Raw genomic sequence first — 54,318 nt, 5'->3', positions numbered from 1 at the left:
CCGATAATCAGCGCATCCGGATATGTTTCTGCCACTGCCTGTGCTTTAGCGATTGCCAAGCGTTCAACAAGTTGGATTGCTTTCTCGTTAATAAGTGGGCTTTCGTCAATATTTGGAGAACGGCATTCATAATCCAAATTCAACTTATCAAGGATTTGGCGCCTGAACGGGGAGCTGGATGCTAAAACAAGTGACGGCATAGGTGGATGTGGGCCTTTAAGATAACAAAGAGTAAGCGGATTAGAGTATTAACCGTTTTATCCTACATTTAAAGCACTTAAGGCTTTGACAGAAGGGCTTTTCGTCCCTAGAATTGCGCGCTTATGTCGTACCGACCATTACCAAAAAAAGTTGACCCGCGTAAGCTTGCTGAGCGGGGCGTGCGAATCGAAGGTTTGATTACGCCGAAAGACCTGCCTAGGTTACTGACTCTTCTCTGCAGTGATGAGGGAGAGTTGAAGGTAAGTCTGGATTTTGACGTAGACGAACAACGGTTTCGCACTATACAGGGCAGTGCAGAAGGCAATGTTTATATGACATGCCAGCGTTGTCTCGAACCGGTCGAAGTTGCCGCAGAGGCCACTGTTAACCTTGCCGTTACTTTAAACGAAGATCAGGTTAAACAGTTACCACGGGTCTATGACCCACTTCTTCTTGAAGAGGAAGAGGTAGAGTTGGCCAGCATGATAGAAGAGGAACTGATCCTCAGTTTGCCTCAGTTTGCCTATCATGATGATTGCAGCGTGCAGACTTCATTTGGTGAAGAAGAGACGACGCAAAGCACCGATAAACCGAATCCATTTAGCGTATTGGCCGAACTAAAGGCCAATAACAGTAAGAAGCCGAACTAGGAGCTATTGAATCATGGCAGTTCAGAAGAGCAAAAAGTCCCGTTCTATGCGCGGTATGCGTCGTTCCCACGATGCACTGAGCGGACCAACTCTGTCTGTTGACGCAACTACTGGTGAAACTCACCGTCGTCACCACGTATCAGCAGACGGTTTTTACCGTGGTCAGCAGGTAGTAAACAAGCAGGGCGACGAATAAGCTTGTCACGCTATTACACCATCGCAGTTGATGCGATGGGCGGGGACTTCGGTCCCCGCGTTACTGTTCCCTCCAGCATACAGGCGCTTAGCCGTCATCCTCGCCTGACGATCCAGCTAATAGGTCATCAGGACGAAATCCACTCCTATATTCGCAAGATTAAACCCGAAGTCGCTAATCGATTAGATGTCATTCACACCGACGAAGTGATCGGTATGGATGTAAAGCCGTCTATGGCGTTACGTCATGGCAAAGGCTCGTCTATGCATCTGGCACTTAAGCAGGTGTCGGAACAGCAGGCGGATGCGTGTGTCAGTGCAGGTAATACCGGTGCGCTGATGGTGTTGGGGCGTTTTGTGCTCAAAACGCTGCCTGGTATCGATCGTCCGGCCATTATCTCTGCGGTGCCTACGCTTACAGGTCATTCTTATATGCTTGATCTGGGGGCCAATGTTGATTGTGCCGCTGAGCATCTGCTGCAGTTCGCGATTATGGGTTCTGTAATGACCCAGGCGGTTGATCAGATCGAGGCGCCGACCGTGGGGTTGTTGAATGTAGGGCAGGAAGAGATAAAAGGAAACGAGCAGGTAAAGCTCGCGTCCAGGTTGATCTCTGAGCACGGGGAACTAAATTACATTGGCTATATCGAAGGCGATGATATCTTTCGAGGTCGTGCTGATGTGGTCGTGTGTGATGGTTTTGTGGGGAATATCGCCCTAAAGGGTAGTGAAGGGTTGGCAAACCTGATTCGTCACAAAGTGCGCGCAAGTTTTCGAAAAGGTATCTATCGTCGATTTTTAGGATTGCTGGCAGGTCCTGTGCTTGCTGAGCTAAATCGACAGATGGATCCATCGCGCCGTAACGGTGCCAGCTTGCTGGGACTGCAGGGTATTGTGGTAAAAAGCCATGGTGGTGCGAATAAAAAATGCTTCGGATATGCGTTGGATCAGGCTGTTGCCGAAATAGAGATGGATCTGCCAAGTCGCATTAGGTGTCACGTTGAGAATCAGCTAACCTGATCCCCCTGTGCGGCTGTTTTATTTGTTTGTGAATACTGTACACTACGGCAGATTCGACCTTCACATTAGGTTAATTTATTGGAGTTAAAGAGGAAACCATGTCTCAGTCTCTAGCTTTTGTTTTTCCCGGACAGGGTTCCCAGGCGGTTGGCATGCTGGCAGAGCTGGCTGAAGCCAATCCGGTAATTAAATCTACTTTTGCTGAAGCATCCGACGTGCTGGGCTACGATCTGTGGGATCTGGTTCAGAACGGACCAGCGGAAGATCTGAACCAGACTGACAAGACCCAGCCTGCACTGCTGACGTCTGGTGTAGCGCTGTGGCGTTTGTGGCAGGAAAAGGGTGGTGAGCAGCCCGCAGTAATGGCTGGTCACAGTCTGGGTGAATACACTGCACTGGTGTGTGCAGGTGCAATCGACTTCGCTGATGGTGTTAAGCTGGTTAAGTTGCGCGGTGAGTTTATGCAGCAGGCTGTTCCAGCCGGTACCGGTGCAATGGCCGCGATTTTGGGCCTGGCCGATGATGCGATCGAAGCAGCGTGTGAAGCCGCAGCTGAAGGCGATGTTGTATCTCCTGTTAACTACAACTGCCCGGGTCAGATCGTAATCGCTGGCGAAAAAGCAGCAGTAGAACGTGCGATCGAAAAATGTAAGGAAGCAGGCGCTAAGCGTGCTGTTCCTCTGCCGGTGAGCGTACCGTCTCACTGTGCACTGATGAAGCCAGCGGCCGAGAAGATGGCAGTAGAACTGGCAAACATCGAAGTTAAACTACCAGCTATTCCGGTCATGCAGAACGTGGATGCGTCTGTGCCACAGTCCGTTGAACAGCTGAAAGACAACTTGCTGGCTCAGCTTTACAGCCCAGTGCTCTGGACAAAGAGTGTTCAGGCAATGGTTGAGCAGGGCGTAGAGTCTACTGTTGAATGCGGCCCGGGCAAGGTATTGTCTGGTCTGAATAAGAAAGTACACAAGCCGCTCAGCGTTGTTGCTATTAACGAACCGGCTGGTCTGGACAAGGCCCTCGGTCAGTAATTTCCGGAGCAAGGAACTTAGTAATGAGCATTGAAGGTAAAGTTGCGCTGGTTACCGGCGCTACCCGAGGTATTGGTAAGGCAATCGCTAAGGAGCTGGGTCGCCAGGGTGCTGTTGTAGTGGGTACTGCAACCAGCGAGAACGGCGCAGCGACTATCTCCGAATATCTGACTGAAGCAGGTATCAAAGGTACTGGTCTGGTACTGGATGTGGCTTCCTCTGAGTCTGTAGATGCGGTGCTGAAGGATGTTCAGTCCGAGTACGGCGCGATTGAGATTCTGGTGAACAACGCGGGTATTACGCGCGACAACATCATGATGCGCATGAAAGACGACGAGTGGGATGCGGTGATGAACACCAACCTGAACTCCGTATACCGTCTGGTTAAAGGTTGTCTGCGTGGTATGACCAAAGCGCGTTGGGGCCGCATCATCAGCGTAAGCTCCGTTGTTGCTTCCATGGGTAACGCAGGTCAGGCGAACTACGCAGCTGCAAAAGCTGGCATGGAAGGCTTTACCCGTGCGCTGGCACGTGAAGTTGGTTCCCGCAACATTGCTGTAAACTGCGTGGCACCTGGTTTTATCGATACTGATATGACCTCTGGCCTGCCAGAAGAGCACAAAGAAAAACTTCAGTCTCAGATCCCGATGAACCGTCTGGGTCAGCCTGAAGAGATTGCTGCAGTTGTTGGTTTCCTGGCCAGTCAGGGCGGCGGTTATGTGACCGGTGAAACGATCCACGTCAACGGTGGCATGTATATGTCCTGATAGGGGCATCAAAGAATTGTTTTTTTTCGTCAATTGGCGATAATGTGCCGTCAGTTAACGATGAAAATTATCGCTGACCTGCTTGAACAGGCAGATCGGCTTCATTAGAATCCTGTACCACATCATTAATGTGGTGGTGTTGATAAGAAGATAGGAAGAGCTATGAGCAACATTGAAGAGCGCGTAAAGAAAATCATCGCTGAACAGCTGGGTGTTAAAGAAGAGGAAGTAGTAAACTCTGCAGCATTTGTAGAAGATCTGGGTGCTGACTCTCTGGACACTGTTGAGCTGGTGATGGCTCTGGAAGAGGAATTCGAAACCGAGATCCCTGACGAAGAAGCAGAGAAAATCACTACTGTTCAGCTGGCAATCGATTACGTTCTCGCTAACCAGTAATCGACACAGTCTCGAATACCCGAAAAGCCGCAGCTATCTCGTATAGTGCGGCTTTTCTTTTATCTGTAGGTTGCATTTTGGGAGGATCATGATGTCACGCAGGCGAGTGGTTGTTACCGGTATGGGTATGCTTACCCCGGTTGGTAATACAGTCCAGGAAACCTGGGAAAACATCTTGGCAGGAAAAAGCGGTGCGGCGGATATCGAGCATTTTGATGCTTCTGCGTTCCCAACCCGTTTCTCTGCATCGGTTAAGAATTTCGATGTCAGCGAATATATGAGCGCCAAGGAAGCGCGTAAGATGGATCTCTTCATCCAGTACGGTATGGCTGCTGCTATTCAGGCGGTTAACGATGCTGGTTTGGAGGTGACAGACGAAAACGCGCCGCGTATCGGTTGCGCAATCGGTTCGGGCATCGGTGGCTTGCCGATGATCGAAAAAAACTGTGATCTGCTTGAGAAAAGCGGTCCACGCCGAATCTCTCCATTTTTTGTGCCTGGCAGCATAATTAATATGATCGCAGGGAATCTTGCGATTAAGTACGGCTTTAAAGGCCCGAATATAGCGATAACCACTGCGTGTACAACCGGAACCCACAATATTGGTCAGGCGATGCGCATGATCCAGTATGGTGATGCTGACGTGATGTTGGCGGGTGGTTCCGAGATGGCGACAACGCCATTGGGTATCGGGGGGTTCTCTGCAGCGCGTGCACTGTCTACCCGCAACGATGATCCGCAGGCTGCTAGTCGTCCATGGGATCAGGATCGTGACGGATTCGTACTGGGTGACGGTGCTGGTATCCTGATTCTTGAAGAATACGAACATGCCAAGGCGCGAGGTGCGAAGATCTATTGTGAGCTTGCTGGCTTTGGCATGAGTGATGATGCGTTCCACATGACCGCACCGCCTGAAAATGGTGAAGGCGCAGCGTTGTCGATGAGTAATGCGATTCGTGATGCACGGTTGAATGCTGACGAAGTGCATTACATTAACGCGCATGGAACCTCCACGCCAGCAGGTGATATTGCCGAGTCCAATGCTGCGAAGCAGGTGTTGGGTAACGCGGCGGGGCAGGTTCGAATGAGTTCGACAAAATCCATGGTGGGGCATCTATTGGGTGCGGCCGGTGCGGTAGAGGCGATCTTCTGTGTGCTGGCTCTGCGTGACCAGATCGCACCGCCGACGATCAACCTGGACAACCCGTCCGAAGGTTGTGACCTGAACTATGTAGCGCACCAGCCACAGGAAGCGGCGCTGAACGCGGCGATCTCCAACTCCTTCGGTTTTGGTGGTACCAACGGGACGTTGGTCTTCAAAAATACCTAACACATATAGATGTGTTAAAGCGGAAGTGTTTGATACCTTCCGCTTCTTTTCCTCGATAATCACCTCTCAGCAATATTTCCATTCAGTTCAAAGGCTTAAGGTGGTAACTTGACCTTTATATGAAGGTTCAGATATCTGAAGGTCCACAGTGCGATGACTCAAACCCTCTGGATAAACGGTAAGCAGCAGACGCAGATTGACGTGCGTGACCGTGGTTTTGCTTATGGTGATGGTCTGTTTGAGACTATTCAGATCAGCCATGGAAAATCACAACTCATGGCGCGTCACATTACGCGGATGCGCAGCGGGGCCGTGCGCTTAGGCTTTGACGCTTCGGTTATCGACCAACTGCTTGAGGATCTGGCTGAGATCAACTTACCGGACGATGGAGTGCTAAAGCTTACTCTTTCGCGAGGTGTGGGAGGTCGGGGCTACAGTTATGCTGCTGATATGGAAGCAACCCGCGTTATTATGTTGGGGCCAAAGCCTGCTTATGGTAATCAAGCAGAAGAGGGAATAACCCTAAAGGTTTGTGATACACGATTGGGTGTGAATCCTGCTCTGGCGGGTATCAAACACCTTAACCGTCTGGAACAGGTATTAGCGCGAAACGAGTGGTCTGATCCGGCGATCAATGAAGGTGTTGTACTGGACTACGAAGGGTTCGTGGTAGAAGGTACCATGAGCAATCTGTTCTGGGTGAAGGATAGGGTTATCTATACGCCGTCTCTCGAACGATGTGGTGTTGCGGGTGTTGTACGCGACTTCCTGATTGAAAAGTTTACTGCAGACGGTCACTCAGTCGAAGTTGGGTTGTATCCGTTAGCCGATGTCATCTCAGCAGATGAGATCTTTATATGTAACAGCCTTATCGATATCTGGCCGGTGAAGCAGCTGGATTCGAATTATTATGCATTAGGTCCGGTTGCAAAAGCTGCCCGGACGTATCTTGTAGAGGAGTATCAGGCGTGAGCCGTGGTCTTGTGTTGGTATCGCTGCCCGTTGTATTGGCGGCGGGTGCAGCGGCAGTAGGCTGGCAGCAGTATCAAGGGTTTCTTAACGCGCCGGTAACAGTCGATGCAGACTATGTGTTGGCGGTGCCGAAAGGCAGTAGTTACAACACGGTTGTGGGTACGCTGGTATCGGATGGTGTAATCGACAAACCGCTGTTTATGAAAGCCTACGGCCGTCAAAGCGGGCTCGCAGCCAAGATTCGTGCAGGCGAATACAAGATCAAGCAGGGTTCGACTCCGAAGGGGCTGGTTGATGTGCTGGTCAGCGGTAAATCTATCCAATACAGCTTCACCATTATTGAAGGTAGTACGGCCAATGATCTGTTGGTGCAGTTGCGGAAAGATCCGGTGTTGGTACAGACGCTCAAGGATAAATCCGCAGATGATGTGAAAGCGGCACTGCAGGTTGAGTACCCGTCACTGGAAGGGCTGTTTCTGGCAGAAACCTACAACTTTGAGCGTGGTACAACGGATCTGGATATTCTTAAGCGATCACAGCGTTTGCTGAATCAGAAGCTGCAGGCTGCATGGACGGAGCGTTCGAAATCTTTGCCTTACAAGAACCCCTACGAAGCGCTGACCATGGCGTCCATTGTTGAGAAGGAAACCGCGCGCCCGGACGAGCGGCCGGAGATTGCCGGGGTATTCGTGCGACGTCTAAACAAGGGGATGCGCCTGCAAACAGATCCAACCGTAATTTATGGTATGGGCGAGAAGTATAAAGGCAATATTCGTCGTGCAGATCTGCGCCGTCCTACACCTTATAATACGTACGTCATCAAGGGGCTGCCTCCGACGCCAATTGCCTTGGTGGGGGAAGAGGCGATCCAGGCTGCTTTGAATCCGAAGCCAGGTAAGTCGCTCTATTTTGTAGCGAAAGGCGATGGTAGCCACCAGTTTTCAAATACTCTGATTGAACATAACAACGCGGTGCGCCGCTATCAGCTGCAGCGCCGTAAAGATTACCGGTCGACACCTTAATAGATGAATACACTGAAGCGTGGTTGCTTTATCACCGTAGAAGGCACTGAAGGGGTGGGCAAGTCCACCAATATCGAGTTTCTATGCTCTCTGCTGCAGGAGCGTGGTATAGAGATTGTGCTGACGCGAGAACCTGGTGGTACACCGATGGCTGAAGAGTTGCGTAACTTGCTACTTCAGCCACGTGAAGAAAACGTATCGGAAGATGCCGAGCTGTTGTTGATGTTTGCGGCGCGTGCCCAGCATATAGAGAATGTAATCAAACCGGCCCTGGAACGCGGTGCCTGGGTGGTCAGCGATCGCTTCACTGATGCTACTTTTGCATATCAGGGCGGTGGTCGCGGTGTCAATCAGGAGAGTATCGCGTTACTGGAAAGTCTTGTGCAGAAAGGGCTTCAGCCCGACTTGACGTTGTTGCTGGATCTGGACGTGGAAACCGGATTAGCGAGGGCCAGTGCACGCAGTACACCGGATCGCTTCGAGCAGGAAAAAGTGACTTTCTTTGAAAAAGTGCGTGCCGCCTACTTGAAACGAGCTGCAAATGATCCGCTGCGTTTTGCTGTGATCGATGCTTCGGTGGAGCTGGGTGCGGTTCAGCGACAGATTGCACAAGCCGTTAATCGCTTTGTGGAGAAGCAGGATGGCTAAGGCTGAGGTCTTTCCGTGGCTTGCTGAGTGTCGGGTTCATTTGTGTGAATTGCATCGCACCCAGCGTTTGCCGCATGCATTGATCGTGCATGGTGCGCAGGGGATTGGTAAAGCCAACTTCGCTACTGCATTTGCACATTACCTTCTTTGTCAGAGCCCGCAGGGCGACCAGCCTTGTGGCAGTTGTAAGGCCTGTGAGCTGAATAACGTAGATGGCCATCCTGACCTCTATCTGCTTGAACCGGATGATATCGGTAAGCCGATCAAGGTTGATCAAATTCGTCAGCTGACTGATTTTATCTGCAGTACCGCGCAACAAGGTGGTTACCGTGTGGTCATCATCAATCCGGCCGATGCAATGAATGTTGCAGCGGCCAACGCACTGCTGAAGATGCTGGAGGAGCCGGGGAAGGATACGGTTCTGATGCTGATCACCGATCGATTGGGGCAGGTTATGCCGACAATTAAGAGTCGCTGTCAGCGTGTAGAGTGTCCGTTACCGAGCGAGCAGGTAGCTACGGACTTTGTTGCTCAGGCATTAAGTCTGGATGCCGATGAAGCCCAGCGTCTACTGCGGATTAATAACGGCGCTCCGATGGCTACACTCAATTACAGCGAATCGGACCAGGCGGAATGGCGTAGCCAGCTCGTTAAAGGCCTGGCGGATGTGCTTAAGCAGCGTCGCACTGTTGTGGAAGTGGCGCAGGCGTGGCAGAAGGCGGATCTTGAGTTGATGCTGGGCTGGTTGTATAGCATGTTGGTTGATATCTCTCGTGCCAAGGCGACCGAGAACGAAGCGCTGAAACAGGAAGATGCGCACAATATGTTGGTGGCGGTAAGCCGAAAAACTAACCCTGCAAAAGTGTTTGAGTTGGCAAGCCTGGTTCAGGAAGAGCGTAAAAGCCTTATACTAAGGCAAAACACCAACAAGCAGATGTTGCTAGAACGTATTCTGCTGGCGTGGTCGGCGATAGTACGGTAACGGAGTATAGAAATGTCAGTGGTCCCACGTCTCAGTCACGGTATCCTCTCGCTTATCATCGAGAACAAAGAAGATCTCTACAAAGCCTACATGCCCTATATCAAGCACGGTGGCCTGTTTGTGCCAACGCAGCGCAACTATCACCTTGGTGAAGAGGTGTTTATGCTGCTTGAGTTGATGGGAGAGGCTGACAAGATTCCGGTGACCGGCAAAGTGATCTGGGTAACACCAAAAGGTGCTCAGGGCGGCCGTGTGCCGGGTATCGGTATCCAGCTCTCTGCTGAAGACTCCACGCTAGTCAACACCATTGAAAACCATCTGGCGGGTGCGTTGAACTCCGAACGTCGCACGAACGCCCTCTAATAATACGTACAGTTCTACTATGTTTATCGATTCCCACTGTCACCTAGACCGGCTGGACCTCTCTCCCTATAACGGTAATTTCGACGCTATGCTGGATGCAGCAAAGGCGCGTCAGGTTCAGCAGATGCTTTGTGTCTCCATCGAGATGGAGCAGTTTCGCTCCATGTATGATCGGATCAAACCCTATGGGCACATCTTTGCTTCCGTTGGGGTGCATCCACTGAATACTGACGGTCAGGTTGTCAGTGTTGAGGCGTTGGTCGAGGCGGCGCAGTTGCCGCGTGTAGTCGCCATCGGCGAAACCGGACTGGATTACTACTACCAACAGGACACGGTAGAGGTGCAGCAGGAAAGCTTCCGTAACCACCTGTTGGCATCGTCCCAAACCGGTTTGCCAACCATTATCCATACCCGTGACGCACGGGAAGATACGCTGCAGATTATCCGTGAAAACGGTAATGCGGATGTGGGTGGCGTGTTGCACTGCTTTACCGAAAGTCTGGAGATGGCAAAGGCTGCATTGGACCTGAACTACATGATCTCATTCTCGGGTATCGTTACATTCCGCAATGCTGCGGAGTTGCGTGACGTGGTTAAAGCAATTCCAATGGATCGGATTCTGATTGAGACTGATGCACCCTACCTGGCGCCAGTACCGCATCGTGGTAAGAAGAACGAGCCTAAATACGTGGTAGAGGTGGCACAGTGTGTTGCCGATCTGAAAGGGCTGCGTATAGAAGAGGTGGCGGAGCAAACCACTGCGAACTTCCAGCGCTTGTTTAGCCGCGTACGGACCGTGTAAGTAGGGAGGGAGCTTATGTTTTACTATCCGCCCGTCGAGTACATAGAACCGTTGTTCCGGCCGCCCAGTGAGGCAAGCTCCCTCATACTGCAAGTGACCAATGGCTGTAGCTGGAATAAGTGTACGTTCTGTGAAATGTACACGGCGCCCCAGAAGAAATTTAAACCCAAGGCTGAAGATCAGGTGCTGGAGGAGATCCGGCGCTGCGGTGAGCAACTTGCGGGTGTACGGCGCATCTTCCTGGCGGATGGTGATGCCATGGCGCTGTCGTTTCGTCGCCTGAAAACGATCCTGGAAGCGATCCGCGAGCATATGCCGTTGGTGACCCGGGTCTCCGCCTACTGCCTACCACGAAATCTCAAGAACAAAACCGTTGAAGAGCTCCAGGAGCTGCGTGAATTGGGTTTAGGGTTGCTCTACATCGGTGCCGAGAGCGGCGATGATGAGGTTCTGGAGATGATCCAGAAGGGCGAGACATACCGCTCAACCTGTGACGCGCTTCTTAAAGCTAAGGCCGCGGGCATGAAAACCTCGGTGATGATCATTAACGGTATGGGTGGCGTAAAATATAGCGAGAAGCATGCACTGGCGTCTGCGCGGCTGGTGAATGAAACACAGCCGGATTACTTCGCTACGCTGGTGCTGTTCTTTCGAAACGGTATGGACAAGGTGCTGGACGGCTTTGGTGGTGGCTTCGAGCTGTTGGACCAGCACGGACTGTTCAGAGAGATGGAGGTCATGCTTTCCCATACTGAGCTGGAAAAGACGGTTTTCCGCAGTGATCACGCTTCAAACTATCTTGTCCTGAGAGGCGTCCTCGGGCGTGATAAGGACAAGATGCTTTCCCAGATCCGTACAGCGCTGGAACATCCTTCCCTTATTTCCCTTCGTAACGATACATACAGAGGCCTGTAATTACCGTAGTTACAGGCTTTGCGAAAAACGGCCAAAATCGGCCAAATTGCGTCTCGTGGTAACAATTCCTTAGTAATTTCTGCTTACTTTGCTGTATAAAAGAATATACTTTCGTCGAAGGTATAAATAATTATAATGATATAACTAAGGGTTATGTAAATGAGACGTCCTGTACGAATCGCTGTCACCGGTGCTGCTGGTGCAATCAGCTACAGTTTGCTGTTTAAAATCGCAGCGGGGGAGATGATGGGTAAAGATCAGCCGGTGATCCTTCAGCTGATCGAGTTGCCGCATGCGATGGAATCCCTGCGTGGCGTGGCGATGGAGCTGATGGATTGTGCTTATCCTTTGCTGCACACCATTACTTTGCACGACAATGTTGAAGATGGCTTTAAAAACGCCCACTACGCACTGCTGGTAGGCGCTAAGCCACGTGGTCCGGGTATGGAACGTCGCGATCTGCTCGAAGAGAACGCGCAGATATTTGCGCGTCAGGGCAAGGCGCTGAATGATTACGCGAACCGTGATGTGAAAGTGCTGATCACCGGTAACCCGGCGAACACCAATGCGCTGATTGCCAGCCGTAATGCACCGGATCTGAGTCCATCGCAGTTTACCTGCCTGACTCGCTTGGATCACAACCGTGCGAAGGGTATTCTGGCAAACCACTGTGGTGCGACCACTCGTGATATCGGCGGTATCATGATCTGGGGCAACCACTCTCCGACTCAGTATCCCGATCTGCACCACGCCACAATTCTGGGTAAGCCGGCGATGTCGCAGATCGATACCGCCTGGTACCGTGAAGAGTTTATCCCTAAGGTGGCTCAGCGTGGTGGTGAGATTATCGAAGCGCGTGGCCTGTCCAGTGCAGCGTCAGCCGCGCAGGCGATTGTCGATCAGATGCGTGATTGGGTGCTGGGTACCGAGCCGGGCGAAATCATCAGTATGGGTATCCTGAGTGACGGCAGCTATGGCATCACTAAGGGGATCTTCTACTCCTTCCCGGTGATCTGTAACTACGGTCGATACCAGATCGTTCACGACATCGAGGTGAATGAGTTCAGCCGTCAGCGCCTGACCGCAACCGAGCAGGAGTTGCTGGACGAGAAGGCTGCGGTAGAAGCGATGTTGCCGAAGGAGACAGAGGAATCCCATCAGAACTTGTCTATCTGTCTGCGCTCCGGCGTAACGCTGTATGCAGACAATACAGGTCCGGATGCCGACTCCAAGTTCATGACCACAAACCGCGTGCTCTGATTGCTGTGGAGAACCACGGTTGATAAAGTGCCCCTCAAATAAGGGGCATTTTTTATGGTAAAAACACTCAGTGTTAAGACAGGCCGGCAGGGCTTGTTCGAGTTTACATCTCAGCTGCAAAAGCTGGTCGCACAATCCGGTATCAACGATGGGTTGTGTTCGCTGCTGATCCAGCACACCTCCGCCAGCCTGACAATTCAGGAAAATGCAGATCCGAGTGCGAAGGTGGATCTGGAGAATTGGATGAATCGCTTGGTGCCGGAGAATGATCCGCTCTATACCCATACCCTGGAAGGGGTAGATGATATGCCGGCGCACATCAAGGCGGCGTTAACCTCAACAACCTTGTCGATACCGGTGTTAAACGGATGCTTAGCGCTGGGTACCTGGCAGGGGGTGTATTGCTGGGAGCATCGTCACCATGCGGGATATCGTCAGATCGTGGTGCACATTGGTGAGTAGTAGGGAAGGGAGCCGGCAGCAATTGCTGCAAGCTCCAAATATGCGATAAACAAACTGATCAGGACGATGTAGGGATTTCGCTCGGACCGTCTTCGGAATCGTCTGGTGTGATGCTGGTCAGCATCTTCATGATGTCCAACAGAATGATCAGAATGCCATTGTGGTAGCAAACGCCCTGAACGAAGCGACGTGTCGATTCGTCGCTGGTTACGCTTGGGGCGCGATCCACATCGTTCTGTGGCAGGTTGATTACTTCGTCCACACTATCCACAACGATACCGATTACTTCCTGTTCGTTGTATTCAATAACGATGATGCGGGTGTCGTCGTCGGTTGGTACAGTCTGCAGACCAAACAGGCGGCGGGTATCGATAACCGTTACTACGTTACCACGTAGATTGATGATGCCGAGTACGTAAGGCTCAGCGCCTGGTACCGGGGTCATTTCACTGTAACGCAGTACTTCTTTGACCTTGATAACATCGATGCCGTAGAGCTCGTTGTTTACCTTGAACGTTGCCCACTGGTGGTAGACAACGTCGTCCTGATTGTTGTTGCTTTGCTTCGCCTGATCCTGTGCGACGCTGCTGAGATATTGTTGTAGATCTTCTGCGGCTTGTTCCAGACCCATGATTACTGTCCACCTATTATCGGTTTAATCTGAGCTAACCCACTCAGCGTGTCTGCTGTGGGAATATACTCCAAGCTGATTACACCCGAGTATCCCATAGCGTCTATAGCTTTGAAAAGATTCGGAAAGTTTATCTCTCCTGTGCCGGGTTCGTGTCGGCCCGGTACGTCGGCAACCTGTATGTGCCCCACCTCTGAAAGATTGTTTTTCAAGGTGGTTGTCAGGTTTCCTTCCATAATCTGCATATGGTACACGTCGTACTGTAATTGCAGATTATCTATATTGTAATGTTCTTTTATTTCAAATAGTTGAGAGCTTTTGTTGAGAAAGAATCCAGGAATATCCTGGGTGTTTATCGCTTCCGCCATCAGTTCTATACCGTGCGCTGCCAGAGTTTCTCCGGCCTGCTCCAGGTTGCGCGCAAAGGTTCGTTCTGCGTCCTCATGGGGCACGCCTTCCGGCTTGATGCCCGAGAGGCAGTTAATCTTTTTAACGCCCAGAGCTTCGGCATATTCCAGTGCCTGCAGCAGTCCACGATCAAACTCATCGATACGATCCGGGTGGCAGGCAATACCACGTTCGCCGCTTGCCCAATCGCCTGCTGGCAAGTTAATCAGTACCAGTTGCAGATTGTTGTGCTGAAGAGCCAGCTTGATCTCGTTAATGCTGAGCTCGTAGGGGAACTGGATCTCCACCAGCTTAAAGCCCGCTTGTGCTGCCGCATCAAAACGATCGATGAGCGGTAGTTCGGTAAACAGCATGCTCAGATTAACGGCAAAGCGTGGCATCAGTTCTTCTCCAATAGTTCCGGACGCTGGGTGTCGCTGTCACCCAGCCGGGCAGGGTGGTTAAGTGATTCCAGCTGCAGCAACAAACCGCTGTGGTCACAGTTCTCCATACCCTTCGAGACCATATTCAGATACTCGTCATATACCCGCTGTGTTAGCGGCAGTGTTAGATCCTGCGCGTGCGCCGTATCCAGAATAGTTCGTAAATCTTTCAGCTGCACTCGGGATGTCGCGCCAGGCATAAAGTTGCGGTCGAGCATGCGTTGCCCATGCAGCTCCAGAATACGGCTGTTGGCAAAACCGCCCAATAGAGCTTCACGCACAGCTGCCGGATCCGCGCCACCTTCAGCGGCCAGCAGCAGGGCTTCTGATACCGCACCGATGGTGATGCCAACGATTGCCTGGTTGGCGCATTTCGCCAACTGACCGGAACCCGCTGGCCCGATGTATGTTGCCGACTTGCCGAGTACATTGAACAGGTAATCGGCCTTTTCGAACACTTCTTTATCACCACCCGCCATGATTGACAGTGTGGCTTGCTCTGCGCCCACGGTGCCTCCGGACACCGGGGCATCCAGGTAGTCCAGTTTCAGGGCGCTGAGGCGTTTGGCGTGATCTTTCGCCATCTCTGGCGGAATGGAGCTCATATCGATAACAAGTGTACCAGGGCGGCAAGCTTTAGCGGCGCCTTGGGCAAACAGGACATCTTCTACAACCGGGCCATTTTCCAGCATGGTAATAACGATATCTGCAAGCGTTACGGCTTCGGCCGGTGTGTTTGCGACGTCAGCACCCCAGGCTTCCAGGGCTTCTGCCTTGGCGCGGGTACGGTTCCATGCGGTAACCGGGTAACCAGCGTTAAGAAGGTTGGTGGCCATTGGTAGGCCCATCAGGCCGATGCCCAGAAATGCTACCGTTGGTAAACTCATTCGTGCTCCTTATGCCTGGCTCACAGGCAGTTGGTTGGCTTTGGCAGGCCTGCGATCTTGGCGGCCAGCTTTGCCGGGCTATCGGGAAACAGCTTCATCAGATAGATACTTTTACCCTTATCGGCACCTAACGCCTGTCCTACAGCTTTTACGAAGGGGCGCATCGCCGGGGCGTGCTCAAATGTTTGATAGAAGTCACGAATCACGTTGATCACTGCCCAGTGTTCTTCGCTCAGTTCGACCTGTTCAGTGCGGGCGATCTCTTCGGCAACTGCTTCTGACCAGTCGCTCAGTGATACGAGGTAGCCCTCGTCGTCAACTTCAATCGGGGTTCCGTTTACAACCAGCGCCATAATCAGTACCAGCTCACTACTTTGTCTTGCTCGCAGGCAAGGTCTACAAAACCGCCATCATCCACAACGGTAAAACGGGCGTCTTTCAGAACATTCAGTCCACGGGCATCCAGGTCGGCCTGCAGGGCAAACAGCGAGACGTTTGCTGCAATCGCGTCGAACCGTGATGCGTGTGCGGGCAGGGTGGCCAGCACACCATCTTCGATCAGTAACAGTGCATCACCGTCGGAAAGTGCGTTCAGGCAGCGCTCAAGGCACTGGGTATTGCCGGGAGGCTGGTTCAGGGTGTGTAGAGCCATTACATCTGTTCTCAGAATGTCAAAACCACATCGTGGCTCTGAATCAGTTGTTGAATCGCGTTGTGATCAACCACCGTTGGATTGTGGTCCAGTTGATCAGAGGCCAAACCGTGGGTGTTCAGGCTGCTTTCGCAAACAAACAGCTGGTCGATGTCGTACATCGGCAGTGCAGCCAGATTGGCAGACAGGTTCTTCTGACCAATATCTTTGGCTTGGTGGCCCCCCAGCAGCTGGAAAACGCCATCGTCCGCGAAGAGCAGGCTGATCGGCATTTCGAATACTCCGCAGGTTAGGGCAACATCCAGTGAATCTCGGGCATTGGAGCGGCCGTATGGAGCGCGGCGGTTGATAATCAGTACTTTCTTTTTATCAGACATCACTCAGGCTCCAAAGGTGATAACGCGATCGGACTGGGCAATGGCATCGGCAAGTTGTCCCAGCCCAGACAGTTCAAAACCAGCGGCCAGATTGGAACCGGATTTGCTGTAGCGGCCCGCCTCGGTATCGTCCAGTACACCACGGCGTACGGCCGCAGCAATGCAAACAACCAAATCCAGGTCGTGATCTGCTGCCAATGCTTGCCAGTTGGCCGGAATATTAGGCTCATCCTGAGGTGGGGACGCAAAAGCGCTGCCGGTGTGCACGCCGTCACCATAAAAGAAAACACGGTGCAGGTCATGCCCTGTATCAAGAAGAGTTTTCGCGAAGCGGTAAGCCGTTTCAGCGGATTGGCAGCTGTAGGGTGCAGCCTGAACAATAATCGAAAATTTCATCGGCAAGTTTCTGTAATAGAAAGAAAAAAGCCCCGTAATCTTAGCAGATTACGGGGCTTTCGCAGAGAGGTTAAAACTGGTCGTTTAGTCGTCCAGTGAAATACCTGCCAGTGCAAGCATGTGTACGAACAGGTTGTAGATGTTTAGGTACAGGCTAACAGTCGCCATGATGTAGTTGGTGTAGTGACCGTTCACGATGTTGCTGGTGTCGTACAGGATGAAACCTGCCATCAGCAGTACGATGAACGCGGAGAATGCCATGTGCATGGCGCCAACCTGAACACCGAACATCGGCAGTACGAACAGAGCAACCATAGCGATCAGCGCTACGATCATACCTGCGGACAGGAAGCCGCCCATGAAGCTGAAGTCTTTCTTGGAAGTCATTACGTACGCAGACAGACCCAGGAAGGTCAGAGCGGTCATACCCAGCGCAGTCATAACGATCTCGCCACCGTTTGCCATACCCAGGTAGTGGTTAAGCAGTGGGCCTAGTCCGAAGCCCATCAGGCCGGTGAACAGGAAGACCAGTGGCAGTGCAGCAGCGCTGTTCTGCTTTTTGTTCAGAACAAACAGCATAATGAAGCTAACGATGATGCTGCCCAAGTAAACGATGAATGGAGGGTTCATCGCCATTGAGATGCCAGCAGTTACAGCACTGAATACCAGTGTCATACCCAGCAACATGTAGGTGTTGCGGATCAGTTTGTTTGTAGACAGTACCGAATGTTCCCTGCCGGCACTGTAAGTATCAACGTTACGCATGTTAGTCCTCATGGTTTTCTTGTTGCGTTAAGCTATTTATAGGGATTAAGAAACCTTTTTCAAGATAAGGTTCAGACTTATCGGATGCTCTATAGGATAAATCTCTTTTAGTTTCATTAAGATAGCTGAATCGCAGTATTTTTCGATGTAATAGTTCGAATTTTCTTTAATTATGATCTGGAAAAGTTCGTCTAAACCTTAAGTGATCGATGGCTGTAGGGTTAGGCTTGTTTGATCCGGGGGAAGCACTTAAACTCTCCCGCCTTCGATTTCCTGAGCAGAAGTAGCCTGTTATGTGTGAGTATGACCTCGAAATCCTCTTTGAGGATGACAACCTGATCGCGATTAATAAACCATCGGGTTTGCTTGTGCATCCAAGCTGGATCGCTCCACGTAGCACGCCGAATCTAACCAGTATGCTCAAGGAATATCTGCAGGGTACGGCCTACACTATCCATCGCCTGGACCGCCCGACCTCGGGTGTGATCGTGTTCGGTAAGAACAAGGAAACCGCGCAGCGTATGAACCATATGTTTGCTGAGCGTGAGGTACAGAAAACCTATCTCTGTATGGCTCGTGGTTATACGCCTGAAGGGGACATCATCGATTACCCGCTGAAGGAAAAGCTGGATAAGCTGGCGGACAAGATGGCTAACCCGGATAAGCCACCACAGGACGCTGTGTCGGAGTACCGTCGTTTGGGAACAGTTGAGTTGCCAATTCCGGTGGGTAAATATCCTGTGGCGCGCTACTCCCTGGTTGAGGTTAAGCCGAAGACCGGTCGTAAGCACCAGATTCGTCGTCACATGAAGCATATATCCCATCCGTTGGTCGGTGACACTAAACACGGTGATGGCCGTCACAATAAGGCGTTCCGCGAGCACTTTGATCTGGATCGTCTGCTGTTGATGGCAACCGAACTGAGTTTCCGCCACCCGGAATCCGGCGAACTTCTTACTCTACAGGCGCCGGTTGATAGTCAGGTCGATGAACTGTTCAGCCAGTTTGGTTGGTCCGGCCTTTATCCCGTATGACTCTTTTCGGGCTGTAACAAGCGCTAGGGTCGTGCAATATGCCCCTCTGAGCCAGAGTGATCCCTAAGAACAGGACGACGTCTCTGCGTCTTATTGCGGTTCTGCTCACATGCCAGCTTACCTGTTGTTGTGTTGCTATCAGCCTTTATCCAAAAAAGTGTGATGTACTGGCGCTTGATTCCCGGGGCAATCGCGAATTGTGTTGTCTGACGGAATCGGGCGCTTTTGTATCGGCGGGTATTTTCGGTGCTTCCATTACGCTATGGCGCTTGAGTATTTCAGAAGCAAAGGTTCAGAAAATGTTCCTGAATTTCAGCGGTTCCTTGTCGACGGTTTTCGAGCCCGCTGCAGCGCGCTTGTGATTATGGAATAACCGCATTGTTGCGTTTCTGAATCTCGTTTCTATACCAAGGCGCAAATACCCTGCTAAAGATAGAGTTTTAGCGGGGTGGCGCTATTGTTTTGGGCTGCGCTCTGCGGTAATTTTTCCAATTCTATTTCAACCCTTTTTTTAACGGTTCAATACAACCTATGAGCGCGCAACAGAGTCTGCAGGACACAATTAAAGAGAAAGATGGTGCAATTCGTATCGGTATTATCGGTGCGATGGATGAAGAGGTTGAGCTGTTAAAAGCCTCGCTGGAAGGGCGCGAGGATCATGAGATTGCAGGTTATCACCTGTTTACCGGCCGTATGCACGGTAAGGATGTTGTTGTACTGAAATCCGGTATCGGTAAAGTAAACGCGGCAATCGGTACCACACTGATGCTGCGTGAGTTTCAGCCGGATGCGGTAATCAATACGGGTTCCGCTGGAGGTTTTGATCCGGCACTGAATGTGGGTGATATTGTGATCTCTACCGATGTGCGCCACCACGATGTGGACGTGACTATCTTTGGTTACGAGCCGGGCCAGGTGCCGGGTTTGCCGGCTGCGTTTGAGCCAGAACCACTGTTGGCGGATGCGGCTGAGCGTTGTATCAGTCGCATGGAAGGTATGAAGACCGTTAAAGGTCAGATCGCGACCGGTGATGCGTTTATGAATGATCCGGAGCGCGTGGCGCGTACGCGCGAGGTATTCCCGCAGATGCAGGCTGTTGAGATGGAAGCGGCAGCGATTGCGCAGACCTGTCACCAGTTTGGTACGCCGTTCATCATCATCCGCGCGCTGTCCGATATCGCCGGTAAAGAATCCAACCTTTCATTCGAGCAATTCCTCGTAACTGCTGCCAAACATTCCGCTGAGATGGTAATGGCAATGGTTGATGAGATCGCAGGACAATAACAACTCTTAAGGAACGTCCGGTCGGGATTGCCCGGCTGGATGCGGCATGAGGCACACCACTGATGAAGTCATCGTTTAATCCCCCAGTTCGCACCTTGATGGGTCCGGGCCCGTCCGATGTAAGCCCCCGTGTACTGTCTGCGCTGGCGCGCCCAACCATCGGCCACCTGGATCCGGAATTCATCCGTATGATGGATGAGATAAAGGAGATGCTGCAGGCGCTGTTCAAAACTCAAAGCCCACTGACTCTGCCTGTATCTGCACCGGGTTCTGCCGGTATGGAGGCTTGCTTTGTAAACCTGGTTGAGCCTGGTGACAAAGTAGTCGTCTGCCAGAACGGTGTGTTTGGTGGCCGTATGAAGGAGAACGTTGAGCGCTTTGGTGGCGAAGCGATCATGGTGATGGATGACTGGGGTAAGCCGGTCGATCTGGACAAGGTCGAGAAGGCGCTGGCGGAAACCGATGACGTAAAAGCTTTGGCGTTTGTACACGCCGAAACTTCTACTGGTGTGCGTTCCGATGCGGAATCCCTGTGTGCGCTGGCGCAGAAATACGGCTGCCTGACCATCGTTGATGCCGTAACCTCGTTGGGTGGCATCGAAGTGGATGTTGATGGCTGGGGAATCGATGCAGTGTACTCAGGTACGCAGAAGTGTCTGTCATGCCCGCCTGGGATTTCACCAGTGGCATTCAGCGAACGTGCGATCGAAGCGGTGAAGAACCGTAAATCCACCGTGCCTAGTTGGTTCCTCGATAAGAATCTGGTGATGGGATACTGGGGTGGCGGCGGTAAACGTGCGTACCATCATACGGCGCCTGTTAATTCTCTGTATGCGTTGCATGAATCTCTAGTAGTGCTGTTTGAAGAAGGGTTGGAAAACACTTGGTCTCGCCACCAGCAGCACCACGAAGCATTACGCGCCGGATTGGAGGCGATGGGTATTAACTTTCTGGTGGAAGAGGAGTACCGCTTGCCACAGCTGAACACCGTGTATGTACCGGAAGGTGTTGATGAAGCGGAAGTGCGCAATCGTTTGTTGCAGGACTACAGCCTGGAGATTGGTGCAGGTCTTGGTTTCCTCGCCGGTAAAGTATGGCGTATCGGCCTGATGGGGAGCTCCTGCTCTCGCCGTAACGTAATGCTTTGCCTTGCCGCACTGGAGAATACGTTGTCTGCGATGGGTGCACCGATTAACCGGGGTGTGGCGGCGCTGGCGGCTGACGCCGTATATAGCGGTTGATGCAAATCACTGGCATAGAAAAAGGGAGCTGATAGCTCCCTTTTTTGTATCCGTAAAAAAGCACTTAGTGCGAAATCGCTGATCGGATCAGCTGCACTTCGCTTTCTTCGTCCCACTCTCGGCTGCCGGAAATAGTTTCGATCAACTTGCCTTCCCGGTCAAATAGGAAACTCATCGGCAAGCCGCGGATGCCGAACTCTTTAAAGGTGCGGCCTGTCTCATCGAGCAGAATAGGGAAGGTGAGTTCGGTATCGAGACCCATCATAAAGCGCTTAACTGTGGCTTGGGATTCGCCAGCATTGATTGCCAGGATTTCGAAATCTTGTTCTGGAAATTTGTCGTGCAGACGCTGTATGGATGGCATCTCTTTGACGCATGGTGGGCACCAGGTCGCCCAGAAATTCAGCAAAATTACTTTGCCCTTGTATTCGGACAGCTGTATATCCTCTGAGTCGACATTGGGAAAGCTGAGGTTGTAGAGACTGCTGTTAGCATACGCTCCGGTAGAAGCCAGTAATGCGATACAGATCAGGCAGAGTGTACGCAATTTAGATTTCATTCAGTGTCTCCATGGTGTTTATCGCGGATATTATATCCAGATGGAAATGCGATTTTCGACCGACTTGTTGTAGAGGGGTGAAACACACGGACATTATCGATTGTGTGTTCCAGTCACGGGAGATGCGTTGGCTGCGATACCGCAAGTGCTGCGCCCTGTGCCTACGAGATAGACCGGCTATTTCGTTTTTTGTTTCAATCAATGAATGAATTGCGCGATCAGATTGCGATCCATCTCTGTCATGCTCGAGTACATCCGAGACTGAAGTTGGTTTCAAACCCATTCGGGGGGAATAGTCCTGAATCCCTGGTCTGGTTGCAGATGAGCAACCCCAAGATCTATGAGGTCTCCGTAATGGGGATCGAACGAGATAATCGTGGATTTCGACGTCCTATGGTTTCCATAAAACAAAAAGGGGATTTCCGTATCATCGATGAGTACGCTATCTTCGATACTTGGTTTTTGTCCGTAACTCTAACCGCTGGGCGGTATACGCAATATCAGTGTGAAGAAAGGACGCAATGTTTTCATAATAAATAAGCTGATTCTAATGTAGTCGGCGTTTTAGCATCGCGTGAGATCACGTGAAATCAGGAATGAGAGTATGAAAGTCGCATTTATCGGATTGGGTGTTATGGGGTATCCCATGGCAGGGCACCTGCAGAACAATGGCCATGAAGTAACTGTATATAACCGCACCGGCGCTAAAGCGCAGAAGTGGGTGGACGAGTACAAGGGCGCGAAAGGTGATACACCTGCCGAGGCAGTTGTCGGTGCTGAAATTGTGTTTTCCTGTGTGGGTAATGATGACGACCTGCGTTCTGTGATTCTGGGGGACGCTGGCGCACTCGCTGGTATGGCGCCTGGTGCGACTCTGGTTGATCATACAACTGCATCTGCGGAAGTGGCGCGTGAGCTGAATGAGATTGCTGTTGAGCGTGGCTTTGGTTTTTTGGATGCGCCGGTGTCCGGTGGTCAGGCCGGTGCTGAAAATGGTGTACTGAGTGTAATGGTCGGCGGCGAACAGGCGACCTTCGATAAGGTGACTCCGGTGATCGATGCATACTCCAAGGCGGTTGAGCTGATGGGGCCAGCAGGTAGCGGTCAGTTGGCGAAGATGGTTAACCAGATCTGTATCGCTGGCTTGGTGCAGGGGCTCTCGGAAGGTATTCACTTTGCAAAAAAAGCAGGCTTGGACGTAGAGAAACTCTGCAGCGTGATCCAGCACGGTGCGGCTGGTTCGTGGCAGATGGTCAATCGTCATGAGACGATGGTCGAAAATGAGTTCGACTTTGGTTTTGCGGTCGATTGGATGCGTAAAGACCTGGATATCGCCCTGACAGAAGCGCGCAAGAACGGTGCTCAGTTGCCTGTAACAGCGCTGGTTGATCAGTTTTATGCTGATGTTCAGAAGAGCGGCGGTGGTCGCTGGGATACTTCGAGCCTGATACACCGTCTTGAGCGTGACAGCTGAAGCTATATATAATGCGCTTCGATTACAGATCTTAAAAATACTATAACGATTATTATTAGAGGACAGTTCTATGGATAAGTACGCGTTGATCTCTTTCGCGCCAAGCATCGCAATCGTAGCTGCAATGATTGTAGGCACCGGTTTTGCAATCAAGTGGCTGAAAGGTGAAATCGCTAAAGACGCTGCTGCAGCTGATCAGGCGAAGTAATTGCTCCGGGTGCCGGTGTCTTGCCGGTGCCCAGCTTTCCTTTCTGTTTTTTAGTCAGAACCTTTCCGATTCACGCTCCTGCTCACCACCCACTCTGCACTACAAATCCTCGGTCTAGCTCTTTCCACTCCCCGTTTTTGTTTGTAAGGCGCACTATTAGCTGCGGACGGTGTTGCTCTTTTAGTTCTTCATCTAGTTGATCGCGGCTTAACAGCTCTGCTTTCGGAATGGCAGGTGGTGTTAGCCAGAACGGTTTGCCAAGAATCTGATAGCGCAATTGTTCATCGAGGATTTGCGCGCGATGCTCGTTACGTACCCACCATCCTCGAAGATGATCGGGATTGATGGCAGTGGGGAGGGTGGCTGCAGGCTTTCCAAGCGGGTAGAACAGATAGCCCTGAATCAATACGGCAGTTTGGGGGGGGGGTATATTCAGCGTTCCTATTTTGGTTCGTCCTGCATCCGTTTCGCTGAGCCTAATCTGTTTGTGCAGAAGCTTGTCCCATTTCAGGTCCAGTCGATCTTTCCGGTTCGGGCCTTCAAAGTGCGACAGATCCGAGCCATTACCCGTGCATAGATAGAATTTAACTGCGCACTCAATATGGATGCTGGAGCCCTGTTGGGTCTGAACGATAAAGTCGAATTCTCCGATTGTTCTGTTTGCATCCTTTACTTGTATATTTCTTTTAATATCAGATATGTAGGGTGATTTTTCTAGAAATAAGCTGAAGATATCTTCATAGTAATAGCCAAGTCGCCTTTGGATGATGACAGGCAAATTTTCTGCCTCTGGAGCGAACCCGTTTCGGGCGAAAATCTCTCTCAGGAAGCGAACACCGTCCATTTCCTGAGGTAACGTCATCAGAGATGGCGTGCTCAATATCCAATGCATATCCGCAAGAATGTTACGTGTGACGAAAGAATCAGTTAACAAGACAACCTCTTGGGCTTAAAGTAGTGGCAGGTGATTCATTAGTATTTTACAGGACCTCAGGAATGAGCAAATCTGATCACGATTCTCTCCCCTTAAGTGAGCGTGAACGTAACCCGTTGCTGTCGGAAACCGACATTAACTATATTCTGGTTAACGGCGCGCAGATCGCATTGTCCAAGTTGAAGCGATCTAAGACCGTAGAGGATAGCTTATTCTTCTATGCTGAGATCGGTGCCTATCTGGAGGTGTCTCTGTCCCGCGGTGCCGGTATCAGCGACAGTACTCGTGAAGAGTTGCAGCAGCTGCATCGTGAAGCAACCCATGCACATATGAATCACAATAAGGCTACCCACGCCGTCCGCTGATCATTTAAGTAGAAACTGCCTGCGTGGCTAGTGTTACGCGGGTGGCTCGCATTCCTTGTTAGAGATCTGTTGTAGTTTTGAATACCGAATCGTTATCTGCTCCATTTGATTCGAAAGCGTTTCTGAGTCGACTCACTGGCAGGCCCGGCGTTTACCAGATGTATGATAGTACCGGGGAGATTCTGTACGTCGGCAAGGCTAAAAACCTTAAAAAGCGCGTCAGCAGTTACTTTCGCTCGTCTGGGTTGTCGGTTAAGACGCAGGCGTTGGTTGGAAAAATTGCTGATATTCAGGTGACCGTCACTAACAGCGAGACTGAAGCGCTGTTGCTGGAACAAAACCTGATCAAGCAACAGCGCCCGCCTTACAATATTTTGTTGCGCGACGATAAGTCGTATCCCTACATCTTTATCTCCGATAAAGACGCGTACCCTGCGATCCGGTTTCACCGTGGCTCAAGACGACGTAGTGGGCGCTACTTCGGCCCGTTTCCAAGCGGCGGTGCGGTGCGCGAAAGTCTTAACCTTCTGCAGAAGATCTTTCGCATTCGGCAATGTGACGACAGTTTTTTTAAAAATCGTGCACGTCCCTGTTTGCAGTACCAGATTAAGCGTTGCAGCGGTCCTTGTGTCGGTCTGATTTCGCCTGAGCAATACGAGCAGGATATTCGGCACGCGATGATGTTCCTGGAAGGGAAGAATAAGGCGGTCATGGAGGAGCTGGCCGAAGAGATGGAAAAGGCTTCGGTTGGTCTTGAGTTTGAAAAAGCCGCTGAGTTTCGTGACCAGATCATCAGCCTGCAGAAAGTGCAGGAACAGCAGTATGTTTACGGTGCTGCGGGCGACGTCGATATTATGGGATGTGCGCTGAAACCTGGTGGCGTATGCGTACATATGCTGTTTGTGCGTGGTGGCCGGATTATTGGCAGTAAAATCTTCCATCCGAAGGTTTCGGTGGAGGAAAATGAGGCAGATGTGCTTTCAGCCTTTGTTGCGCAGTGGTACCTCTCGTCGCAACGTGAAATCCCCAACGGGGTTATCACAACCTACCCGGTGGAAGATAAAGAGTGTATTGAAGAGGCGCTAAGCGAAAAGCGGGGTAAGCGTGTAACCATAACCCACAACGTGCGAGGTGAGCGCGCAGGTTGGCAACGGTTGGCGCAGACTAACGCGGAACAGCATCTCGCTTCCCATTTGGCAAATAAAAAGAATGTCTATAACCGTTTTCTGGAGCTGCAGGAAGCATTGGCGCTTGATTCGGTACCACAGCGACTGGAGTGTTTCGATATCAGCCACAGCTCCGGCGAAGCGACCGTGGCTTCGTGCGTGGTTTTTGATCGCAATGGGCCGCTTAAGCAGGATTACCGCACCTTCAATATTGAAGATATTACCGCTGGAGATGATTACGCCGCCATGCATCAGGCGCTTACCCGTCGTTATACGCGACTGAAAAAGGGCGAGGGAAAATTGCCTGATATCCTCTTGATCGACGGTGGTAAAGGGCAGGTGAGCCAGGCGATGGATGTGTTGGAAGAGCTTCAGATTACCGAAGTGCAGGTTGTGGGTGTTGCCAAAGGTCCAACCCGAAAGGCTGGCTTCGAGGTGCTGATCAATGGTCAGACGGGTGAAGAGATTACTTTAGCGGGTGATTCCAGTGCGCTGCATCTGGTGCAGCACATTCGCGATGAGGCACATCGATTTGCGATTACCGGTCACCGGGCACGACGAGGTAAAGCACGAAAGCAGTCTGTATTGGAAGGCATTCCAGGCGTTGGTCCAAAGCGGCGCCGAGAAATTTTGAAACATTTTGGTGGCTTACAGGAGGTAGAGAGAGCGAGTGTTGAAGAAATCGCAAAAGTCTCTACCATTAGCCGGAAACTCGCCGAAGAGATCTATTTGGCGTTGCATCCAGAAGTTTGACACACGAGGATAACGTGCTGTTTTCGATGAAGATTCCTAATCTCCTCACACTTTTACGTATCGTTCTTATTCCGGTATTTGTTCTTGTGTTTTATTTGCCCTATAGCTGGGCGCCTTACTGGGCGGGTTTTATATTTGCGCTGGCGGCGGTGACTGATTGGTTTGATGGTTATCTGGCGCGGAAGCTGGATCAGCAATCACCATTTGGTGCGTTTCTTGATCCGGTTGCTGATAAGTTGATGGTTGCGGCGGCGCTGGTCATGATTGTTGAAGCCTATGCGAGCCCGATTATCACGATTCCGGCGATGATTATCATTGGCCGTGAGATTGTTATATCTGCTCTGCGAGAGTGGATGGCTGAATTGGGTAAGCGCGGCAATGTTGCGGTGTCTAATATCGGCAAGGTGAAAACAACCTTGCAGATGGCTGCAATTTTCTTTTTGGTTTTAGCCCAGCCAGGGAGTGCGTTGGCTTGGGCGGCGATCGCAACACTCTATATGGCTGCGGCTTTAACCTTGTGGTCAATGATTGAATACCTTAAGGCTGCCTGGTCTGATCTAACAGACGATCTGTAAGTGTTTAAAAAATAAGCGAAAATATTTTTTGTTACAGTGTTGACATAGAATCTCGGGTCTCTATAATACGCACCACTTACCGAGCAGGGCGGAATTAGCTCAGTTGGTAGAGCGGAACCTTGCCAAGGTTCAGGTCGTCGGTTCGAGCCCGATATTCCGCTCCAATCCTCTTGGTAAGCGCCTTTAGGCAAAGAAATGGCTGGATGGCAGAGTGGTTATGCAGCGGACTGCAACTCCGTGTACGCCGGTTCGATTCCGACTCCAGCCTCCATTCTTTTGCCCGGATGGTGAAATTGGTAGACACAGGAGACTTAAAATCTCATAAGTCTATGGCGGTTTTTGCAGCAGGAGATTCACTCAAGCGCAGCAATGACAGGGCCTTCAGGCAGGCGAGATTTTAAACAGTGTGGCACCGTAGCAAAAGATTTGCTACAAATATGCTACTGATTTTATTACATTGCGTTAATAGAATCCTGGGCTGTAAACTGCATGATGCACATGCGGCCATGGTGAAATTGGTAGACACAACAGACTTAAAATCTGTCGATCGAAAGATCGTGCCGGTTCGATTCCGGCTGGCCGCACCATCATCTCCTGTAAAACGAAGCGGAATTAGCTCAGTTGGTAGAGCGGAACCTTGCCAAGGTTCAGGTCGTCGGTTCGAGCCCGATATTCCGCTCCAATCCCTCCCTGGGATGCTCAGGCGCGATGGCAGAGTGGTTATGCAGCGGACTGCAACTCCGTGTACGCCGGTTCGATTCCGACTCGCGCCTCCATACGTACCATCCTTTATGCGGAATTAGCTCAGTTGGTAGAGCGGAACCTTGCCAAGGTTCAGGTCGTCGGTTCGAGCCCGATATTCCGCTCCAATTCCCCTCTAAAATACATCTCGATAATACGTATTTTGTATCAGCCGGTATCACTCCGGGTCTGGTAATCCTTCTAGGATCTGCACATTATCGCCCGCATCAATTGCCTCGATACCTTTCATCAAGAGGTGGTTATACGCGACCTGCTTGTTGCCTGACACATTCGACTCGATCCAATCCAGCACCCTTTGATCAACATGCACCGCTACCTGCTTCGTTGTTTCATTACGATTCACTAAGCGCCCGGTGACTACCAGCTTTGCCATTTGTATATACCTGTAAATACCTATAGTGCCATGTAGCTACATGATACCACGCCCCGTCCCTGGCGATGCACATCATTTGTGGTCAACAGCCGGGATGGTGTTGTCGGATCGCTGTAAACGGTCAGAGATCGCCTTGCCGTCGGCGGCGGTGTAGGTCTCGGTCTGACGCATGGCGATGTCACGACGGGATGGCTGGCGGACCTGGTCGCGTTTGTTTACTGCTTCAGCAGACAGTACCTTTCGTGGGTTTACCTTTGCACCCTCAGCTAGCCCGTATTTGGCTGCGCGGTCATCTACAACCTGCGCCAATGTTTCAGCGTCCGCGATCGGTGTCCCGGTGGATGCGCCGGATTTGATGTTGCCGTATTCGGACATGGAGCTGGTGCATTTATGGCCTATGACCGCCGCAACCATCTTCGCGCCATCTTTCCGGTTGAGGTATTTCTTTTTCAGGTTGGAGCCCATGGTGTACCGCAACGAGTACAGACAGAACCGGCGCTGGCTGTGGGGATATAGGCGGGCGGCAGCGCGTCGGATCCGTTCCTGAGCGGCTTTGATTTCGTTAGGTGTTAGGTCTTGAGCAGTTTTGATCGCCTCGATTAATTCCTTGTTGATAGGCACGTGCAGGATTCGATCGATGCCGCGTTGCTCTGCTTTGTTCTGCTGGCCGCGTTTAGTCTTCTTTGCACCTTCGATATAGATGCTCATCGTCATGTTGGGGATGTCAAAATCCAGCATTTCGACCCCTAGGGCTTCCGCAGGGCGCAAGCCCAGTTCACGGGCTAGTCGCATGAGGGTCATGCTTACGGTGTCCTGGCGATCCTCGCAATCGAAATACATTGCATCAAAGATTTCATCAGTGACGGTGTTCAGCCGCTTGCGTTTTTTGGGCTTGTGGGCCTGATCTTTTAACCCGGCTGGGTTTTCTGTACCGGCGATCTGTTTTGCTTCAGAGCCCAAGCCAGCAGCAGTGTAGTAAATGACCATTGCTCGGCGCAGCTTGCGCCATGAGTCGGATGTTTTGGTGTTGGATGTGCTCTCCAGGTATTTCACCACCTTATCGACACCGTCTTTCAGTAGCGCCTTATGCTCCTTCTTCGTTTCAGTATTCAAGTCCTGGTGCAGGGCGCGGGTGATGTTGGCGGCGGCTTCCTGTACGTACTTTTCATACGTAGGCTCGTACATTCCGGCCACCTTCAATTTCACTTCGCCTGTCGCAGACCGTTCTGGGAGCTTGGAGCACTGGTCGGAAAATTCATTGTAATCAAAGAGATGGGGGTTCATGGAGAGTACCCTTTTTATTTTTTATTGTTGTACTTACATCATATCAAACGTATATACATGTATCTACGAATATATACATGTATTGACATGTAGCTATATTTTGGTTAGAATATGGCAGCATTAATCACAATCGGGAGAGTGAGAGATGCGACAACGGTATACAGATTCAATTGCCGAAAATATGGCGCAGGAGCCGGGTGGGGCGATTGCCTACCTAGGGTTTGTTGCACTAGCGGTTTGGTACTTTGTCTCTGGCTGGGCGGCTGATTCAGGCGTAGCGGATGGAGGTTTTTTTCACTTTATTTTGATCGCCGTTGCATGCCTCGCGGCTGTCTTTTGGTCTGGTGCCTCTCTGCACGAGATCGATCAGGTGGGGCATTCTGGGCGTCTATTGACCGCCATAATCTGGTGGTATGGGCTAATTATCTACGGCAGCAACACGCGCCTGGAAGGCTGGGGTGAGGTGGCGTTTTGGTTTGCCTTTGTTCTTTTTGAGATCCCCGTAAATATCGTTGAAAGTATTGCGTGCTCCAGTTGTAGTGCCGGTAAGTATATAAAGCTGTTTTACCAGTACGGCTCAGTGGTTGTTATGTTTTTCATGCTTGCAGCCACGCTGACATCGGGATTCGCTGCATTTTTCGAATACAGTGATTTTGCAGAGGTGCTGGACGGTGCGTACAGATTCATTCGCGGAATTATTCTGATTGGATGGTGGAGCTAATGGATCACACGGCAATGATAAGGAAGTACAACGACAGCTTCCGTCGCCGAGTGTCGGATCCGATCGAATGCCAGCACCTGATTGATGCAGATCTTTTGCACATCCACTTCACCGCAGGTGTCGAAGCACTGACAGGCGGTGGACTAGGGTATTTGGAAATCCTTGGTGCCGTACAAAATGCGGAAATTGAAGAAGGGAATGACCCGTATGGTGAGCATAATTTCGGCAGCTTTGAGCACAACGGCGTCAGGTGTTTCTGGAAGATCGACTACTACGATAAGTTGAAGGCTCGGGGTAGTGAAGATCCTGCGGACCTGGATCAAACACTGAGGGTTCTGACTATCATGCTGGCGGCGGAGTACTGATTTGCTGAAACAACACACGCACATGCCGGTAAATGTTGATGGCCGGGACTGGTTCTGTGGTGATTTGCACGGCCACTATTCATTACTCATGCAGGCTCTTGATCGAGTTGGGTTTAATTTCGAACGAGACAGGTTGTTTTGCACGGGGGATCTGATTGATCGTGGGCCGGAGTCTGCTGAGTGTGTTCACCTGCTGCTGGAGCCTTGGTTCAATTCGGTGTGTGGGAATCACGAGTGCCTGTTTATCGTTGGCCGGGTGGATCCGAAAGTTCAGGCTATGCATATCCGAAATGGTGGTGCATGGGCTTACGAGATCACGGAGCAGGAGCGGGAGGAGCTGTTTGACATTATCCGGTCTGAGATGTGTATGACAGTGTACTCCCAGCGCGGATCTATTGGTGTGATACATGGTCAACCACCGGGTGACTGGCACAAGGTGTCGTACAACTTCGTGCCAAAGGAAGACTGGAAAGAGTACCTGTGGTCTGTTAACGGCTACAACCGGGCGTTGTCGAAACGGTGTACGAAGGTTGAGAGGGTCAGCGCGGTGGTGATGGGGCATGTCGGGTGTGATTATCTGACCGTGGGTGCCAACCAGGTCTGGATCGATACAGTGGTGCGCTCTGGCCGTCTTACTGTGATTGAAAGCGAGCGTGTATTGACGGAGGTGGGGAATGGATAAGGCGCTGGTTCTTCGTATCCGAGAGCAGAATCAGGATGCGCTGAAATACCTGGAAACAGTCGATTATTTCGACATGGAGGTGTTTGGTCGATTTACATATCACTTTTCATGCGGAGTGTATCGCATTGCAAACCGCCTTAATGACAAGCGTCGGAGAATATACCTGGAGGACATGCTACGGGCGATTGCAGGGTCCGGGGGTAAACCTTTGCATGATGCGGATATATGTGACGCTGGGCTCATAAAGGACTTCAGGGGATGTGCATTTGGCTGGGTGATTCGCCCGATGAACAAAGATCTGGAGGAGCCTAGTGAGCACCCGTTTGATCCCGATTTGACCACGGTGACTGTGCACATCATGGATGAAAAGGAATGGATGGAGTGGGGCATAGATAACCACTGGCTAAGCAATAAAAATGCAAAAGCGCGGCGAGGTCATTACCCATTTTGATCTCAAGTTCCGATCCGTTTTTCACATGGGCTGGTTTTTGACTTTGCGGACTAACGTCCTGGTGTGTGTCTTCATGTTAATTGCTACATGGCTACGCCATTTCCGCAATAGAACATGAAAACCCACGAGGCGGCTGCACAGTATCAACGGTTCCCGACCCATTGCGTGTGTCTCCACCGTCGATCCTGCTTGATTGCCACGAAAATACTCATTGACCCTGTTCAACACTCCGTGTTTCCATCGTCAACGACTATTTTCTACCAAAATCCCAGAAAACCGGGGCCCCATCCCCATTTTTCCGGCATTTTTGCAATTACCCGCCTCCATACTCCCACGTACATATTTTTGATTTTGTCTATGTATAACTATCTGTTTTTCAATCAAAAATAACACGGGAGTATGGGGAGCAATCCGCTATATATCGTGATGGTTATCGTTTGTGCGCCGCACTCATTGAGTGCGAAGTTCAGAATAAGCCGCAGACCATGTTTGCGAGCGAATGGCACGCAAAGTGTCATCACTGACATCGCTGTTGCCTTTGATGACACTGTTTGTGCATTCTGTGCAATTTTGGTGGCTTATTTGAATAAAGTCTGTTGAATACGACACCTCGGGTTATCTGCATCCATTGCTTAACCCGTTGTGTGTAGAGGAGATGCTATGTGGGGCGCTATTGTTGGTGATTTTGTCGGGAGCATTTATGAACACGCGAATCTCAAAGGTCATACGCTGCCATTGATCGGTCCTACATCTCATTACACTGATGATACGGTTCTAACAGTGGCAACAGCGCAAGCGCTGTTAAAGGACCAGAACTTCATCGAAGCGTATCAGGATTGGGGGCATCGTTATCGGAACTGCGGGTTCAGCAGTAATTTTGAAAATTGGTTGAGTATGGACGGCCTTTATGAGTGTCAGTCTCCAGGTAACGGAGCGGCGATGAGAGTCGCTCCGATTGGTTGGTTATGTAATTCCGAAGGTGAAGTAAAAACCATGGCGAATCGATCCGCAGAACCGACACATCACCATCCAGACGCCATTCGGGCGGCGCAAGCAGCAGCGCTGGCAATTTTTTATGCCCGGCAGGGCATGCCCAGGGAAATGATCCGAGAGCGGCTGTCTAAACAATTCCGATACAACCTCAATGAAGATCTAGATCGGTTGCATCGCGAGTACGAGTTCACGTCAGTGGCAAAATGGTCTGTTCCTCACGCAATTCAGATTGCATTGGATAGCAGGTCCTTTTCTGACTGTATGCGACTAGGTCTGTATATAGGCGGTGATACTGACACAATTTGTGCAATAGCGGGTTCTATCGCCGAGGTATTGTATCCGAATCAAATTCCGGCGGAACTAAAAAGCCATGCCCGGCATTATATAGAAAAGTGGGCACCCGAAATGATTCCGGTTATTTCCAAATTTGAACTCAGGAAACCTATATTAATAAACACTAACTAGTTGATTTATGGTATAATTGTCAGATGGGAGTTGATGTTGTTATTAGGGCTTTTGAACGGATCAAATACCGAGGTGCTGATACATAAAACTTGGAAAGCCAGAGGTGGTACCACAGAAGTTGTGTTTACATTAATGCTGAGAGATTCACTAAATCCGGATCAGGTCAGCGTTAACTACATTACAGAAGATGTACGCTTTCCTGGGGTGCTTCACCGTTTAAACTTCAAGTATGGTGATGGTATCTGGGCAAGAATAACAAGTCAGGATCTGCTCCAACTCGCAACAACAATAAAAATAAAAAAGGCGATTTTCTGATGGATATTTTCAAACTGATCGAGGATCTGATAAACGCGTATGGTTGTCTTAAATCTGCCCGCTTAGGTGGCGCTGGTGAGAGCGTTCGAGACTTGGGAAACCACATCGCCCGGCTTAATGGTTCATTGCTGGAAAATGTTAGTTGCCTTGATGATGTGAAAACTAATCATACTGCACTAGAGCTGATTGATCTGGAATTCAAAACCATTCAGCCGGATATTGAGAAAACCTTGGTGGCTGAAGCCAAACGCCTCTATGGGGCTGCAAATGCCAGTGCCCAAGAATTTAGGGTAAGTACTCTAGGCGCGCTGGATGATGTGGTGCTTCAGGAAAAGACACTGCGCGACCTCTTGAAGATGGGTATACCTCCATGGGCCGTTCGCTCCATTACAAACACAGTAACTGGTGCTCATTACACCCTGGACGAAACTGAACATATCAGGCAGTTACTCAGTTCCAATAATCGTTTATAAACAAGCCCCCGAAAAGAACAATAAGAAAGAGGTTGAATAATGAAACCTTACGAGCAGTTTACGGTGGAAGATCTGCGCGAATTTATCGCAGATCACCAGTTGCTGAGACAGCACGAATTATGTACAGATTTTCGCTTGGTAATTGATTTTGAGAGGTTAGCCCACATTCTGGGCCTAAAGCCGCGAGCTGTGCGCTCAATCATATCTGGTCGAAGTAAGCTTCAGCGATGTCACTACAACCTTTTAGCGCTTCACGCGGGCTTTATTAAACCAGAGCTGATTGATGTGAGTGCAAGAATCGATATCGGTGATAGCGAGACGGCACGGGACTATATTCTATCTTTATTGTGATTAATATTTCGCTGAACTACAGATCTGCCTGCTAGTGGCGTAAAGAATCGGTCGACGCTTTATTAATGGGATAATCCATAATGAAACAGGTCTGATGCTCATCAGACGTCACAGTAATAGTACCTGCATGAGCTTTTAATATGGCCTCAGTAATTGCTAAGCCTAGACCAAAGCCATCAGAGTCATTCTTCGTCCTGCTTTGTTCAGCTCGGTAAAATCTATCAAAGAGGTGTGGTATTTCTGACTTTGGAATTGGGCTTCCTGTGTTGCATACAGTTAAGGTTATACGGTCATCTCGTTCTATGATGTTTACTGTGATAGTGCCTTCTATTGGGGTGTGGCGTATAGCATTCGAAAGCAAATTATTTATTGCCCTGCGAACCATTAGCCTGTCTCCAGCAATGGAGCCCCTGCCTGTAAGGATCAGTGAAATACGTTTGTCTTCTGCTAGAGCGTCATAAAATTCAAAAAGGTCATTGACTTGCTCGTCCAGCGGGATTGTTTCTGACGACGGCAGTATAAGCCCATTATCAGTTTTGGCCAAAAAAAGCATATCAGTGATCATTCTTGATATGTGTTCATGCTCTTCGGCGTTTGATATAAGAACATTTCGATAGGTTTCAGCATCCCTCGGTTTAGAAAGTACTACTTGTGTTTGGGTGGAAAGGTTGCTGATAGGGGTTCGCAATTCGTGAGCTATATCTGATGAAAAATTAGACAGTCTTCTAAAGGAGTCTTCTAAATTGTCCAGCATTTTATTGAGGGCTTTGGCTAGTGTAGAAATTTCAACCGGAACGCTTTTGTCTGACATTCTTCTTGATAGTTGATTTACTGTAATAGAAAGTGCCTGGTCTTTCATTTTATATAGGGGGAGTAAGCCCTTTCTAGCAGCGAATAGTCCAAGCATACCGCTAAGCAATGTGGCAATTACTGTATAAAAAAGAAGGCTTCCTTGAAAGCGATACATAAAGGTATCGTGGTGATTCGTATTTATTGAAATGATAAGGTAGAAGGATGTTTTTGGTCGGCTTTCGGTGCTTGCGCTTGTGATCAGGCTGCGGTAGTTCTGGCCACCATAGCTCCAGCTTATAACACGATTAAGTTTGCGGTCTGTTTTTTTAAATAACTCATGAAAAGGTATCTCTATATCGGATGAGCTGTAAAGTTTAGAACTGTCAGTCGATATTGCAGAAATGATTAGGTCGTTATGACCTATGAGATTGGATTTTAGTCTATTAGGTAGGTCCTGGAAGATCATGCTATCATCTATTTTTAGAATGATGTCTTGAACGATTTTTGACTTTTTCTCTAAAATGTCTTTGTCTTGGGTTATAAAGTGTTCTTCGATGGATAAGGTGATTATCCATGCTAGACCTAATAAAACAATTCCTGATGTAACAGCAAAAAAAGCAGTCAAGCGTAATGTCAGTGATAGCTGTCTTTTCATGAACTGCTTTTGTCCTCTAAGGTATAGCCCATGCCTCTTAAGGTATGTATTAGTTTCAGTGTGAAAGGATCATCGACCTTTCGGCGTAAACGCTTTATAGCGACTTCGATGACATTGGTATCGCTGTCAAAGTTCATATCCCAAACTTGTGATGCAATTAGAGAGCGTGTTAGTACTTCACCTCGACGACGCATTAATAGCTCCAGAAGTGAAAACTCTTTTGCTGTAAGCTCGATCCGATGTCCTGACCTTATGGCTCGTCTTTTAAGAAGATCCAGTTCTAAGTCTGCAACACGTATTGATGTTGATTCAGGCTTTTTTTGATTCCGTCTCAAAAGTGTACGTATACGTGCTAAGAGTTCAGAAAATGCAAATGGCTTAATTAGGTAGTCATCCGCCCCTAACTCCAGCCCTTTAACTTTGTCTTCGACTTGGTCGCGTGCAGATAAAAATAAGACAGGAATTTCTTTTCCGCTTAAGCGTAAGGTTTCCAGTACCTTCCAACCATCAAGTCCAGGTAGCATTACATCCAAAATAATTAAGTCATATTGGCTTTCATCTGTTAATACAAGATGGAGGCAGTCAACACCATTGCGTGCAAGGTCGGTATTAAAGCCCGATTCCCGTAATCCCTGTTGTAAGTATTCACCTGTTTTTATTTCGTCTTCTACGACAAGGATCTTCATGATTTTGTTTTGTTCTTTGGATTAGATAATAGGGTGTTACTTCTCAGGTTTACAAAATTACAAAAATGTAATTTTCGCGTCAGTAACAGGACAGCTGAAGTCTTTAAGATTGCTTCCATAGATTGATCGAACATTATCTGTAAATGCTAAGGAGCGCAACGATGGAAATGAAGAAAACGGTTGTAGGGTTGGCAAGTGCTTTGATCTTAGCCGCAGCTTTACCTGTAACGGCACAAGCGAGTCAGCACTCAAGTAGCCATTACATGATGCATGGTGGCAATGGGCCACAAGGCCATATGATGGAAGGTGCGGAGCATGATAGCGGGAAGACACAGCTGCATCAGCCGGATTACAAAGGCGACCATAAGGCTCGCGCGAATAATAAAGCACATTACATGATGCATGGTGGCAATGGGCCACAAGGCCACATGATGGAAGGCGCGGAGCATAATGGTGCTAAGAGTCAGCGTCACGTTGTCGCTGATGATTTCGGTGCAAATTTACAGGCGAAATCCAACATGCATTACATGATGAATTCTGGTGATGGCCCTCAAGGGTATATGATGGATGGTCAACAGCATCCTCAATAATGGAGGCAGAGATAATCAACTATCTCCAGGCGCTGTGGGCTATGTAATCATTACTAGTCCGCAGCTTGGAACCATGTGAGGCGTCATGGCTTTGGTCAGCGTTGGGTTGTTTTTGACCTTACGTAATTTTGAGCTAGACTCATCGGAGTCCTTTTGTCTCATGTGTAGTTCAGCCCTCTAAGTATACTTGCTGAAGAGGAAGTAAAAGAAAAACTGGTTGAACTATAGATAAAATCCTATAACATCGTCCGGATTAATTGGGCTGGCTATAGATGCAGAGAATGGCAAAGAAAGTATTGATAGTGCTGTGCATGCTGGTGGTGACAACCGCCCAGCTACTCAGTCATGCTTCTGCCATGCAAATGGATCAGACTTATCCATCGCCAGTTCAATCAACTCCTTCCCATGCGATGCATACCAAAGGCACCATCGGCAATGTTGCTCAAAACTGCTGTGAACAGTCTATAGCTGAGAAAGATGCGCCTTGTTCGGAAATTCAAATTGGCGAGCACGATTGTAAGGAAATGACCGATTGTGCTCAGTCGCAGTGCACAAATCCTGTTGGTGCTGGGTTGCCAAGTTACTCCTTCGATACTAAAAAATCAGTCCTGGTTCTGGCTGCTATCAATGACCTGTTGTTGCCCCAGAAAAGCAGTTCCCTATACCGACCACCCATATCCCACTGATGGAATAAGCCGTTAACACGGCTAGTTTTCAGTGGGAGATCAATATAAATCTCCCATGTCTAGTAACTTGCCCAAATCATTTTGAATGATTTTGGCTTGATTGGGTGGATTTATGTCACCAGCTATTTTTTCCAGAGGATGCCTGCGCTCGGGTATCCCTGTCGCAGGAATTGCGACGTGTTGCCTCCACGCACTTGGCCGTGGATATGTACAAACCAAGAATTATTATTTCCTGTTTTTAATGACATTTCTGTTAAGTGGAGTGACGATCTCATCGGCCGTGGCTGATTCAAACAGAAATGCTCCTTTAACACTCGAAAAAGCACTGAGCTTTGCTATTGAGAATGACGCTTGGTTATCCGGTAGCAGGTATGTACAGCAGGCGACAGAAGCGATGAGTGAGTCGGCCTATCAACTACCTGATCCCAAGTTTTCTGTTGCCTTAGCCAATCTACCTACAGATACGCTGGATTTTGATCAAGAGGCGATGACCCAATTAGTCTTTGGTGTATCTCAAAAGTATCCTCGCGGTGATACCCGTCGACTCAAACGTCAGCAGCTTCAGCAGCAAAGTGAGCGGCAGCCTTTTATGCGTCAGGAGCGCAAGGCCAAACTTAAACTTACGATCACACAGCTTTGGCTGGATGCATACTTGGCAAGGCAGAGTGTATCTCTGATCGAGCAGGATCTGGCGCTTTTCGATCAATTGGTAGACATATCATTGGCCAGTTACTCCACTGTCATGGGGCGTACTCGGCAGCAAGACCTGATAAAGGCGCAACTTGAAAAAACTCGCATTGAAGATCGCCTTACTAAGTTGAGGTTGATGCAAGAGATGAAGGAGCAAAAACTGCTTGAGTGGCTAACACCATCGTTGACCGATTATTCAGTTCAAGATAACAACTTTTCTGTTTATGCACCTGAGTTACCACAGCTAAATTCAAAATATGCAGCTGCTTCTAAAGGAGATTCCTTTAGTAAAAGCGAGCTTGCCAACCATCTGGTCCGTCATCCATCGGTTCGAAAACTGGATAAGAGTATCGATGCCGCTGGCACTTCCGTGAAACTGGCTAAGCAAAAATACAAGCCGGAATGGGGGGTGAGTGCCAGTTATGGTTATCGCGGTGACGACCTAAGTGGCAGAGACCGAGCGGACCTCTTTAGTGCAGGTGTCACCGTAAGCATGCCGCTGTTTTCTTCGGTTAAGCAGGACAAAGAGGTTGAAGCGGCCATCGCGAGTCAAGAAAAGCTCAAAACGGACCGTAGTCTGATGTTGAAGAAAATGCTTGCTGGCTTCCATTCAGCCCGCACCCAACTGGAGCGCTTGGACCAGCGGCAGCAATTGTACCAGAACAAGCTACTGCCTCAGGCTGGGCAACAGGCTCAAGCAGCCTTAAATGCCTATGAATCCGATACTGGCAGTTTTACTGAGGTAGTGCGCACACGTATTGCCGAACTAAATGCTCGGATCGATTATCTGGAAATCAAGGTTAAGCAGCAAAAACAGATCGCTCAACTTAACTATTTCCTAACGTCATCTGAATTTGAACAAAGCTTTGCTAGTGGCACTGGAGTTGCGCAATGAGTAATACCATTAAAAATATCGGTCTAATTGTAATGGGTGCAGCAATCGGTGCGGGTGCCGTCGTAGGTGGCTATTCCTATATTGCTAGTACTGACACAGGGTCTGGGCCGGTTGCAGAAGAGGTTGCAGCAAAGAGTAATGAACCGTTGTATTGGGTTGCACCAATGGACCCAAACTATCGGAGGGATAAGCCTGGTAAGTCACCCATGGGAATGGACCTCATCCCCGTATATGAAGAGTCAGGCTCTGATACCGATGCAGGCCCAGGAACAATAAAGGTGTCAGCTGAGGTGGTAAATAACTTGGGCGTTAGAACCGCCCAATCAGCGCTTTCAAAGATGCACTTTGAAGTACGAACGGTCGGTTATGTTGATTATAACCAGGACAAGATTGTGCACGTTCATCCTCGTGTAGATGGCTGGATTGAAAAGGTATATATCAAAGCAGAGGGAGAGCCAGTAGAGCAGGGGCAGCCGCTTTATGATCTTTATTCACCGGCGTTGGTAAATGCTCAAGAGGAATATCTATTTGCCCTCGCAAGGGGCAATAAAAAACTGATTAAGGCTGCGGAATCTCGGTTACTGGCTTTGCAAGTGCCGCAACAGACTATCCGAAAGTTACGAAAGACGCGTCAGGCTAGTCAGACAGTGACCTTCTATGCCCCGCAAAGTGGTGTTGTCGATAACTTCAGGATTCGAGAAGGCTTTTTTGTTAAGCCTGGAAATACCCTTATGTCGATTGGTGCGCTGGACGAAGTTTGGGTTGAAGCTGAAGTCTTTGAGCGTCAAGCAAATATGATTCGCGCGGGGTTACCTGTTTCCATCCAACTAGATTATCTACCCGGCAAAGCTCGGGAAGGGGTGGTTGATTATGTCTATCCAGTGCTGGATCCAGTGACCCGGACACTGAAGGTAAGAATGCGCTTTAGTAACCATGATCTGCAACTTAAACCCAACATGTTTGCAAAGGTGGTTATACACAAACATGACGAAGAGGAGTCGTTGACGGTTCCTCAGGAAGCGGTGATCCGTGGTGCTAAGACGAATCGGTTGGTATTGGCATTGGGTGATGGGCGATATAAATCCATTGAGGTAAAGATAGGCCGCAGCGATGGGTCTCGTATCGAAATACTTGAAGGACTCAGTGCAGGCGAAGAGGTGGTGACATCAGCTCAATTCCTTCTCGATTCGGAATCCAGTAAGACATCTGACTTTAAGCGTATGCATATAGACGAATCGATGGATTCAGAGGAGATGAGCCTCGAAGGTATGTCGCTTGACAGTATGCATGATGATGAAGATATGAGCCTTGATGGTATGAGCCTGGATGGCTCCCATGATGAAATGGATTCAGGGGAAATGAATCATAAAAGCGAGAGTCAGGAAAAGAACGATCAAGGCAACGTTGCCGATGAAAGTACAAACCTTCACGCTATGAATAGTGATTCGTTCAAGCCTGCCTTGCATACCCAGATGGAGATCACTAGCCTCCTGACACGGACTCCAGTTAAGGAGGTCCTATGATTGAAGCCATTATTCGCTGGTCGGTAGGTAACCGTTTCTTTGTATTGCTCGCCACGGCAATTCTGGTGGGAGGCGGTTTATTCTCCCTGAAAAATACACCCGTCGATGCAATTCCGGATCTTTCGGATGTACAGGTGATCATTAAGACCAGCTATCCGGGGCAGGCTCCTCAAGTAGTAGAGGACCAGGTCACCTATCCTCTAACGACGGCAATGCTGTCGGTACCAGGCGCTGAAACGGTAAGGGGTTATTCCTTCTTTGGAGACTCCTATGTGTATGTGATCTTCGATGAACAGACAGACATGTACTGGGCCCGAAGTCGGGTGCTGGAATACCTCAGTCAGGTGGCTCCCTCTCTACCCGCGAATGCCCGCCCCCAGTTGGGACCGGATGCTACGGGCGTTGGTTGGGTATATCTCTATGCCTTAGTCGATAAAACCGGGAAACATGATATCAGTCAGCTTCGCAGCTTACAGGACTGGTTTCTTAAGTATGAGCTGCAAACCGTGCCTGGAGTTTCTGAAGTAGCGCCAATCGGCGGTATGGTAAAACAGTACCAGGTTCGGGTGGACCCGGAAAAACTGCGGGCATTTAATATGCCGCTCTCGCATATTCAAACTGCTATTCGTAGGGCGAATCAGGAGGTTGGGGCTTCTGTAGTGGAGATGGCAGAAGCTGAGTATATGGTTCGTGCTACCGGCTATATTCAAAGTGAGCAGGATCTCAAGAATATCCCCCTGGGTGTTAACAAAAACGGAACTCCGTTGCTGTTGCAGCATGTTGCCGAAATCGGTACCGGTCCGCAGATGCGACGTGGTGTTGCCGAATTGGACGGCGAGGGTGAAGTAGTCGGTGGTGTGGTTGTTATGCGTTTTGGTGAAAACGCTCAGAAAACCATAGATGGTGTTAAAGCCAAGCTCGAATCTCTGAAACAGGGGCTACCCGAAGGCGTGGAAGTGGTCACTGTTTATGATCGCTCCGGTCTGATTGATCGTGCTGTCGAGAACCTTTGGCACAAGTTGCTGGAGGAATTTATTGTTGTAGCGCTGGTTTGTGTGGTTTTCCTGTTTCACGTTCGCTCGTCCCTCGTTGCGATCGTCAGCCTTCCGGTGGGTATTCTCGCTGCATTTCTCGTCATGAACGCTCAGGGGATTAATGCCAATATTATGTCCCTCGGCGGCATTGCCATCGCGATCGGGGCTATGATCGATGGTGCGATCGTGATGATTGAAAATATGCACAAGCATATGGAACGTACACCGCTGACAAACGAGAACCGCTGGAAAATCGTCGCCGAATCCGCCAGTGAAGTGGGACCAGCGCTGTTTTTCAGTTTGTTGATTATTACGGTTAGCTTTGTCCCGGTGTTTACCTTGGAGGCGCAGGAAGGCAGGATGTTTGCCCCGCTGGCTTTCACTAAGACCTATGCCATGGCTGCTTCCGCTGCGTTGGCGATTACCTTGGTGCCGGTGCTGATGGGGTACTTTATCCGAGGGAAGGTGTTGCCCGAGCATAAGAACCCGATAAACCGCCTGTTAACAGCGATCTATATGCCAACGTTACGTAAGGTGTTGGCCTTTCCAAAGCTGACTCTGGGTTTTGCCCTAATGGTATTGCTGGCAGGCTTTTGGCCACTGGATAAACTCGGCAGTGAATTTATGCCTCCGCTGGATGAAGGTGATCTGATGTATATGCCGACAACCTATCCAGGGGTTTCCATCGGTCAGGCTCGACAGCTGTTACAGCAGACCGACAAACTTATAAAAACGGTACCAGAAGTAGAAACGGTATTTGGCAAGGTAGGGCGTGCTGATAGTGCGACTGATCCAGCCCCGTTAACCATGATTGAAACCTTTATTCAACTTAAACCAAGAGATCAGTGGCGAGAAGGACTGACCACTGATGACTTGAAAAAGGAGTTGGATAATCTGGTGAAGGTTCCAGGTTTGACCAACGCTTGGGTAATGCCGATTAAAACCCGTATCGATATGTTAGCTACCGGTATTAAGACCCCGGTGGGGATTAAGATTGCAGGCCCAGAACTGGCACAAATCCAGGAGATAGGTCAGCAACTGGAAAGCATTTTGAAAGATGTGCCCGGTACAGCGTCCGTATATTCCGAACGTGTAGCCGGCGGACGGTATATCAAAGTTGATATTCAACGACAAAATGCTGCTCGTTATGGCCTGAACATTGCTGATATTCAGCAGGTGGTTGCGACGGCAATTGGCGGTATGAATGTATCGCAAACGATAGAGGGACTGGAACGTTATCCAATCAATGTGCGATATCCGCAGGGCTATCGTGACTCTCCGGAACAGTTGGCATTGCTGCCGATCGTAACGCCTAAAGGGCAGCGGATACCGCTGGGAGATGTAGCTGATGTCTATGTCGAGGATGGCCCGCCAGGGATTAAGAGTGAAAATGCTCGCCTTAACGGCTGGACTTTCATTGATATCGACGGGATGGATATCGGGCGCTACGTTGAGAACGCACAGCAGGTAGTAAAAGAGCAACTACAACTGCCACCGGGTTATTCCATTAGTTGGGCTGGTCAGTATGAGTATATGCAGCGGGCGAAGGAGAAACTGACTTACGTAGTACCGCTGACGCTGGCGATTATCGTGATCTTGCTGTTCCTTAACTTCCGTAATTTTGTTGAGGTCAGCATCATTATGGCGACGTTGCCCCTGGCAATGGTGGGCAGTGTTTGGCTCATGTATCTACAAGGATTCAACTTTTCCGTTGCGGTCGGTGTGGGCTTTATTGCCTTGGCCGGGGTCGCAGTGGAGATTGGTGTGATTATGTTGGTTTATCTGAACCAGGCGTATCAGCAGATGCTGGATCGTTGTAAGCAGCAAAACCTAATCCCGCGTGAAGAAACCTTACGCCATGCCGTGTTACATGGAGCAGGTTTGCGAGTCAGACCCGTGATGATGACCGCAGCGGCAATTATCGTTGGCCTGTTACCAATTTTGTACGGTACTGGAACCGGTTCTGAAGTCATGAGCCGAATCGCTGCGCCGATGGTGGGAGGAATGGTCAGTGCAGTAATCCTGACTTTGCTGGTCTTACCTGCGGTGTATTACCTATGGCGCAAGCGTTGCATTGCACGACTGGCTAAAGAACAGTAATTCAGGAAATGCCCCCGGTTGGACCATCGTAATGGTGGTCCAATCGGTTCTCTGAGGTTTCAAAGGAGAGTGTTGATGCAATGCTTTCAACCCGCAATAAAACCAGCAATCAAACTAGTTGGAATTGGGACAGTTCTGCTACTGGCGGGATGTGGAATGGGAATGGATGACGCCCCTGGCCAACCAAGCTCTTTCAGTAGTAATGGAGAGCGGATTTACTATACCGGTAAAAGTCAGACGGGCTCTGTGATCACTTATCAAAGTGGAACAATGCACGCTCAGATGCACCGTACTTCCTGTGCTAGTTGCCATGGCAATGATCGCAAGGGGCAGAGGTTATATCCAAGGTTCTGGATAGTTGCTCCACCACTGACCAGGCTAGCACTTTTCCAAGACCATGATGATGGACATGGTGATCACCAGAGTTATGACAAGGAAAGCCTGAAGCGTGCCATCAGGCAAGGCATTGATCCATCCGGTGAGCAGTTAAATTCTGCAATGCCTCGTTGGCAGATGAGTGAAGAGGATATGGATGACTTGGTCAACTTTTTAATGACCGAAATAAACGACCGGAAAGCAGCGCATTAACTGGACGTTACGACAAATTACAATTGGCATATGTCATAAAGCCCACAAGACTTGTTATTCAATAACGGAGAGAAATTAATATGAAATTCAATAAATTCTTACTTGCCAGCACCATGAGCGCTTTGGTTTTGAGCGGTGGGGTCATTGCAGGAGAAGGTAGTCATGGTCATGGCCACGACAATAAGCCTGAGCAGTCAATGTCGCACGGGGATATGTCTCATGATTCAATGGGCAGCAACATGGCGCAAAGCAAGATGTTCCTGGAGAAGAAGGATATTGATGGCTATACCGTTAGCTTTCATGTAATGAAAGCGACTGAAGGTATGGAGCATGGTGGATCACATAATCTGATGATTAAGGTGGAACAAGGTGGGACCGTCATAAATAATCTGAAGATGAACTCAAAAGTGGTATACCCGGACGGCACTCATGAAAGCAAGCCTCTGATGGCTATGGGGGAGTGGCAGATGGCTGGGTATGATCTTAAGGAAAGCGGTAAGCATCAACTAATGGTGTTGTTCAAAACTGCTGATGGTAAAAAGCACTTTGGTGGTCTGTATTACGGAGAATAGGTGTTTAAGGTAAATGCCTGATCAGGAGGGGGGGGACCTCCTCCAGTACTGGATTGTTCATAGACTGAAGTTATAGCGGTTGGGTTGGAGACCTCCTCTGTCATAGTGAGGAAGTTGCTTATGTGATTGTTAGCCTGAAGCCATGCCGTGCTAAAGCCAGCCAGATACATTAATCCGCCACTACCGGCTCCGAGACCCGTCGCAATTTCTACAGGGTTAATACTGAGGTAGGTCAACGCCTAGCAGTGATCATTCAAGCTGGGGAATCCTGCGAATTTAAAACTTACTGGTTCTTTAAACCCCTGTTTAACTGTAGTGTGAGCTGAGCCTATCGATTATGGAACACTCGGCTTCATCATTGTCTTGGCTGTATTCAATTAGCTCTAATAATAACCGTCTTGTTTTTGACATTTCTTTCATTTTAACTTCAATTTCAGCCAGTTTGTTTGACACGCAATCTCTAACATCTGAGCTTTTTCTGTTTGGGTTATTTAGCAAATTAACTAGTTGTTGACATTCCGTAAGGCTGAATCCGAGGTTTCGGATGTGTTTCAGGAAAATAAGGTTTTTAATATGTGATTCAGAATAATATCGATATCCATTGCTTTTCCTATCTGGTGGAGGGATTAGTTGTTTGTCCTCATAAAATCGGATGGTTTTAGCCGGGATTTTACAGATTTTTGATACTTCGGATATGATCATTTTAAGCTCCTTGGTTGAAAGATTTTGATGCTATATCTTGGGAGCCTTATTGCAACAGTGAGGCTTATGATTAGCGTTATCATGAATGTTTTGGTCGATGTATTTGTACCATCCAATTAATAACTTGGTGCATAGGTTTGCTTTTAATTCAATGCCATTTTTTTCGATTAAGCTTAGTATTTCTTCCAGTGACGTGGTCGATACATTATAGGAAATAATCAATGTATTTTCGCTCAGCCTCAGGTTGAGCGCTCTCTGGGAGTCGATTAGCTTTGCTGTTGTATCTTCTAGGCTGCCTGTAATGCGAAGCACCTTGAATTTGCGTGTTACCACACAGTCTTTATGAGAATGTATGTTTTTAGATTTCATGCTTCCTCTCCCTTAACGGTGGGGCACTTAAATCATAAAATTTATGGTTATTAATGATTAATATGTTTGTGAAATGTGGTTAAAAGAAGGGCTTGGGAGGGCGTGTCTTGGCGCTGGAGGTAACAAAGTCGTAAAGCGATTTAATGCTTTCTGAAGGTGAAGAAGAGGTGTTTGATAATGTAAGATAAACGGACGAAGCTGCCGCGCAGTTTTGACCACAAGTGGAGCAGCTAATCAGGCAGGAGTGCCCCTCAATACACTGAGGCTGAGAGATAACAATACAGCCACTTTCATTAATACCGTGGGCCGAATGATTAGTCTCAATATCAGTTGCTTTAGCTGCTGGCGCTAGAAAAGAGTCGTTAGGGTATATGACTGCACTCGCTACCGTCCCTGATACCAAGGTCAGTATCATCAGTGAAACAAAGAGAATACCTCTATTCAACATCAAACCCGAACTCTTTTAATTGAGGTTCTGTCACGATTCGATACTAATCATAGAACAAAGTTCAATCCACGTTCAATAAATCATCCTTTTTTTGAGGCACTTTGGTTACCTCTATGCAAGCGTGAGACTTCAGAGTGACTGCCAACCTTATTCAGCGTGAAAAGATATTAGAAATTTTTTTGTGAGTCTGCTTGACCTTCCATTTAGGGCAAGGTCTAACCTGAATAAAGGACATAATGTAAAGGTTCTCAAATTGAGAGACCTTAAAGCATAGAAACAAATGACGCTAAAGCGGTGTGAGCTATGGTTTCTTCAGCACATGATACCCACTCAGCATGCCGTCACTCTGATAGCAAAGCAGGGCGGCATACTGCCGTGTGCACCCGGCAATTATGCATTCACCTATCAGATGCAGATGTATCTTGGTGAACAGGCGATAGAAGACAGAAAGTAAGCTTCGGAGAGTGGAAATGGCAAAGAATTGTTCGTTCTGGTTCAGCCCAAAAGGTCTTGCCGCACTAGGATTGATTGGTGCAGCCAGTTATTTCCTACTGATGGAACATCGAGAGCATGTGGTGCAATGGTTGCCGTTTCTCATTCTGCTGCTCTGCCCGTTAATGCATCTTTTTATGCATCATGGACATAGCCACCGACCCAGCGGGGAAGAGCGGATGCACCAGCCTTCTGACGAAGAAGATGAAGCCTACCGGCGTGGTTATGACGCGGGCCAAAAAGAAGCCAATGACGACCGCGAACGTTAGGGAAGGGACGCTATGCGCGGAGAAAGTGAATACGGAATAGCACAGCCTTGGTGCGACTACTGCATTTTGACGCTCTTTACGGAAATATATGGCTGCCTGCTGACCATTTCTTTTCTATCAGGTCGATTGATCAGCTTTTACATGAAACCAAGCAACAGTTTAAAGAAGGGTAGCAACTTAAGGATCGCATGCGACGGGCTATGGGACTGAGTCACTCTCTTGTTGAGTGTTTCATTGCAATTTTATGCAAAGGATAAGAAATATGAACAAATCCATTCCTACAGTTACCAAAGAGGTGCCAAAAGCAGGCGGCGCTGATGAAAATGCTCAGCTTATAGTGCCTGGGATGGGAAGTAATCATTGTGCTGGCCTTGTGACAACCTCAATCGAAAGGTTGCAGGGAATAAAGAATATTCAAACCAATATTGCCAGTCATCAGGTGAATGTTTCATTCGACGCATCTCAATCAAACCTGGAAACAATACGACTTGCGGTTGAAAAAGCGGGTTACGATGTGGCGTCTTCCCAGTTAGCAGCAAGAAAAGATATCCAAACGGTCGGTCTCACAGTTCCTGGTATGGGAAGTAATCATTGTGCCGGTCTTGTACGCAGATCACTTGAGCGTCTATCAGGTATATCCAAGATTGATACCAATATTGCTAACCATCAAGTCAGTGTGAGTTTTGATCCGAAAGTAGTTGATAGCAAGGCTTTAAAGGAAGCCGTAGAAAAAGCGGGGTACGACGTTGCTAATGTAGAAAGTACCACGAGCGATTCCCATAAGGTTGCCGAGGCAGCAGAAGAACAGTATCTCGATCAAGCCTGGAAAAACTTATGGTTTGCCGCGATTCCAACCACGATCATCATGTTGTTGATGATACCTGAAATGTTTTGGAAGCCAATTCCTGGCTATCTCGCCATTGTGGCGATATTGGCCTTTCCGGTGGTGTTTTTTAAGGGAGGATGGGCGACACACCGGTCGGCTTGGCGCTCGTTAAAAAATCGAACAGCAAACATGGATGTATTGATTTCCCTGGGGAGTATGCCTCCTTATTTGATCGGTTTGGTTGGTTTTGTCTATCCGATGACATCCTTTATTGAAATGGCCTCAACCATTATGACCTTCCATATGCTAGGCCGCTATCTTGAAACACGAGCCAAAGGAAAGGCATCACAAGCCATCAAAAAATTGATCAAACTCGGCGCGAAGACTGCGATCATCCTGCGCGACGACACCGAAGTTGAAGTACCTGTTGAAGAGCTGCAAATCGGCGATGTGATGGTCATTAAGCCAGGAGCCAAAGTGCCTACCGATGGTGAAATTGTGGACGGTAACAGTCATTTGGACGAATCCATTGCCACGGGGGAATCAGTGCCAGTAGAGAAGGGCCCTGGTGATTCAGTTATCGGTGCCACGATTAACAAGGAAGGACTTCTCAAAGTTAAGGCCACCAAAATCGGTGCCGATACCTTTTTGTCCCAAGTCATCAAATTAGTCGAGCAAGCCCAAGGCTCTAAAGTGCCAATACAAGAGTTCGCTGACAGGGTCACCGCCACCTTTGTCCCAGCGGTTATAGGGATAGCATTTTTGAGCTTTTTGTCATGGATTGTTTTCGCTGACACGTTGCGCCCTGTACTGGAATGGGGTGGAAGCTTTTTGCCTTGGGTTGACCCGAGCTTGACTCCTATTATCGCTGCGATACTGGCTTCCGTTGCCGTTATGGTTATCGCCTGCCCCTGTGCTCTTGGGCTGGCAACACCCACAGCAATTATGGTGGGTTCAGGTATGGGGGCTGAACGAGGCGTGCTGATACGTTCAGGAGAAGCTATCCAAACCTTAAAAGACATCAAAGTCGTTGTACTTGATAAAACCGGAACCATCACCGCAGGTAAGCCTTCTCTGACTGATGTTATACCGAGTTCCGGATTTACAAGTGAAGAACTCCTGATGGCAACTGCGGCGGTAGAAGGAGGGTCGGAACACCCACTGGCGCAGGCGATTGTACAGGGTGCTAAAGCACAGAATCTCAGTATTCCAACGCTGGATAGCTTCCAATCCATCACTGCCCAGGGAGTAGAGGGCGTGGTTAACGGCCAGCTGGTGCATGTCGGAAACCGCCGACTGCTTAGCGAACAAGGTGTTGAATTGGGCGATTTGGACGAAACCCTACAGTCGCTTGAGATCCAGGGTAAAACAGCCATGTTGGTGGCAATCGATAAACAGGCCGCGGGTGTAGTTGCAGTGGCGGACACGATTAAAGAAGACTCGAAGTCCGCCATAAAGGCGATGCATGACTCTAAGATTCATGTCGTTATGGTAACAGGTGATAACGAGCGGACAGCAAAGTTTGTTGCTGAACAAGTAGGGATCGATGAGGTCCTGGCCAATGTGTTGCCTGAGGGAAAAGTGGATTCGGTAAAACAATTGCAAGCTAAGTACGGCAATAGTGTCGCGATGGTTGGTGACGGCATCAATGATGCTCCGGCGTTAAAACAGGCAAACGTAGGTATTGCTATAGGGGCGGGCGCTGATGTTGCAATCGAAGCTGCCGACGTCACCTTGGTGCAGGGGCAGTTGACCAAGCTTGTAGAAGCGATTCTTTTGTCAAAAGCCACATTTAGAAAAATTGTTGAAAACCTGTTTTGGGCTTGGTTTTACAATCTCGCTGCGATTCCAGTTGCTGCATTGGGATTACTTCACCCTATGATCGGCGTTATTGCAATGACCATTAGTTCGTTGTCAGTCATCGGCAATTCCATACTTCTGAAACGGGCTAATATCAGCATTTAATAGGTGGAGAAGCTTTTGGCTAAGCAATCACACTTATTCCGGTTCACCCCAAAGGGGCATGCCACTTTGGGGCTTATCGGTGGAGCCAGTTATTTCCTATTGGTGGAACATCGAGAGCATTTGTTCCAATTCTTGCCCTATCTGATTTTATTGTTATGTCCGTCAATGCATCTGTTTATGCATCACGGGCATAGCCGCCTGCACCATCAAAGCTCTAGTTCGGAAGAAAATGAAGCCTACCGGCGCGGTTGTGAGGTGGGTCAAAAGAACGCCAAAGATAAACGTGAATGTTAGGGAGGGGGAACGATGCACGGTGAAAGTGGATACGGCTTGTGGACACTGGTGATCCTTAATTCCGCGATATTTATTTTTTTCGCCTTCAGCTTCATCAAACCTCAGACCAGGACGGATTGGCGCAGTCTTGGCGCATTTTCGGCATTTGTGGTCGCGCTCTTTACCGAAATGTATGGTTTTCCGCTGACTATTTATTTTCTATCAGGCTGGTTAACCAGTCGCTTCCCTGAAGTAGATTTTCTGGAGCATGATAATGGTCACCTGCTGCACTTCCTGTTCGGCTTTGAGGGAAATCCGCATTTTGATCCGTTGCACTTAGTCAGCAATCTGCTCATTGTTTTGGGCTTCTTCCTACTTGCGTCGGCGTGGCGGGTTTTACATAACGCCCAGCAGACCAGGACGCTTGCCTGTACCGGGTGGTATGCCCGCTGTCGGCATCCGCAATATCTGGCATTTATCCTGATTATGTTTGGCTTCTTACTACAGTGGCCAACGATACCTACTGTAGTGATGTTCCCGATTCTGGTCTGGGTGTATGTAAGACTGGCCAGGCATGAAGAGAAGCTGGTGCTGGCTGAGTTTGGTGAAGAATATCGCCGTTATATGGTCAATACACCGGCATTCATTCCGAAGTTATTTATTAGTCAATCTAACTCTACCTAATGGCAAGACAACAACACTTAAGGAGCGAACCATGAAAAGAAAAGTCTTAGCAAACGTTCTGGTGATGGGGATTCTTACTACAACTCCCGGTTTTGCGTCGGAAGGTCATGGCCACCAAAGAGATAAGCAGCAAAGGGAAGGGTGCACCAGGATGATGGGGCATGAGCAAATGATGCAAATGCACCAGCACATGCAGCAGATGCACAGCATGATGGAGGAAATGCATGGAGTTGAAGATCCATCAAAACACTGGGAACTGATGCAAAAGCATATGGAAAGTATGCAGACAGGAATGCATATGATGATGGGACCTTCAGGTATGAAAGGAAAGAGAAGCGATGATAAGGGAGGGGATCCATCTGGTAAAGGCATGGAGGAGAGGATGGGGATAATGGAAAAGCAGATGATGTTGATGCAACAGATGATGGAGCAGATGATTGAGCATCAGGCCCAGAATCAGAGGCATCGGGGGATGCAACAGTAGGACTGGTTTCACGGCGGGGCTCAATGAAGCCCCGTTCACATCAATTCGGGCTAAGCCTAATGAAGGCAGGAGGCGATAATGAGCGATCAAAAGCACAGATTAGGGGTATCTGAGGTTAATTTAGTCGTAAGGCACCTGAAATTAGAGAACGTATCTGATGAAACATTGGCAAAACTAGTTGAGGAAATTGACCAATTATATGGGCTTGATTCAGTCTCTTACGAAGAGAAACCTCAGATTTTGCATCTTGCTTATGACGCGTCTCGGTTAAATATTGATGGATTTGAAGATCTGCTTCATCAGCATGGGATTGAACTAAGTCATGACTGGTGGACCCGATTCAAGGAAGGTTACTACCGTTTTGTTGATCAGAATGTGGCTGATAACAAGACGCATGAGCCCTGGAGCTGTCACAAAAAGAAATAAAGGGAGATTAATTGGATTAGTTCATACTGAAAACAGGAGTTGAGAATGCATACACCTTATCAGATGAACGCAATCAATATGGGCATCGACACGCACCAGGAGCCGGTGGTTTATATGCGTGATGACTGTCATATCTGCCGGGCTGAAGGTTTCTCGGCCAGTTCTCGTGTTCGCATTGAATATCAGGGAGAAAAGCTAACTGCAACGCTCAATGTGGTGGATACATCGAAGTTGCCCGCAGGATCTATTGGCTTATCCCATATTGCCTGGATGAGATTAGGGGTCAGCACGAACGATAAGGTGACGGTGACCCATGCCCCCGTTGTTGATTCTCTTGGTTTTGTTCGTAAGAAAATCAATGGCGGAATCTTAACGGAAAATGAGATCAAAGGGATCATTACGGATATATGTGCTCATCGATATTCCGATATAGAGATCGCTAGCTTTATAAGCGGCTGTGCCGGCAATCGGTTGGAACTGTCAGAAATAGTCGCATTAACACGGGCTATGGTTAACTGTGGTCAGCATCTGAGCTGGCCCGACCAGCCCCGTATATATGACAAACACTGTATTGGCGGTTTGCCTGGAAATCGTACGACACCACTGGTGGTGGCTATCGTCAGTGCCGCGGGGCTTATCATACCTAAGACTTCTTCACGGGCAATCACTTCCCCAGCCGGGACTGCCGATACACTGGCAACATTAACCAACGTTGATCTAACCCTTGCGGATATGAAACGGGTGGTATCCGCTACCGGAGCCTGTTTGGCCTGGGGAGGTGCCGTCAATTTAAGTCCCGCAGATGATTTGCTAATCCGCATCGAACGTGCCCTCGACCTGGATGGTGAAGGGCAACTCGTGGCCTCAGTGCTGTCAAAGAAAATTGCCGCCGGCTCCACTGATATTTTAATTGATATACCGGTGGGGGCCACCGCAAAAGTGTGTAACAGGGCAGCGGCTGTAAGACTAGCGGATCTTTTTCAGCAGGTGGGACAAGCTTTAGATCTGAGTGTGCGCTGTGTGATCACTGACGGCAGCTGCCCCATAGGCCGGGGCATTGGTCCGGTAGAAGAAGCGCGTGATGTACTAGAAGTCTTTCAGAATAAACCAGGAGCATCGAAAGATTTACGTGCTAGGGCGTTACAGCTTGCGTCTCATTTACTGGATATGGCTACAGATCAGGGGCTGGAATCGGCCATTAAAGAAGTAACACGCATACTGGACACTGGAGTTGCACTTGAACAGTTTCAGCGCATAGTTGAGGCGCAGGGAGGGGTAAAAGCATTACCTAACGCAGACCATCAGGAAACCGTTCATGCGTCTTCAGTGAGTATTGTTAAAGCTATCGATAACCGTCGTTTGGCTCGATTAGCTAAGCTGGCAGGGGCACCGGAAGACGCAGTGGCCGGTATCCGGTTACATAAAAATGTAGGCAGCCGAGTTGAGGTAGGGGATGCCGTTTTCACAGTGCTGGCGGCAAGTCCTGGGGCGCTGGAATATGCGTTGGCTTTCTACCGGGATAATGCTGACATGTTTGATATGGGGTAATCAGTAGTACCTCGTGTTTTTTGCATTTGAAAGCAGGAAAATCATGGGCAGCACCTTTCTTTTTATAGGTCTGTTGTTAGCTACAGCGGTAGCTCTTTACAGCTGGGTTACCCCTGCGTGCATCATGATTGATGCAGCTCCATGGTCGCCAGGCAAAGTGACAGCCTGCGGACAGAGAATGCCCGGGCATACCTCAGCCCTTATCAATCTCGTCAAGAATGGGGCAGCCGTCCGGGCTGGCACCGCAGAGGTTGGTCAGTAACCGCAGCTCGTCTCGCAAGGTGCTTAGTTCAACAAGATGTTCCTCGATCGCCGCCAATTTCTGATGCGCCAACGCCCGTACTTTCGGTTTGGCCTGTTGCGGATTCTCCCGAAAACCCAGCAGTTGAGCGATTTCATCCAAGCTGAACCCCATCCTTTGCGCCCGCTTGATAAAACGCAGCCTCGAGAGGTCCTTGTTGCTGTAGGCACGCACACCGACACTGCTGCGATGTACCCGAGGCATCAGTTTAATCTTTTCGTAATAACGCAAGGTATCAGCACTGTGTAGTGGTTCAATGAACCCGGACACCAATTTAGGTGGTAAAGTCACCACCGTAGGAAGAGGTGTCCAATGGCAAGACAACGTCGATCATTTTC

64 protein-coding genes and 6 tRNA genes (1 of these 70 only partly in view) are annotated in these 54,318 nt (G+C 49.3%); 52 read left to right on the top strand and 18 right to left on the bottom strand.

All coding sequences use genetic code 11. From position 1 onward, the window contains the following. Positions 1–200: the 5' end (the start) of a Maf family protein gene (locus QKW35_RS17850; protein ID WP_282355336.1), read on the bottom strand. Its footprint begins 379 nt before the window's first position; the window shows 200 of its 579 coding nt (coding positions 1–200); its start codon is at positions 198–200; its stop codon lies beyond the left edge, outside the window. A gap of 123 nt (positions 201–323) precedes the next feature. On the opposite strand from QKW35_RS17850, the gene QKW35_RS17845 reads away from it, so the two are divergent. The 16 genes from QKW35_RS17845 to QKW35_RS17770 all read left to right on the top strand — a co-directional run bounded on the left by QKW35_RS17845 (position 324) and on the right by QKW35_RS17770 (position 13,016). After that, complete coding sequence (locus QKW35_RS17845; RefSeq protein WP_282355334.1) at positions 324–851, top strand: YceD family protein; 528 nt, start codon at positions 324–326, stop codon at positions 849–851. 13 nt (positions 852–864) lie between these two features. Further along, complete coding sequence (gene rpmF / locus QKW35_RS17840; RefSeq protein WP_282355333.1) at positions 865–1,047, top strand: 50S ribosomal protein L32; 183 nt, start codon at positions 865–867, stop codon at positions 1,045–1,047. Between the two features lie 2 nt (positions 1,048–1,049). Beyond that, positions 1,050–2,066: a phosphate acyltransferase PlsX gene (gene plsX, locus QKW35_RS17835; protein ID WP_282355331.1), complete on the top strand. Its 1,017-nt coding sequence runs from the start codon at positions 1,050–1,052 to the stop codon at positions 2,064–2,066. Between the two features lie 98 nt (positions 2,067–2,164). Continuing rightward, positions 2,165–3,097 (top strand): ACP S-malonyltransferase, encoded by a 933-nt coding sequence (gene fabD, locus QKW35_RS17830; protein WP_282355330.1) that lies wholly within the window; start codon positions 2,165–2,167, stop codon positions 3,095–3,097. A gap of 23 nt (positions 3,098–3,120) precedes the next feature. After that, positions 3,121–3,864, top strand: a complete 744-nt coding sequence (gene fabG / locus QKW35_RS17825; protein ID WP_282355329.1) for a 3-oxoacyl-ACP reductase FabG — start codon at positions 3,121–3,123, stop codon at positions 3,862–3,864. A gap of 162 nt (positions 3,865–4,026) precedes the next feature. Next, the gene (gene acpP / locus QKW35_RS17820; protein ID WP_282355327.1) at positions 4,027–4,260 is read left to right on the top strand and encodes an acyl carrier protein; all 234 of its coding nucleotides are present in this window, start codon (positions 4,027–4,029) and stop codon (positions 4,258–4,260) included. A gap of 91 nt (positions 4,261–4,351) precedes the next feature. Continuing rightward, positions 4,352–5,590 (top strand): beta-ketoacyl-ACP synthase II, encoded by a 1,239-nt coding sequence (gene fabF, locus QKW35_RS17815; RefSeq protein ID WP_282355325.1) that lies wholly within the window; start codon positions 4,352–4,354, stop codon positions 5,588–5,590. Between the two features lie 153 nt (positions 5,591–5,743). Continuing rightward, complete coding sequence (gene pabC / locus QKW35_RS17810; protein ID WP_282355324.1) at positions 5,744–6,562, top strand: aminodeoxychorismate lyase; 819 nt, start codon at positions 5,744–5,746, stop codon at positions 6,560–6,562. Then, complete coding sequence (gene mltG / locus QKW35_RS17805; protein ID WP_282355322.1) at positions 6,559–7,584, top strand: endolytic transglycosylase MltG; 1,026 nt, start codon at positions 6,559–6,561, stop codon at positions 7,582–7,584. The genes pabC and mltG overlap by 4 nt, the downstream gene beginning before the upstream one ends. Positions 7,585–7,587: 3 nt before the next feature. Further along, positions 7,588–8,232, top strand: a complete 645-nt coding sequence (gene tmk / locus QKW35_RS17800) for a dTMP kinase (protein ID WP_282355320.1) — start codon at positions 7,588–7,590, stop codon at positions 8,230–8,232. Continuing rightward, complete coding sequence (locus tag QKW35_RS17795) at positions 8,225–9,214, top strand: DNA polymerase III subunit delta' (RefSeq protein ID WP_282355318.1); 990 nt, start codon at positions 8,225–8,227, stop codon at positions 9,212–9,214. Before tmk ends, QKW35_RS17795 begins: the two co-directional genes overlap by 8 nt. A gap of 12 nt (positions 9,215–9,226) precedes the next feature. Next, on the top strand, positions 9,227–9,577 hold the full coding sequence (locus tag QKW35_RS17790; RefSeq protein WP_282355316.1) for a PilZ domain-containing protein: 351 nt from the start codon (positions 9,227–9,229) through the stop codon (positions 9,575–9,577). A gap of 19 nt (positions 9,578–9,596) precedes the next feature. Next, a complete protein-coding gene (locus QKW35_RS17785; RefSeq protein ID WP_282355313.1) occupies positions 9,597–10,379 on the top strand; it encodes a TatD family hydrolase in 783 nt (260 codons plus the stop codon). A 15-nt stretch (positions 10,380–10,394) separates the two neighbouring features. Next, positions 10,395–11,294: a radical SAM protein gene (locus QKW35_RS17780; RefSeq protein WP_282355311.1), complete on the top strand. Its 900-nt coding sequence runs from the start codon at positions 10,395–10,397 to the stop codon at positions 11,292–11,294. Positions 11,295–11,453: 159 nt separating this feature from the next. Beyond that, positions 11,454–12,554, top strand: a complete 1,101-nt coding sequence (locus QKW35_RS17775) for a malate dehydrogenase (RefSeq protein ID WP_282355309.1) — start codon at positions 11,454–11,456, stop codon at positions 12,552–12,554. 54 nt (positions 12,555–12,608) lie between these two features. Further along, positions 12,609–13,016, top strand: coding sequence for a secondary thiamine-phosphate synthase enzyme YjbQ (locus QKW35_RS17770; protein ID WP_282355308.1), 408 nt, complete (start codon positions 12,609–12,611; stop codon positions 13,014–13,016). Between the two features lie 58 nt (positions 13,017–13,074). Here QKW35_RS17770 and QKW35_RS17765 read toward each other — a convergent pair whose 3' ends face one another. The 8 genes from QKW35_RS17765 to QKW35_RS17730 form a co-directional block, all read right to left on the bottom strand. Further along, the gene (locus QKW35_RS17765) at positions 13,075–13,647 is read right to left on the bottom strand and encodes a chemotaxis protein CheW (RefSeq protein WP_282355305.1); all 573 of its coding nucleotides are present in this window, start codon (positions 13,645–13,647) and stop codon (positions 13,075–13,077) included. 2 nt (positions 13,648–13,649) lie between these two features. Continuing rightward, positions 13,650–14,408, bottom strand: a complete 759-nt coding sequence (locus tag QKW35_RS17760; RefSeq protein ID WP_345774506.1) for a hydroxypyruvate isomerase family protein — start codon at positions 14,406–14,408, stop codon at positions 13,650–13,652. Positions 14,409–14,434: 26 nt separating this feature from the next. After that, positions 14,435–15,364 carry an NAD(P)-dependent oxidoreductase gene (locus QKW35_RS17755; protein WP_282355303.1) on the bottom strand — a complete coding sequence of 310 codons (930 nt, stop codon included), beginning with the start codon at positions 15,362–15,364 and terminating at the stop codon, positions 14,435–14,437. A gap of 20 nt (positions 15,365–15,384) precedes the next feature. Then, positions 15,385–15,717: a TusE/DsrC/DsvC family sulfur relay protein gene (locus tag QKW35_RS17750; RefSeq protein WP_282355302.1), complete on the bottom strand. Its 333-nt coding sequence runs from the start codon at positions 15,715–15,717 to the stop codon at positions 15,385–15,387. A gap of 2 nt (positions 15,718–15,719) precedes the next feature. Continuing rightward, positions 15,720–16,016: a sulfurtransferase complex subunit TusB gene (tusB, locus tag QKW35_RS17745; RefSeq protein ID WP_282355301.1), complete on the bottom strand. Its 297-nt coding sequence runs from the start codon at positions 16,014–16,016 to the stop codon at positions 15,720–15,722. 11 nt (positions 16,017–16,027) lie between these two features. Continuing rightward, positions 16,028–16,393, bottom strand: a complete 366-nt coding sequence (tusC, locus tag QKW35_RS17740; RefSeq protein WP_282355299.1) for a sulfurtransferase complex subunit TusC — start codon at positions 16,391–16,393, stop codon at positions 16,028–16,030. A gap of 3 nt (positions 16,394–16,396) precedes the next feature. Next, positions 16,397–16,789: a sulfurtransferase complex subunit TusD gene (gene tusD, locus QKW35_RS17735; RefSeq protein WP_282355297.1), complete on the bottom strand. Its 393-nt coding sequence runs from the start codon at positions 16,787–16,789 to the stop codon at positions 16,397–16,399. Positions 16,790–16,873: 84 nt separating this feature from the next. Then, on the bottom strand, positions 16,874–17,554 hold the full coding sequence (locus tag QKW35_RS17730; protein ID WP_282355296.1) for a Bax inhibitor-1/YccA family protein: 681 nt from the start codon (positions 17,552–17,554) through the stop codon (positions 16,874–16,876). 293 nt (positions 17,555–17,847) lie between these two features. On the opposite strand from QKW35_RS17730, the gene QKW35_RS17725 reads away from it, so the two are divergent. The 3 genes from QKW35_RS17725 to QKW35_RS17715 all read left to right on the top strand — a co-directional run bounded on the left by QKW35_RS17725 (position 17,848) and on the right by QKW35_RS17715 (position 21,113). Beyond that, on the top strand, positions 17,848–18,588 hold the full coding sequence (locus tag QKW35_RS17725) for a pseudouridine synthase (RefSeq protein ID WP_282355294.1): 741 nt from the start codon (positions 17,848–17,850) through the stop codon (positions 18,586–18,588). Between the two features lie 531 nt (positions 18,589–19,119). Further along, positions 19,120–19,872: a 5'-methylthioadenosine/S-adenosylhomocysteine nucleosidase gene (gene mtnN, locus QKW35_RS17720; protein ID WP_282355292.1), complete on the top strand. Its 753-nt coding sequence runs from the start codon at positions 19,120–19,122 to the stop codon at positions 19,870–19,872. A gap of 62 nt (positions 19,873–19,934) precedes the next feature. Next, positions 19,935–21,113, top strand: a complete 1,179-nt coding sequence (locus QKW35_RS17715) for a pyridoxal-phosphate-dependent aminotransferase family protein (RefSeq protein ID WP_282355291.1) — start codon at positions 19,935–19,937, stop codon at positions 21,111–21,113. 64 nt (positions 21,114–21,177) lie between these two features. On the opposite strand, the gene QKW35_RS17710 is transcribed toward QKW35_RS17715, so the two are convergent. Continuing rightward, positions 21,178–21,672 (bottom strand): TlpA disulfide reductase family protein, encoded by a 495-nt coding sequence (locus QKW35_RS17710; RefSeq protein ID WP_282355290.1) that lies wholly within the window; start codon positions 21,670–21,672, stop codon positions 21,178–21,180. Positions 21,673–22,276: 604 nt separating this feature from the next. Here QKW35_RS17710 and QKW35_RS17705 point away from each other — a divergent pair. Continuing rightward, a complete protein-coding gene (locus QKW35_RS17705) occupies positions 22,277–23,146 on the top strand; it encodes an NAD(P)-dependent oxidoreductase (RefSeq protein ID WP_282355288.1) in 870 nt (289 codons plus the stop codon). Positions 23,147–23,216: 70 nt separating this feature from the next. Beyond that, positions 23,217–23,354, top strand: coding sequence for a hypothetical protein (locus QKW35_RS17700; protein WP_282355287.1), 138 nt, complete (start codon positions 23,217–23,219; stop codon positions 23,352–23,354). A gap of 82 nt (positions 23,355–23,436) precedes the next feature. Here QKW35_RS17700 and QKW35_RS17695 read toward each other — a convergent pair whose 3' ends face one another. Continuing rightward, positions 23,437–24,288 (bottom strand): DUF1853 family protein, encoded by an 852-nt coding sequence (locus QKW35_RS17695; protein ID WP_282355285.1) that lies wholly within the window; start codon positions 24,286–24,288, stop codon positions 23,437–23,439. A 62-nt stretch (positions 24,289–24,350) separates the two neighbouring features. On the opposite strand from QKW35_RS17695, the gene QKW35_RS17690 reads away from it, so the two are divergent. From QKW35_RS17690 to QKW35_RS17650, 9 genes are all read left to right on the top strand, one after another. After that, positions 24,351–24,653 (top strand): excinuclease ABC subunit C, encoded by a 303-nt coding sequence (locus tag QKW35_RS17690; RefSeq protein ID WP_282355284.1) that lies wholly within the window; start codon positions 24,351–24,353, stop codon positions 24,651–24,653. A 77-nt stretch (positions 24,654–24,730) separates the two neighbouring features. Next, positions 24,731–26,572 (top strand): excinuclease ABC subunit UvrC, encoded by a 1,842-nt coding sequence (gene uvrC / locus QKW35_RS17685; protein WP_282355282.1) that lies wholly within the window; start codon positions 24,731–24,733, stop codon positions 26,570–26,572. A 26-nt stretch (positions 26,573–26,598) separates the two neighbouring features. Continuing rightward, complete coding sequence (gene pgsA, locus QKW35_RS17680) at positions 26,599–27,147, top strand: CDP-diacylglycerol--glycerol-3-phosphate 3-phosphatidyltransferase (RefSeq protein WP_282355280.1); 549 nt, start codon at positions 26,599–26,601, stop codon at positions 27,145–27,147. Between the two features lie 88 nt (positions 27,148–27,235). Further along, positions 27,236–27,311, top strand: a tRNA-Gly gene (locus QKW35_RS17675). 33 nt (positions 27,312–27,344) lie between these two features. Next, positions 27,345–27,418 (top strand) — tRNA-Cys (locus QKW35_RS17670). Positions 27,419–27,647: 229 nt separating this feature from the next. Then, positions 27,648–27,734 (top strand) — tRNA-Leu (locus QKW35_RS17665). 19 nt (positions 27,735–27,753) lie between these two features. Further along, positions 27,754–27,829 (top strand) — tRNA-Gly (locus QKW35_RS17660). A 20-nt stretch (positions 27,830–27,849) separates the two neighbouring features. Then, positions 27,850–27,923 (top strand) — tRNA-Cys (locus QKW35_RS17655). Between the two features lie 17 nt (positions 27,924–27,940). After that, positions 27,941–28,016, top strand: a tRNA-Gly gene (locus tag QKW35_RS17650). 50 nt (positions 28,017–28,066) lie between these two features. Here QKW35_RS17650 and QKW35_RS17645 read toward each other — a convergent pair. Next, positions 28,067–28,282 (bottom strand): hypothetical protein, encoded by a 216-nt coding sequence (locus QKW35_RS17645; RefSeq protein ID WP_282355279.1) that lies wholly within the window; start codon positions 28,280–28,282, stop codon positions 28,067–28,069. Positions 28,283–28,354: 72 nt separating this feature from the next. Further along, positions 28,355–29,467 (bottom strand): site-specific integrase, encoded by a 1,113-nt coding sequence (locus QKW35_RS17640; RefSeq protein ID WP_282355277.1) that lies wholly within the window; start codon positions 29,465–29,467, stop codon positions 28,355–28,357. Between the two features lie 244 nt (positions 29,468–29,711). Between QKW35_RS17640 and QKW35_RS17635 the strand changes: the two genes are divergently transcribed. The 8 genes from QKW35_RS17635 to QKW35_RS17600 all read left to right on the top strand — a co-directional run bounded on the left by QKW35_RS17635 (position 29,712) and on the right by QKW35_RS17600 (position 34,382). Then, positions 29,712–30,287, top strand: a complete 576-nt coding sequence (locus QKW35_RS17635; protein ID WP_282355276.1) for a hypothetical protein — start codon at positions 29,712–29,714, stop codon at positions 30,285–30,287. A gap of 14 nt (positions 30,288–30,301) precedes the next feature. Beyond that, on the top strand, positions 30,302–30,652 hold the full coding sequence (locus QKW35_RS17630) for a DUF3768 domain-containing protein (RefSeq protein WP_282355275.1): 351 nt from the start codon (positions 30,302–30,304) through the stop codon (positions 30,650–30,652). A gap of 1 nt (position 30,653) precedes the next feature. Continuing rightward, positions 30,654–31,334 carry a metallophosphoesterase gene (locus QKW35_RS17625; RefSeq protein WP_282355272.1) on the top strand — a complete coding sequence of 227 codons (681 nt, stop codon included), beginning with the start codon at positions 30,654–30,656 and terminating at the stop codon, positions 31,332–31,334. Continuing rightward, on the top strand, positions 31,327–31,785 hold the full coding sequence (locus tag QKW35_RS17620) for a hypothetical protein (protein ID WP_282355271.1): 459 nt from the start codon (positions 31,327–31,329) through the stop codon (positions 31,783–31,785). Before QKW35_RS17625 ends, QKW35_RS17620 begins: the two co-directional genes overlap by 8 nt. A gap of 660 nt (positions 31,786–32,445) precedes the next feature. Continuing rightward, positions 32,446–33,243 carry an ADP-ribosylglycohydrolase family protein gene (locus tag QKW35_RS17615; protein ID WP_282355270.1) on the top strand — a complete coding sequence of 266 codons (798 nt, stop codon included), beginning with the start codon at positions 32,446–32,448 and terminating at the stop codon, positions 33,241–33,243. Between the two features lie 36 nt (positions 33,244–33,279). Next, positions 33,280–33,558 (top strand): hypothetical protein, encoded by a 279-nt coding sequence (locus QKW35_RS17610; protein WP_282355269.1) that lies wholly within the window; start codon positions 33,280–33,282, stop codon positions 33,556–33,558. Further along, positions 33,558–34,031, top strand: coding sequence for a hypothetical protein (locus tag QKW35_RS17605; RefSeq protein ID WP_282355267.1), 474 nt, complete (start codon positions 33,558–33,560; stop codon positions 34,029–34,031). Before QKW35_RS17610 ends, QKW35_RS17605 begins: the two co-directional genes overlap by 1 nt. Positions 34,032–34,070: 39 nt before the next feature. Continuing rightward, positions 34,071–34,382: a hypothetical protein gene (locus QKW35_RS17600; protein ID WP_282355266.1), complete on the top strand. Its 312-nt coding sequence runs from the start codon at positions 34,071–34,073 to the stop codon at positions 34,380–34,382. Positions 34,383–34,413: 31 nt separating this feature from the next. On the opposite strand, the gene QKW35_RS17595 is transcribed toward QKW35_RS17600, so the two are convergent. Further along, positions 34,414–35,829, bottom strand: a complete 1,416-nt coding sequence (locus tag QKW35_RS17595; RefSeq protein ID WP_282355264.1) for a heavy metal sensor histidine kinase — start codon at positions 35,827–35,829, stop codon at positions 34,414–34,416. Beyond that, entirely contained in the window at positions 35,826–36,515 is a 690-nt protein-coding gene (locus tag QKW35_RS17590) for a heavy metal response regulator transcription factor (RefSeq protein ID WP_282355261.1), read from the bottom strand. Before QKW35_RS17590 ends, QKW35_RS17595 begins: the two co-directional genes overlap by 4 nt. 161 nt (positions 36,516–36,676) lie before the next feature. Between QKW35_RS17590 and QKW35_RS17585 the strand changes: the two genes are divergently transcribed. The 7 genes from QKW35_RS17585 to QKW35_RS17555 all read left to right on the top strand — a co-directional run bounded on the left by QKW35_RS17585 (position 36,677) and on the right by QKW35_RS17555 (position 45,193). Beyond that, the gene (locus QKW35_RS17585) at positions 36,677–37,105 is read left to right on the top strand and encodes a hypothetical protein (protein WP_282355259.1); all 429 of its coding nucleotides are present in this window, start codon (positions 36,677–36,679) and stop codon (positions 37,103–37,105) included. A gap of 281 nt (positions 37,106–37,386) precedes the next feature. Further along, positions 37,387–37,791: a hypothetical protein gene (locus QKW35_RS17580; protein ID WP_282355258.1), complete on the top strand. Its 405-nt coding sequence runs from the start codon at positions 37,387–37,389 to the stop codon at positions 37,789–37,791. 112 nt (positions 37,792–37,903) lie between these two features. Further along, the gene (locus QKW35_RS17575; protein WP_282355256.1) at positions 37,904–39,376 is read left to right on the top strand and encodes a TolC family protein; all 1,473 of its coding nucleotides are present in this window, start codon (positions 37,904–37,906) and stop codon (positions 39,374–39,376) included. Next, positions 39,373–40,899: an efflux RND transporter periplasmic adaptor subunit gene (locus QKW35_RS17570; RefSeq protein WP_282355255.1), complete on the top strand. Its 1,527-nt coding sequence runs from the start codon at positions 39,373–39,375 to the stop codon at positions 40,897–40,899. Before QKW35_RS17575 ends, QKW35_RS17570 begins: the two co-directional genes overlap by 4 nt. Further along, complete coding sequence (locus QKW35_RS17565; RefSeq protein ID WP_282355254.1) at positions 40,896–44,033, top strand: efflux RND transporter permease subunit; 3,138 nt, start codon at positions 40,896–40,898, stop codon at positions 44,031–44,033. The genes QKW35_RS17570 and QKW35_RS17565 overlap by 4 nt, the downstream gene beginning before the upstream one ends. Before the next feature lie 162 nt (positions 44,034–44,195). Next, the gene (locus QKW35_RS17560) at positions 44,196–44,621 is read left to right on the top strand and encodes a c-type cytochrome (RefSeq protein ID WP_282355252.1); all 426 of its coding nucleotides are present in this window, start codon (positions 44,196–44,198) and stop codon (positions 44,619–44,621) included. An 80-nt stretch (positions 44,622–44,701) separates the two neighbouring features. Then, a complete protein-coding gene (locus QKW35_RS17555; protein WP_282355250.1) occupies positions 44,702–45,193 on the top strand; it encodes a hypothetical protein in 492 nt (163 codons plus the stop codon). 306 nt (positions 45,194–45,499) lie between these two features. On the opposite strand, the gene QKW35_RS21350 is transcribed toward QKW35_RS17555, so the two are convergent. Both QKW35_RS21350 and QKW35_RS17550 read right to left on the bottom strand, forming a co-directional pair. After that, complete coding sequence (locus QKW35_RS21350) at positions 45,500–45,895, bottom strand: MerR family transcriptional regulator (RefSeq protein WP_425608012.1); 396 nt, start codon at positions 45,893–45,895, stop codon at positions 45,500–45,502. Positions 45,896–45,925: 30 nt separating this feature from the next. Continuing rightward, positions 45,926–46,264: a hypothetical protein gene (locus tag QKW35_RS17550; protein WP_282355248.1), complete on the bottom strand. Its 339-nt coding sequence runs from the start codon at positions 46,262–46,264 to the stop codon at positions 45,926–45,928. Between the two features lie 918 nt (positions 46,265–47,182). Between QKW35_RS17550 and QKW35_RS17545 the strand changes: the two genes are divergently transcribed. The 7 genes from QKW35_RS17545 to QKW35_RS17515 all read left to right on the top strand — a co-directional run bounded on the left by QKW35_RS17545 (position 47,183) and on the right by QKW35_RS17515 (position 53,679). Continuing rightward, a complete protein-coding gene (locus QKW35_RS17545; protein WP_282355247.1) occupies positions 47,183–47,473 on the top strand; it encodes a DUF2933 domain-containing protein in 291 nt (96 codons plus the stop codon). Positions 47,474–47,735: 262 nt separating this feature from the next. Beyond that, a complete protein-coding gene (locus QKW35_RS17540; RefSeq protein ID WP_282355245.1) occupies positions 47,736–50,264 on the top strand; it encodes a heavy metal translocating P-type ATPase in 2,529 nt (842 codons plus the stop codon). Positions 50,265–50,267: 3 nt separating this feature from the next. After that, complete coding sequence (locus tag QKW35_RS17535; protein WP_425608011.1) at positions 50,268–50,558, top strand: DUF2933 domain-containing protein; 291 nt, start codon at positions 50,268–50,270, stop codon at positions 50,556–50,558. Positions 50,559–50,570: 12 nt separating this feature from the next. Further along, positions 50,571–51,221 carry a methyltransferase family protein gene (locus QKW35_RS17530; RefSeq protein WP_282355244.1) on the top strand — a complete coding sequence of 217 codons (651 nt, stop codon included), beginning with the start codon at positions 50,571–50,573 and terminating at the stop codon, positions 51,219–51,221. A gap of 31 nt (positions 51,222–51,252) precedes the next feature. After that, the gene (locus tag QKW35_RS17525) at positions 51,253–51,705 is read left to right on the top strand and encodes a hypothetical protein (RefSeq protein ID WP_282355242.1); all 453 of its coding nucleotides are present in this window, start codon (positions 51,253–51,255) and stop codon (positions 51,703–51,705) included. A 78-nt stretch (positions 51,706–51,783) separates the two neighbouring features. Continuing rightward, complete coding sequence (locus tag QKW35_RS17520) at positions 51,784–52,131, top strand: cation transporter (RefSeq protein WP_282355240.1); 348 nt, start codon at positions 51,784–51,786, stop codon at positions 52,129–52,131. Positions 52,132–52,176: 45 nt separating this feature from the next. Next, positions 52,177–53,679: a thymidine phosphorylase family protein gene (locus QKW35_RS17515; protein ID WP_282355239.1), complete on the top strand. Its 1,503-nt coding sequence runs from the start codon at positions 52,177–52,179 to the stop codon at positions 53,677–53,679. Positions 53,680–53,872: 193 nt separating this feature from the next. On the opposite strand, the gene QKW35_RS17510 is transcribed toward QKW35_RS17515, so the two are convergent. Beyond that, complete coding sequence (locus QKW35_RS17510; protein WP_282355238.1) at positions 53,873–54,250, bottom strand: heavy metal-responsive transcriptional regulator; 378 nt, start codon at positions 54,248–54,250, stop codon at positions 53,873–53,875. Positions 54,251–54,318 lie beyond the last annotated feature (68 nt).

Source organism: Pontibacterium granulatum, assembly GCF_029961155.1.
Taxonomy (GTDB): Bacteria; Pseudomonadota; Gammaproteobacteria; order Pseudomonadales; family Balneatricaceae; genus Pontibacterium; species Pontibacterium granulatum.
This window is presented reverse-complemented; position numbering and strand designations above follow the sequence as displayed.

Excerpts from the sequence above, each read along its gene's own strand:
- tusD (WP_282355297.1), bottom strand. The coding sequence starts at position 16,789 with ATGAAATTTTCGATTATTGTTCAGGCTGCACCCTACAGCTGCCAATCC.
- QKW35_RS17585 (WP_282355259.1), top strand. The coding sequence starts at position 36,677 with ATGGAAATGAAGAAAACGGTTGTAGGGTTGGCAAGTGCTTTGATCTTA.
- QKW35_RS17565 (WP_282355254.1), top strand. The coding sequence starts at position 40,896 with ATGATTGAAGCCATTATTCGCTGGTCGGTAGGTAACCGTTTCTTTGTA.
- QKW35_RS17775 (WP_282355309.1), top strand. The coding sequence starts at position 11,454 with ATGAGACGTCCTGTACGAATCGCTGTCACCGGTGCTGCTGGTGCAATC.
- pgsA (WP_282355280.1), top strand. The coding sequence starts at position 26,599 with ATGAAGATTCCTAATCTCCTCACACTTTTACGTATCGTTCTTATTCCG.
- QKW35_RS17605 (WP_282355267.1), top strand. The coding sequence starts at position 33,558 with ATGGATATTTTCAAACTGATCGAGGATCTGATAAACGCGTATGGTTGT.
- QKW35_RS17530 (WP_282355244.1), top strand. The coding sequence starts at position 50,571 with ATGCACGGTGAAAGTGGATACGGCTTGTGGACACTGGTGATCCTTAAT.
- QKW35_RS17520 (WP_282355240.1), top strand. The coding sequence starts at position 51,784 with ATGAGCGATCAAAAGCACAGATTAGGGGTATCTGAGGTTAATTTAGTC.
- QKW35_RS17560 (WP_282355252.1), top strand. The coding sequence starts at position 44,196 with ATGGATGACGCCCCTGGCCAACCAAGCTCTTTCAGTAGTAATGGAGAG.
- pabC (WP_282355324.1), top strand. The coding sequence starts at position 5,744 with ATGACTCAAACCCTCTGGATAAACGGTAAGCAGCAGACGCAGATTGAC.
- QKW35_RS17570 (WP_282355255.1), top strand. The coding sequence starts at position 39,373 with ATGAGTAATACCATTAAAAATATCGGTCTAATTGTAATGGGTGCAGCA.
- QKW35_RS17770 (WP_282355308.1), top strand. The coding sequence starts at position 12,609 with ATGGTAAAAACACTCAGTGTTAAGACAGGCCGGCAGGGCTTGTTCGAG.
- QKW35_RS17755 (WP_282355303.1), bottom strand. The coding sequence starts at position 15,364 with ATGAGTTTACCAACGGTAGCATTTCTGGGCATCGGCCTGATGGGCCTA.
- fabF (WP_282355325.1), top strand. The coding sequence starts at position 4,352 with ATGTCACGCAGGCGAGTGGTTGTTACCGGTATGGGTATGCTTACCCCG.
- QKW35_RS17630 (WP_282355275.1), top strand. The coding sequence starts at position 30,302 with ATGATAAGGAAGTACAACGACAGCTTCCGTCGCCGAGTGTCGGATCCG.
- QKW35_RS21350 (WP_425608012.1), bottom strand. The coding sequence starts at position 45,895 with ATGATCATATCCGAAGTATCAAAAATCTGTAAAATCCCGGCTAAAACC.
- rpmF (WP_282355333.1), top strand. The coding sequence starts at position 865 with ATGGCAGTTCAGAAGAGCAAAAAGTCCCGTTCTATGCGCGGTATGCGT.
- QKW35_RS17590 (WP_282355261.1), bottom strand. The coding sequence starts at position 36,515 with ATGAAGATCCTTGTCGTAGAAGACGAAATAAAAACAGGTGAATACTTA.
- tusB (WP_282355301.1), bottom strand. The coding sequence starts at position 16,016 with ATGGCTCTACACACCCTGAACCAGCCTCCCGGCAATACCCAGTGCCTT.
- QKW35_RS17575 (WP_282355256.1), top strand. The coding sequence starts at position 37,904 with ATGTCACCAGCTATTTTTTCCAGAGGATGCCTGCGCTCGGGTATCCCT.
- QKW35_RS17615 (WP_282355270.1), top strand. The coding sequence starts at position 32,446 with ATGTGGGGCGCTATTGTTGGTGATTTTGTCGGGAGCATTTATGAACAC.
- QKW35_RS17785 (WP_282355313.1), top strand. The coding sequence starts at position 9,597 with ATGTTTATCGATTCCCACTGTCACCTAGACCGGCTGGACCTCTCTCCC.
- QKW35_RS17550 (WP_282355248.1), bottom strand. The coding sequence starts at position 46,264 with ATGAAATCTAAAAACATACATTCTCATAAAGACTGTGTGGTAACACGC.
- fabG (WP_282355329.1), top strand. The coding sequence starts at position 3,121 with ATGAGCATTGAAGGTAAAGTTGCGCTGGTTACCGGCGCTACCCGAGGT.
- tmk (WP_282355320.1), top strand. The coding sequence starts at position 7,588 with ATGAATACACTGAAGCGTGGTTGCTTTATCACCGTAGAAGGCACTGAA.
- acpP (WP_282355327.1), top strand. The coding sequence starts at position 4,027 with ATGAGCAACATTGAAGAGCGCGTAAAGAAAATCATCGCTGAACAGCTG.
- fabD (WP_282355330.1), top strand. The coding sequence starts at position 2,165 with ATGTCTCAGTCTCTAGCTTTTGTTTTTCCCGGACAGGGTTCCCAGGCG.
- QKW35_RS17730 (WP_282355296.1), bottom strand. The coding sequence starts at position 17,554 with ATGCGTAACGTTGATACTTACAGTGCCGGCAGGGAACATTCGGTACTG.
- QKW35_RS17845 (WP_282355334.1), top strand. The coding sequence starts at position 324 with ATGTCGTACCGACCATTACCAAAAAAAGTTGACCCGCGTAAGCTTGCT.
- QKW35_RS17715 (WP_282355291.1), top strand. The coding sequence starts at position 19,935 with ATGAAGTCATCGTTTAATCCCCCAGTTCGCACCTTGATGGGTCCGGGC.
- QKW35_RS17540 (WP_282355245.1), top strand. The coding sequence starts at position 47,736 with ATGAACAAATCCATTCCTACAGTTACCAAAGAGGTGCCAAAAGCAGGC.
- QKW35_RS17705 (WP_282355288.1), top strand. The coding sequence starts at position 22,277 with ATGAAAGTCGCATTTATCGGATTGGGTGTTATGGGGTATCCCATGGCA.
- QKW35_RS17620 (WP_282355271.1), top strand. The coding sequence starts at position 31,327 with ATGGATAAGGCGCTGGTTCTTCGTATCCGAGAGCAGAATCAGGATGCG.
- QKW35_RS17795 (WP_282355318.1), top strand. The coding sequence starts at position 8,225 with ATGGCTAAGGCTGAGGTCTTTCCGTGGCTTGCTGAGTGTCGGGTTCAT.
- QKW35_RS17750 (WP_282355302.1), bottom strand. The coding sequence starts at position 15,717 with ATGGCGCTGGTTGTAAACGGAACCCCGATTGAAGTTGACGACGAGGGC.
- tusC (WP_282355299.1), bottom strand. The coding sequence starts at position 16,393 with ATGTCTGATAAAAAGAAAGTACTGATTATCAACCGCCGCGCTCCATAC.
- QKW35_RS17545 (WP_282355247.1), top strand. The coding sequence starts at position 47,183 with ATGGCAAAGAATTGTTCGTTCTGGTTCAGCCCAAAAGGTCTTGCCGCA.
- QKW35_RS17645 (WP_282355279.1), bottom strand. The coding sequence starts at position 28,282 with ATGGCAAAGCTGGTAGTCACCGGGCGCTTAGTGAATCGTAATGAAACA.
- QKW35_RS17780 (WP_282355311.1), top strand. The coding sequence starts at position 10,395 with ATGTTTTACTATCCGCCCGTCGAGTACATAGAACCGTTGTTCCGGCCG.
- QKW35_RS17580 (WP_282355258.1), top strand. The coding sequence starts at position 37,387 with ATGGCAAAGAAAGTATTGATAGTGCTGTGCATGCTGGTGGTGACAACC.
- QKW35_RS17525 (WP_282355242.1), top strand. The coding sequence starts at position 51,253 with ATGAAAAGAAAAGTCTTAGCAAACGTTCTGGTGATGGGGATTCTTACT.
- mtnN (WP_282355292.1), top strand. The coding sequence starts at position 19,120 with ATGAGCGCGCAACAGAGTCTGCAGGACACAATTAAAGAGAAAGATGGT.
- QKW35_RS17690 (WP_282355284.1), top strand. The coding sequence starts at position 24,351 with ATGAGCAAATCTGATCACGATTCTCTCCCCTTAAGTGAGCGTGAACGT.
- QKW35_RS17700 (WP_282355287.1), top strand. The coding sequence starts at position 23,217 with ATGGATAAGTACGCGTTGATCTCTTTCGCGCCAAGCATCGCAATCGTA.
- QKW35_RS17555 (WP_282355250.1), top strand. The coding sequence starts at position 44,702 with ATGAAATTCAATAAATTCTTACTTGCCAGCACCATGAGCGCTTTGGTT.
- QKW35_RS17765 (WP_282355305.1), bottom strand. The coding sequence starts at position 13,647 with ATGGGTCTGGAACAAGCCGCAGAAGATCTACAACAATATCTCAGCAGC.
- QKW35_RS17760 (WP_345774506.1), bottom strand. The coding sequence starts at position 14,408 with ATGCTGTTTACCGAACTACCGCTCATCGATCGTTTTGATGCGGCAGCA.
- QKW35_RS17635 (WP_282355276.1), top strand. The coding sequence starts at position 29,712 with ATGCGACAACGGTATACAGATTCAATTGCCGAAAATATGGCGCAGGAG.
- QKW35_RS17790 (WP_282355316.1), top strand. The coding sequence starts at position 9,227 with ATGTCAGTGGTCCCACGTCTCAGTCACGGTATCCTCTCGCTTATCATC.
- QKW35_RS17640 (WP_282355277.1), bottom strand. The coding sequence starts at position 29,467 with ATGTACGAGCCTACGTATGAAAAGTACGTACAGGAAGCCGCCGCCAAC.
- QKW35_RS17515 (WP_282355239.1), top strand. The coding sequence starts at position 52,177 with ATGCATACACCTTATCAGATGAACGCAATCAATATGGGCATCGACACG.
- QKW35_RS17595 (WP_282355264.1), bottom strand. The coding sequence starts at position 35,829 with ATGAAAAGACAGCTATCACTGACATTACGCTTGACTGCTTTTTTTGCT.
- QKW35_RS17600 (WP_282355266.1), top strand. The coding sequence starts at position 34,071 with ATGAAACCTTACGAGCAGTTTACGGTGGAAGATCTGCGCGAATTTATC.
- QKW35_RS17725 (WP_282355294.1), top strand. The coding sequence starts at position 17,848 with ATGTGTGAGTATGACCTCGAAATCCTCTTTGAGGATGACAACCTGATC.
- QKW35_RS17710 (WP_282355290.1), bottom strand. The coding sequence starts at position 21,672 with ATGAAATCTAAATTGCGTACACTCTGCCTGATCTGTATCGCATTACTG.